The 55,126-nt window shown below is 59.2% G+C and carries 56 protein-coding genes and 2 tRNA genes (1 of these 58 cut by a window edge); 44 read left to right on the plus strand and 14 right to left on the minus strand.

Features of this window, described 5'->3' with window-relative positions:
* Window positions 1-148: 148 nt before the first annotated feature.
* Together ACEN2T_RS27170 and mgtE are read left to right on the plus strand one after the other, a co-directional pair.
* Window positions 149-225 (plus strand) — tRNA-Arg (locus tag ACEN2T_RS27170).
* Window positions 226-564: 339 nt separating this feature from the next.
* Window positions 565-2,007: a magnesium transporter gene (gene mgtE / locus ACEN2T_RS27175; protein ID WP_442117836.1), complete on the plus strand. Its 1,443-nt coding sequence runs from the start codon at window positions 565-567 to the stop codon at window positions 2,005-2,007.
* A 108-nt stretch (window positions 2,008-2,115) separates the two neighbouring features.
* Here the strand turns inward: mgtE and ACEN2T_RS27180 are convergent, their stop codons facing one another.
* The 3 genes from ACEN2T_RS27180 to ACEN2T_RS27190 form a co-directional block, all read right to left on the minus strand.
* Window positions 2,116-2,442 carry an Arc family DNA-binding protein gene (locus ACEN2T_RS27180; RefSeq protein WP_003175643.1) on the minus strand — a complete coding sequence of 109 codons (327 nt, stop codon included), beginning with the start codon at window positions 2,440-2,442 and terminating at the stop codon, window positions 2,116-2,118.
* A gap of 389 nt (window positions 2,443-2,831) precedes the next feature.
* Window positions 2,832-3,011 (minus strand): PA3371 family protein, encoded by a 180-nt coding sequence (locus ACEN2T_RS27185; RefSeq protein WP_442117837.1) that lies wholly within the window; start codon window positions 3,009-3,011, stop codon window positions 2,832-2,834.
* A gap of 11 nt (window positions 3,012-3,022) precedes the next feature.
* A complete protein-coding gene (locus ACEN2T_RS27190; protein ID WP_032886764.1) occupies window positions 3,023-3,250 on the minus strand; it encodes a hypothetical protein in 228 nt (75 codons plus the stop codon).
* 326 nt (window positions 3,251-3,576) lie between these two features.
* Here ACEN2T_RS27190 and ACEN2T_RS27195 point away from each other — a divergent pair.
* Together ACEN2T_RS27195 and ACEN2T_RS27200 are read left to right on the plus strand one after the other, a co-directional pair.
* Window positions 3,577-3,653: transfer RNA gene (locus tag ACEN2T_RS27195), tRNA-Arg, on the plus strand.
* A gap of 277 nt (window positions 3,654-3,930) precedes the next feature.
* The gene (locus tag ACEN2T_RS27200; protein WP_442117838.1) at window positions 3,931-5,319 is read left to right on the plus strand and encodes an MFS transporter; all 1,389 of its coding nucleotides are present in this window, start codon (window positions 3,931-3,933) and stop codon (window positions 5,317-5,319) included.
* A gap of 60 nt (window positions 5,320-5,379) precedes the next feature.
* Here the strand turns inward: ACEN2T_RS27200 and ACEN2T_RS27205 are convergent, their stop codons facing one another.
* From ACEN2T_RS27205 to flgA, 4 genes are all read right to left on the minus strand, one after another.
* Window positions 5,380-6,129: a flagellar brake protein gene (locus ACEN2T_RS27205; protein WP_032886767.1), complete on the minus strand. Its 750-nt coding sequence runs from the start codon at window positions 6,127-6,129 to the stop codon at window positions 5,380-5,382.
* 96 nt (window positions 6,130-6,225) lie between these two features.
* Window positions 6,226-6,696, minus strand: coding sequence for a flagella synthesis protein FlgN (locus tag ACEN2T_RS27210; protein WP_032886768.1), 471 nt, complete (start codon window positions 6,694-6,696; stop codon window positions 6,226-6,228).
* Between the two features lie 48 nt (window positions 6,697-6,744).
* Window positions 6,745-7,062 carry a flagellar biosynthesis anti-sigma factor FlgM gene (flgM, locus tag ACEN2T_RS27215; RefSeq protein WP_032886769.1) on the minus strand — a complete coding sequence of 106 codons (318 nt, stop codon included), beginning with the start codon at window positions 7,060-7,062 and terminating at the stop codon, window positions 6,745-6,747.
* Between the two features lie 141 nt (window positions 7,063-7,203).
* A complete protein-coding gene (gene flgA / locus ACEN2T_RS27220) occupies window positions 7,204-7,968 on the minus strand; it encodes a flagellar basal body P-ring formation chaperone FlgA (protein ID WP_442117839.1) in 765 nt (254 codons plus the stop codon).
* Window positions 7,969-8,048: 80 nt separating this feature from the next.
* Between flgA and ACEN2T_RS27225 the strand changes: the two genes are divergently transcribed.
* The 6 genes from ACEN2T_RS27225 to flgE all read left to right on the plus strand — a co-directional run bounded on the left by ACEN2T_RS27225 (window position 8,049) and on the right by flgE (window position 13,092).
* Window positions 8,049-8,981, plus strand: coding sequence for a chemotaxis protein CheV (locus ACEN2T_RS27225; protein ID WP_032886773.1), 933 nt, complete (start codon window positions 8,049-8,051; stop codon window positions 8,979-8,981).
* A gap of 44 nt (window positions 8,982-9,025) precedes the next feature.
* Window positions 9,026-9,853, plus strand: a complete 828-nt coding sequence (gene cheR, locus ACEN2T_RS27230) for a protein-glutamate O-methyltransferase CheR (protein ID WP_032886774.1) — start codon at window positions 9,026-9,028, stop codon at window positions 9,851-9,853.
* Between the two features lie 312 nt (window positions 9,854-10,165).
* A complete protein-coding gene (flgB, locus tag ACEN2T_RS27235) occupies window positions 10,166-10,573 on the plus strand; it encodes a flagellar basal body rod protein FlgB (RefSeq protein WP_032886775.1) in 408 nt (135 codons plus the stop codon).
* A 3-nt stretch (window positions 10,574-10,576) separates the two neighbouring features.
* A complete protein-coding gene (gene flgC, locus ACEN2T_RS27240; RefSeq protein WP_032886776.1) occupies window positions 10,577-11,020 on the plus strand; it encodes a flagellar basal body rod protein FlgC in 444 nt (147 codons plus the stop codon).
* Window positions 11,021-11,036: 16 nt separating this feature from the next.
* Window positions 11,037-11,756: a flagellar hook assembly protein FlgD gene (gene flgD, locus ACEN2T_RS27245; protein WP_032886778.1), complete on the plus strand. Its 720-nt coding sequence runs from the start codon at window positions 11,037-11,039 to the stop codon at window positions 11,754-11,756.
* A gap of 31 nt (window positions 11,757-11,787) precedes the next feature.
* Window positions 11,788-13,092 (plus strand): flagellar hook protein FlgE, encoded by a 1,305-nt coding sequence (flgE, locus tag ACEN2T_RS27250; protein ID WP_095185678.1) that lies wholly within the window; start codon window positions 11,788-11,790, stop codon window positions 13,090-13,092.
* Window positions 13,093-13,276: 184 nt separating this feature from the next.
* On the opposite strand, the gene ACEN2T_RS27255 is transcribed toward flgE, so the two are convergent.
* Window positions 13,277-16,171: a ribonucleoside-diphosphate reductase subunit alpha gene (locus tag ACEN2T_RS27255; protein WP_032886782.1), complete on the minus strand. Its 2,895-nt coding sequence runs from the start codon at window positions 16,169-16,171 to the stop codon at window positions 13,277-13,279.
* Window positions 16,172-16,886: 715 nt separating this feature from the next.
* On the opposite strand from ACEN2T_RS27255, the gene ACEN2T_RS27260 reads away from it, so the two are divergent.
* Window positions 16,887-17,612: a response regulator gene (locus tag ACEN2T_RS27260; RefSeq protein WP_032886784.1), complete on the plus strand. Its 726-nt coding sequence runs from the start codon at window positions 16,887-16,889 to the stop codon at window positions 17,610-17,612.
* Complete coding sequence (locus ACEN2T_RS27265; protein WP_099601979.1) at window positions 17,609-19,219, plus strand: ATP-binding protein; 1,611 nt, start codon at window positions 17,609-17,611, stop codon at window positions 19,217-19,219. The genes ACEN2T_RS27260 and ACEN2T_RS27265 overlap by 4 nt, the downstream gene beginning before the upstream one ends.
* A 4-nt stretch (window positions 19,220-19,223) precedes the next feature.
* Here ACEN2T_RS27265 and ACEN2T_RS27270 read toward each other — a convergent pair whose 3' ends face one another.
* A complete protein-coding gene (locus ACEN2T_RS27270; RefSeq protein ID WP_442117840.1) occupies window positions 19,224-19,940 on the minus strand; it encodes a 4'-phosphopantetheinyl transferase family protein in 717 nt (238 codons plus the stop codon).
* Between the two features lie 125 nt (window positions 19,941-20,065).
* On the opposite strand from ACEN2T_RS27270, the gene ACEN2T_RS27275 reads away from it, so the two are divergent.
* Genes ACEN2T_RS27275 through ACEN2T_RS27285 form a run of 3 tightly spaced genes read left to right on the plus strand, consistent with a single transcriptional unit; the run spans window position 20,066 to window position 22,413 of the window.
* The gene (locus ACEN2T_RS27275; RefSeq protein WP_032886787.1) at window positions 20,066-20,374 is read left to right on the plus strand and encodes a hypothetical protein; all 309 of its coding nucleotides are present in this window, start codon (window positions 20,066-20,068) and stop codon (window positions 20,372-20,374) included.
* An 18-nt stretch (window positions 20,375-20,392) separates the two neighbouring features.
* Window positions 20,393-21,070, plus strand: a complete 678-nt coding sequence (locus ACEN2T_RS27280) for a response regulator (RefSeq protein ID WP_032886788.1) — start codon at window positions 20,393-20,395, stop codon at window positions 21,068-21,070.
* Window positions 21,067-22,413: an ATP-binding protein gene (locus ACEN2T_RS27285; protein WP_032886789.1), complete on the plus strand. Its 1,347-nt coding sequence runs from the start codon at window positions 21,067-21,069 to the stop codon at window positions 22,411-22,413. The genes ACEN2T_RS27280 and ACEN2T_RS27285 overlap by 4 nt, the downstream gene beginning before the upstream one ends.
* Before the next feature lie 138 nt (window positions 22,414-22,551).
* Here ACEN2T_RS27285 and ACEN2T_RS27290 read toward each other — a convergent pair whose 3' ends face one another.
* Complete coding sequence (locus ACEN2T_RS27290) at window positions 22,552-23,550, minus strand: AraC family transcriptional regulator (RefSeq protein ID WP_442117841.1); 999 nt, start codon at window positions 23,548-23,550, stop codon at window positions 22,552-22,554.
* A 339-nt stretch (window positions 23,551-23,889) separates the two neighbouring features.
* On the opposite strand from ACEN2T_RS27290, the gene ACEN2T_RS27295 reads away from it, so the two are divergent.
* The 3 genes from ACEN2T_RS27295 to ACEN2T_RS27305 all read left to right on the plus strand — a co-directional run bounded on the left by ACEN2T_RS27295 (window position 23,890) and on the right by ACEN2T_RS27305 (window position 26,928).
* Window positions 23,890-25,221 (plus strand): dicarboxylate/amino acid:cation symporter, encoded by a 1,332-nt coding sequence (locus ACEN2T_RS27295; protein WP_442117842.1) that lies wholly within the window; start codon window positions 23,890-23,892, stop codon window positions 25,219-25,221.
* Window positions 25,222-25,366: 145 nt separating this feature from the next.
* Window positions 25,367-26,353: an XdhC family protein gene (locus ACEN2T_RS27300; RefSeq protein WP_442117843.1), complete on the plus strand. Its 987-nt coding sequence runs from the start codon at window positions 25,367-25,369 to the stop codon at window positions 26,351-26,353.
* Window positions 26,350-26,928 (plus strand): nucleotidyltransferase family protein, encoded by a 579-nt coding sequence (locus ACEN2T_RS27305; RefSeq protein WP_442117844.1) that lies wholly within the window; start codon window positions 26,350-26,352, stop codon window positions 26,926-26,928. The genes ACEN2T_RS27300 and ACEN2T_RS27305 overlap by 4 nt, the downstream gene beginning before the upstream one ends.
* Before the next feature lie 62 nt (window positions 26,929-26,990).
* Here the strand turns inward: ACEN2T_RS27305 and rne are convergent, their stop codons facing one another.
* Window positions 26,991-30,182 carry a ribonuclease E gene (rne, locus tag ACEN2T_RS27310; protein ID WP_122753533.1) on the minus strand — a complete coding sequence of 1,064 codons (3,192 nt, stop codon included), beginning with the start codon at window positions 30,180-30,182 and terminating at the stop codon, window positions 26,991-26,993.
* 758 nt (window positions 30,183-30,940) lie between these two features.
* Between rne and rluC the strand changes: the two genes are divergently transcribed.
* The 3 genes from rluC to ACEN2T_RS27325 are packed head-to-tail and all read left to right on the plus strand — an operon-like array spanning window position 30,941 to window position 33,554.
* Complete coding sequence (gene rluC, locus ACEN2T_RS27315) at window positions 30,941-31,900, plus strand: 23S rRNA pseudouridine(955/2504/2580) synthase RluC (RefSeq protein WP_032886795.1); 960 nt, start codon at window positions 30,941-30,943, stop codon at window positions 31,898-31,900.
* Window positions 31,887-32,549 carry an HAD-IA family hydrolase gene (locus ACEN2T_RS27320; protein ID WP_095185671.1) on the plus strand — a complete coding sequence of 221 codons (663 nt, stop codon included), beginning with the start codon at window positions 31,887-31,889 and terminating at the stop codon, window positions 32,547-32,549. Before rluC ends, ACEN2T_RS27320 begins: the two co-directional genes overlap by 14 nt.
* Before the next feature lie 21 nt (window positions 32,550-32,570).
* Window positions 32,571-33,554 (plus strand): S49 family peptidase, encoded by a 984-nt coding sequence (locus ACEN2T_RS27325; RefSeq protein ID WP_442117845.1) that lies wholly within the window; start codon window positions 32,571-32,573, stop codon window positions 33,552-33,554.
* Window positions 33,555-33,700: 146 nt separating this feature from the next.
* Here the strand turns inward: ACEN2T_RS27325 and ACEN2T_RS27330 are convergent, their stop codons facing one another.
* Window positions 33,701-34,279, minus strand: coding sequence for a Maf family protein (locus ACEN2T_RS27330; RefSeq protein WP_442117846.1), 579 nt, complete (start codon window positions 34,277-34,279; stop codon window positions 33,701-33,703).
* A 105-nt stretch (window positions 34,280-34,384) separates the two neighbouring features.
* Here ACEN2T_RS27330 and ACEN2T_RS27335 point away from each other — a divergent pair, with 105 nt between their 5' ends.
* From ACEN2T_RS27335 to ACEN2T_RS27430, 20 genes are all read left to right on the plus strand, one after another.
* Window positions 34,385-34,915 carry a YceD family protein gene (locus ACEN2T_RS27335; protein ID WP_032886799.1) on the plus strand — a complete coding sequence of 177 codons (531 nt, stop codon included), beginning with the start codon at window positions 34,385-34,387 and terminating at the stop codon, window positions 34,913-34,915.
* A gap of 13 nt (window positions 34,916-34,928) precedes the next feature.
* Window positions 34,929-35,111, plus strand: coding sequence for a 50S ribosomal protein L32 (rpmF, locus tag ACEN2T_RS27340; RefSeq protein WP_008152339.1), 183 nt, complete (start codon window positions 34,929-34,931; stop codon window positions 35,109-35,111).
* 4 nt (window positions 35,112-35,115) lie between these two features.
* Window positions 35,116-36,126, plus strand: a complete 1,011-nt coding sequence (plsX, locus tag ACEN2T_RS27345; protein ID WP_442117847.1) for a phosphate acyltransferase PlsX — start codon at window positions 35,116-35,118, stop codon at window positions 36,124-36,126.
* Window positions 36,127-36,252: 126 nt separating this feature from the next.
* A complete protein-coding gene (gene fabD / locus ACEN2T_RS27350; protein ID WP_032886801.1) occupies window positions 36,253-37,191 on the plus strand; it encodes an ACP S-malonyltransferase in 939 nt (312 codons plus the stop codon).
* 24 nt (window positions 37,192-37,215) lie between these two features.
* Complete coding sequence (fabG, locus tag ACEN2T_RS27355) at window positions 37,216-37,959, plus strand: 3-oxoacyl-ACP reductase FabG (RefSeq protein WP_032886802.1); 744 nt, start codon at window positions 37,216-37,218, stop codon at window positions 37,957-37,959.
* A gap of 191 nt (window positions 37,960-38,150) precedes the next feature.
* Complete coding sequence (gene acpP / locus ACEN2T_RS27360; RefSeq protein ID WP_010566559.1) at window positions 38,151-38,387, plus strand: acyl carrier protein; 237 nt, start codon at window positions 38,151-38,153, stop codon at window positions 38,385-38,387.
* Window positions 38,388-38,514: 127 nt separating this feature from the next.
* Complete coding sequence (gene fabF / locus ACEN2T_RS27365) at window positions 38,515-39,759, plus strand: beta-ketoacyl-ACP synthase II (RefSeq protein WP_032886804.1); 1,245 nt, start codon at window positions 38,515-38,517, stop codon at window positions 39,757-39,759.
* Window positions 39,759-40,574, plus strand: a complete 816-nt coding sequence (gene pabC / locus ACEN2T_RS27370; RefSeq protein ID WP_442117848.1) for an aminodeoxychorismate lyase — start codon at window positions 39,759-39,761, stop codon at window positions 40,572-40,574. Before fabF ends, pabC begins: the two co-directional genes overlap by 1 nt.
* A 1-nt stretch (window position 40,575) precedes the next feature.
* Complete coding sequence (gene mltG, locus ACEN2T_RS27375) at window positions 40,576-41,697, plus strand: endolytic transglycosylase MltG (RefSeq protein WP_095185666.1); 1,122 nt, start codon at window positions 40,576-40,578, stop codon at window positions 41,695-41,697.
* Between the two features lie 19 nt (window positions 41,698-41,716).
* On the plus strand, window positions 41,717-42,349 hold the full coding sequence (tmk, locus tag ACEN2T_RS27380) for a dTMP kinase (protein WP_099601970.1): 633 nt from the start codon (window positions 41,717-41,719) through the stop codon (window positions 42,347-42,349).
* Complete coding sequence (locus tag ACEN2T_RS27385) at window positions 42,342-43,331, plus strand: DNA polymerase III subunit delta' (protein WP_032886809.1); 990 nt, start codon at window positions 42,342-42,344, stop codon at window positions 43,329-43,331. Before tmk ends, ACEN2T_RS27385 begins: the two co-directional genes overlap by 8 nt.
* Window positions 43,332-43,394: 63 nt before the next feature.
* Complete coding sequence (locus ACEN2T_RS27390) at window positions 43,395-44,180, plus strand: TatD family hydrolase (RefSeq protein ID WP_122753527.1); 786 nt, start codon at window positions 43,395-43,397, stop codon at window positions 44,178-44,180.
* A 448-nt stretch (window positions 44,181-44,628) separates the two neighbouring features.
* Window positions 44,629-45,297 carry a TetR/AcrR family transcriptional regulator gene (locus tag ACEN2T_RS27395; protein WP_095185662.1) on the plus strand — a complete coding sequence of 223 codons (669 nt, stop codon included), beginning with the start codon at window positions 44,629-44,631 and terminating at the stop codon, window positions 45,295-45,297.
* Window positions 45,298-45,410: 113 nt separating this feature from the next.
* Window positions 45,411-46,379 (plus strand): GTP 3',8-cyclase MoaA, encoded by a 969-nt coding sequence (locus ACEN2T_RS27400; protein WP_095185661.1) that lies wholly within the window; start codon window positions 45,411-45,413, stop codon window positions 46,377-46,379.
* Window positions 46,380-46,492: 113 nt separating this feature from the next.
* The gene (locus ACEN2T_RS27405) at window positions 46,493-47,098 is read left to right on the plus strand and encodes a DUF4823 domain-containing protein (RefSeq protein WP_032886814.1); all 606 of its coding nucleotides are present in this window, start codon (window positions 46,493-46,495) and stop codon (window positions 47,096-47,098) included.
* Between the two features lie 27 nt (window positions 47,099-47,125).
* Entirely contained in the window at window positions 47,126-47,686 is a 561-nt protein-coding gene (locus tag ACEN2T_RS27410; protein ID WP_260367676.1) for a DUF1285 domain-containing protein, read from the plus strand.
* Window positions 47,687-47,756: 70 nt separating this feature from the next.
* Complete coding sequence (locus ACEN2T_RS27415; protein WP_442117849.1) at window positions 47,757-48,470, plus strand: GntR family transcriptional regulator; 714 nt, start codon at window positions 47,757-47,759, stop codon at window positions 48,468-48,470.
* Window positions 48,467-49,468: an ADP-ribosylglycohydrolase family protein gene (locus tag ACEN2T_RS27420; RefSeq protein ID WP_122753524.1), complete on the plus strand. Its 1,002-nt coding sequence runs from the start codon at window positions 48,467-48,469 to the stop codon at window positions 49,466-49,468. The genes ACEN2T_RS27415 and ACEN2T_RS27420 overlap by 4 nt, the downstream gene beginning before the upstream one ends.
* A 79-nt stretch (window positions 49,469-49,547) precedes the next feature.
* Window positions 49,548-51,014 carry a purine-cytosine permease family protein gene (locus tag ACEN2T_RS27425; protein WP_442117850.1) on the plus strand — a complete coding sequence of 489 codons (1,467 nt, stop codon included), beginning with the start codon at window positions 49,548-49,550 and terminating at the stop codon, window positions 51,012-51,014.
* Entirely contained in the window at window positions 51,007-51,924 is a 918-nt protein-coding gene (locus ACEN2T_RS27430) for a PfkB family carbohydrate kinase (protein WP_095185657.1), read from the plus strand. The genes ACEN2T_RS27425 and ACEN2T_RS27430 overlap by 8 nt, the downstream gene beginning before the upstream one ends.
* Window positions 51,925-52,044: 120 nt before the next feature.
* Here ACEN2T_RS27430 and ACEN2T_RS27435 read toward each other — a convergent pair whose 3' ends face one another.
* Window positions 52,045-52,305, minus strand: a complete 261-nt coding sequence (locus tag ACEN2T_RS27435) for a hypothetical protein (protein ID WP_032886820.1) — start codon at window positions 52,303-52,305, stop codon at window positions 52,045-52,047.
* Window positions 52,306-52,356: 51 nt separating this feature from the next.
* Window positions 52,357-52,695 carry a hypothetical protein gene (locus ACEN2T_RS27440; RefSeq protein WP_032886822.1) on the minus strand — a complete coding sequence of 113 codons (339 nt, stop codon included), beginning with the start codon at window positions 52,693-52,695 and terminating at the stop codon, window positions 52,357-52,359.
* Window positions 52,696-52,972: 277 nt separating this feature from the next.
* Here ACEN2T_RS27440 and ACEN2T_RS27445 point away from each other — a divergent pair, with 277 nt between their 5' ends.
* The 3 genes from ACEN2T_RS27445 to ACEN2T_RS27455 all read left to right on the plus strand — a co-directional run.
* A complete protein-coding gene (locus ACEN2T_RS27445) occupies window positions 52,973-53,452 on the plus strand; it encodes a GNAT family N-acetyltransferase (protein WP_032886823.1) in 480 nt (159 codons plus the stop codon).
* A 157-nt stretch (window positions 53,453-53,609) separates the two neighbouring features.
* A complete protein-coding gene (locus ACEN2T_RS27450; protein ID WP_032886824.1) occupies window positions 53,610-54,431 on the plus strand; it encodes an SDR family oxidoreductase in 822 nt (273 codons plus the stop codon).
* A 37-nt stretch (window positions 54,432-54,468) separates the two neighbouring features.
* On the plus strand, window positions 54,469-55,126 hold the 5' portion of the coding sequence (locus tag ACEN2T_RS27455; protein ID WP_095186531.1) for a substrate-binding domain-containing protein. 329 nt of this gene lie beyond the right edge of the window; only the first 658 of its 987 coding nucleotides appear in the window; its start codon is at window positions 54,469-54,471; the stop codon falls past the right edge of the window.

A 55,126-nucleotide genomic window follows, 5' to 3' on the forward strand; every position in this document is an offset into this window, starting at 1 on the left:
CACTCGTAGCTCAGCTGGATAGAGTACTCGGCTACGAACCGAGCGGTCACAGGTTCGAATCCTGTCGAGTGCACCATTTAAGAGTTAGTTGCAGTAATGCGGTTAACTTGGCTTCAACCAGTTGTGATCTGGTCTAAAAACACAATCTGCACTCGTAGCTCAGCTGGATAGAGTACTCGGCTACGAACCGAGCGGTCACAGGTTCGAATCCTGTCGAGTGCACCATACAAACAAAAAGCCCGCCTAGTGCGGGCTTTTTGCCGTCTGGGGTTTGTGTCGGACTTTATCTTTTTCTCCTTCCTTGTGTGTTTTCCCTTCGCGCCGTGGCGTCGCAGTTCTAAGATGCAGCCAATACTCAGCTTTGGCTCGCAAGCGCTTGTTCTTTCCAGTTTTTTGACATTTAAGATGGTCGGTCGGTGTATCATTGCGCCCGTCAGCCCCGCCGGGGCTTGTGGAATACCTCCATGGACTTACCCAGTAGTTACTCAGTACCCCGCTTTACCAATCATGAATTGACTGATTGATCCTTCCGGCGTGCCCCGCTGCTGGGAGTGGAGTTCGCCTATGACCGAAGTAGAAGTAAAGAAAACACAAGAAAGCCTGCAAGATCGCTTGGCTCAAGTCATTGAGCTGCTGCAGCGCCAGCGCGTGGTCGAAGACCTTACGCATCGCCAGGAAGGTCCAAACCACGACCGCGTCGAAAACCTGGTTCACCGGCAAAACCTCGTCGAATTGCAGCGCAAGCTCGATGATCTGCACTCCGCCGACGTTGCCTACATTCTCGAAGCCTTGCCGCTCGATGATCGACTGACCCTCTGGCAGTTGGTCAAGGCCGACCGCGACGGCGACATCCTGCTCGAAGTATCCGATTCTGTTCGTGAAACCCTGATCGCCGACATGGACGATCACGAGCTCCTGGCTGCGGCCAGGGAAATGGACGCCGACGAACTGGCTGACCTGGCCCCTGAGCTGCCCCGTGATGTTGTCCATGAGCTGATGGAGGCACTCGACGGCCAACAGCGTGAGCGCGTGCGCTCCGCGTTGTCCTATGACGAGGACCAGGTCGGCGCGCTGATGGACTTCGAGATGGTCACCATCCGAGAGGATGTCAGCCTTGAAGTGGTGTTGCGTTACCTGCGTCGTTTGAAAGAGCTGCCGAGTCATACCGACAAACTGTTCGTGGTTGACTACGAAGGCATTCTCAAGGGCGTGCTGCCGATCAAGCGGCTGCTGGTCAATGATCCTGAAAAAAAGGTTGCTGACCTGATGGCCAGCGATACCGTCAGTTTTCATCCGGACGAAGACGCCTACGACGCGGCCCAAGCTTTTGAGCGCTACGACTTGATCTCGGCGCCTGTGGTCGACAAGAACGGCAAGCTGATCGGCCGTCTGACCATCGACGAAATCGTCGACCTTATTCGTGAAGAGAGTGAAACCGAAGTCCTCAACATGGCGGGTTTGCGTGAAGAGGAAGATATTTTTGCGTCGGTCTGGCGTTCGCTGCATAACCGCTGGGCCTGGCTGGCAGTGAACCTGATCACGGCATTTATAGCCTCTCGTGTGATTGGGCTTTTTGAGGGGTCTATCGAAAAACTGGTGGCTTTGGCTGCGTTGATGCCGATTGTGGCAGGTATTGGCGGTAACTCCGGTAATCAGACCATTACTATGATCGTGCGCGCCATGGCGCTGGATCAGGTGAGTACTGCCAACTCTTCGCGCCTGCTGCGCAAGGAGCTGGCAGTGGGTCTGATCAACGGCCTGGTATGGGGTGGTGTGATTGGTCTGGTGGCTTACTTGCTCTATGGCAGCTGGTCGCTGGGGGTGGTGATGACCGCCGCTATGACGCTCAACTTGCTCCTGGCAGCGCTAATGGGTGTGCTGATCCCCATGACCCTGGCGCGCCTCGGCCGAGATCCAGCCATGGGCGCCAGCGTGATGATCACCGCCATGACCGACAGTGGCGGCTTCTTTATCTTCCTGGGTCTGGCGACGATCTTCCTGCTCTGATCCCTTCCGACGGCGGGGGCAAATTTGCCCCCCCAGCCTCGCGTTATCTTTCTAAAATCCGGGCAAAAAAAAGCCAGCACATGGCTGGCCTCGGCTTTCAGTTGCAGATCAATTGGCTTCTGCGGCCGCCTCTACGTCGTGCGCGATAAGCGAGACGAGGGCATTTTGTTGGCGATGGGAGAGCTGACGAAAACGCTGCAGCAGTTCGCGTTCATGCAGTGACAGCTCAGGACTATCCAGGCGCATGCTCAACTCGTCACCTAGCGCACCTTCCTGAATAAGGCTCTGTTCCAGGCGCGCGATGATTTCGGAGTTCATGCTGCGGTGATGATTGCGAGCCACCTCGGCAATGCGTTCCCGCATTCCGTCTGGCAGACGTACGACGAACTTGTCAGCCGTACGGCTGGAATAAATTGCCTGTTTCAATGGGCGCATATATTTAACCGGTTAGTTCAGGGGAGCGGTTTTTGGAATTGGCCGCAAGCGATGAGAGTTAAGACAAGACTCACGACCAAAGTTCAACCCGAATTGCAAAGAGGCCGCATCATGCCTCAGATTTGCCAGTTCCTTGGCGTCAATTCTGTGACAAATATTGAACTGCCTAAAGGCTTTATGCCAGCACTGATTTGCATTTTTGCGGACTGGTTGGAAAACTTTTCTGCGAGAGGGGCGCTTGACGATCTTCCCGTAGAACGGGCCGCAACGGGGCATTCGGGCGGCACATCGTATAGCAAAGTGGCCTTTTGCCCCTGCGTTTAAGACTAGTGGCAATTTGCCGATTTACTAGGGCGAGGCGACATAAGGTAGGACGAGGGGGGAGGGGGTCAGCGCAAAACCGGGTCGAATTTGATGCGGCGACCCATAACAAGGGCCAGCAGTAGAATGCAGGCGCAGACACCGCTCGCAATAAGTGCGTTGAGTTGAGTGTCCTGGGATTCGGCACCCAACCCGTAGATGCCAGTGATAGTGGTCAGGCACAGAAAAAGCCAGGCAGTTTTGGTCATGAGCGGTTACCTTAAAATACCCAGTGTTCGGAGGCCGGGGCGGCCTGAGTGCCTTGAGTCAAGCGTACCGGCGACTGCGCGTTCGGCGTCATGACTGCCAACTGCGGGCGTTGTTGCAAGTGGTGCGGAACCGCCTGGCTGATCTGTGCTGGGTCATTGTCGCCCGCCGACTGAAAATGGAATGTGACCAGCGTAGCCAGAGCGATGGCGTTAAGGGTTAACAAAAGGGCACTGTTCATGGTCATGTTCTCCGCTTAACGCCGTGGCTGAAGGGGTGGTATGGCAGAAGTATTGCAGGTGTCGTGCCAATCTATTAATTCAATAAAATCAATGGTTTAGGTATTGATAAAGATGTCAAAGGCTTGCAATTTGCAATGCTGGCATTTTGGGGGAGTGCATTTTGCACGATTAGCCTGAGTGCCCGTATTTGCGGGTCGAAACCGCGACCTCCGGGGCGCGGATCCTCCTACACTCAAAAAGCCCACGGACGACATGACAAAACCTAACTCGGCCGTTAACATGCACGCCGTCCGTCGCAATGCCCTTGGCCCGACGGCTGTCATTTGTCCCAGTAGCTCAATTGGATAGAGCATCCCCCTCCTAAGGGGAAGGTTGGCCGTTCGAACCGGCCCTGGGACACCAGTTCCAAAGCCCCGCACAGACTATTCTGGGCGGGGCTTTTTTGTGCGTGCTCGGTCTTTTCAAACAACAATCGAACCTTGCCGCCGATCAATGTTCACAGCAGGTGCTGTCGGGTATTTTTCGCGATGGTGTACCTCTTACGACGCCCCGTGTCGTCTGAGCTGTTCAAGCAAATTAATCCCCGGAAACAGCTCATACCGCCTGTCCGGAACCGGCCACCCAGGACTATCATGCCGATAGCCCTGTCTCTCACTGCAAGGAGCCGCTCGGAACGCCGATGCGTCAGATCTGGAAATCTTTTCGAGCCCTTTATTTCGCGTCCTTGATGATGCTGATCGGCTCTGGCCTGCTCAGTACCTACCTGGCCTTGCGTCTGGCGGCCGACCATGTCGACAGCCTATGGGTGGGTGCGCTGATGGCGGCCAACTACTTTGGCCTGGTTTTGGGCGGCAAGATCGGGCACCGCTTGATTGCGAGAGTCGGGCACATCCGTGCCTATGCCACCTGCGCCGGTATCGTCGGCGCGGCGGTGCTGGGCCATGGCCTGATCGACTGGTTGCCGGCCTGGATCGTGCTGCGGATGATTGTCGGCCTCGGAATGATGTGCCAGTACATGGTCATCGAGAGCTGGCTCAATGAGCAGGCGGATGCCAAGCAGAGGGGCGTGGTATTCAGCGGCTATATGATCGCGTCCTACCTTGGGCTGGTGCTGGGTCAATTGATCCTGGTCATGCATCCCCAGCTTGGCCTTGAGTTGCTGATGCTGGTGGCGCTGTGCTTTGCCCTGTGCCTGGTGCCGGTGGCCATGACTCGACGTATTCACCCGGCGGCCTTACACCCCGCGCCGATGGAGCCGCGTTTCTTTATCAAGCGCGTGCCCCAGTCGCTGAGTACAGTGTTGGGTGCGGGGTTGATTGTCGGTTCGTTTTACGGTTTGGCGCCGCTTTATGCGTCCCAGCAGGGGCTCACGACGGAGCAAGTCGGCCTGTTCATGGGTAGCTGCATTTTTGCCGGACTGCTGGTGCAGTGGCCTCTGGGCTGGTTGTCGGATCGTTATGATAGGGCGCTGTTGATTCGTTGTTTTGCCTTGTGCCTGGCGGTAGCGGCCTTGCCGCTGGCGATCATGACTCAGGTGCCGCTGGAAGTGCTGTTTGTCGCGGGCTTCCTGTGTTCGCTGGTGCAGTTCTGTCTGTACCCGCTGGCGGTGGCGTTTTCCAATGACCATGTGGAAGGCGATCGTCGAGTATCGCTGACCGCCATGCTGCTGGTGACTTATGGCGTTGGTGCGAGTATCGGGCCGTTGCTGGCAGGCGTGATCATGAAGATGTTCGGCAGCCAAATGCTGTATGCCTTCTTCAGCCTGTGTGCGTTGATCCTGGTATGGCGCATCCGGCCGAAGGCGGTGACCAATTTGCATCAGGTGGAGGATGCCCCCCTGCATCACGTTGCGATGCCCGACAGCATGTCGAGTTCGCCGCTGGTGGCCGCGCTTGATCCACGGGTCGATGAGCAAGTGGTGCAGGAGCAGATGCAGAATGTCCCTGATCCTGAGCCTGAGCCGGAAATTGATCCCCAGCCGCCAGTAGATGAGCCAGCCTTTGTCGGGCCGCCGGAACCTCTGGGGCCGGAAGAGCATCCGCATGACTTGAGCAGGGCGCGCCCCTGAAAGTAAAAACGGGCAGATCCCCAAAGGATCTGCCCGTTTTTTTACCGCGATCTTTAATGATTAAAAATCGTCGTCCTTGTCGAAGCGCCGCGCTTCTCGCTGCAGTTGATACACAAAACGTTCGACTTGGCGCTGCACCAGGCCACTCATATTGTGGAAGCGCACGCCGGCAAAGGTGGTGTTTATCTTCTCTTCGAAGTGCAGGTAACGCAGCTCGACCGAAGTGGTCATGCTCCCAAACGGCAGGGCGGCGATAAAGCGGTCGTAGACCTGGCCCAGTTGCAAGCGTTCGGAGATGTCGCCTTCAAAGCGCAGTTTGCAGCCGGTGGCGGAGATATCGAGCAATTTGCCGTTGACCGGCGCCTTGAGTTTTTCGCCGCCGAGCTCGATGTTCACCAGTTGTGCCAGCTTCAGCGCGGCGCGAAATGCATTGCGGCGCTGATGATAGACCACCTCGTCCGGCAGGCTGCCGGTGTAGATACGGTGGCCATCTTTTTCGCTGATTTTGAGGTTGCCGGTGCTTTCCCAGGCGACGCGCACGCCGTCGTGGAAGCCTTCGATACGGAAGGGTTCGCCGTTTTCGAGGTGGCGTTCGCCATCACGGGGGATCATTTCGTCCAGCGCCAGCGTGCTGCTGTCACGGTTAACGTCCACCAGATAGCTCTGGAAGCGCTGGCTGCGCTCATGGAAGGTGATGATCAGCGGGTCATGGCTGTCTTGCAGCATCCGCAAGGTGCCTGCGATTTCCAGAGGCGTGGTGAGCACCTTGGGTGGCTGCGGCGCATCTTCCGCATTAAGGGCGTTGAACACGGTTCTTCCATCTCCAGACAAAATACGACTACACGCAAGAACCGGCATTTTGCCAGCATGTGGCGCGCCTTGGATAGGGCGCACAGTAAACTGGCGTCAGGCTTGGCTGCGGGTGCTTGGCTTGACCAGGCGCGAGGTTGATCCCTGGGCGTTATACAGTGCCGGCGGCTCTCCGCCGTGGAGTATGCGCAACTGGTTGGCAGTCGTGGCTTGCTGAAGCTGGATCGACTGACCGTTAAGCAGGTTGGCTTCCTGGCACTGGGCGAGCAATTGGTTGAGTTCTTTGCTCTGGCTCAGGAGCTGATCGCCGACCGAGGAGTGGCTGGCCAGCTGCGCCAAGCCGTCGTGGTCTGCCGGCAGGCCAAGGCTGATCAGGATCTGGCTGCGTTTTTTGCCGTGTTGTTCCAAGAGGACAATCAGCGACTGTTTGCGCGCCAGAATTTCTTCCAGCAACGGCATATCCCGGCCGTAAAGGGCCAGTGATTCCTCTCTTAGCAGCTCCAGCAATTGTTGCGTCGGCGCTAGATCATCAATGATCAGTTGCAGCAAATGTTCGTCGTGATGCATGGCTGGCCTTGGGTTTTAAGCGTCCAAAAGCCCTGCGCAGGCCTTTGCCTAGCGCTCGGCTTCGAAATTAAGCAGCTTGCTGGCTACACGGTTGCTGTCGACTTTATAGCTGCCATCGGCGATTGCCTGTTTCAATTCGGCCACACGGGCTTTATTGACCACGGGTTGATCGCGCAGCGAGTCAGTGACCTTCTGCAACTGTTGAGCCTCATTGCTCAGGTGTACGGATTCCCCGCTCTGGCTGGCCTGTTCTGCCTTGACGGGCAGCGCCGGGGCCTTGGCTTCTACGCTGTCCTTGGTGCTGGTGGTGCGCGTAGTGCCTGACGTCGTCGGGGCGTTATTTAAACGGCTGAAATCGATGACCATGATAAAAAAACCTCTGGGTATTTGGACGCTTGCCATGTTTTCGGCCATACCCGGACAAACTTTAGGCGCGAATGACAATAAATCTCCGCACGGGACTTCTCGTGCACAGTGTAGGAAAACCCAGCGTCCTGTACCAGTAATCTATAAAGCGACCTCGACTTGCCCTGGGGCTGTCACCCGCGCCTTGATCACGCGGTTGGAGTTGAGGTTCTTGACTCGAATCTGTTCGCTCATACCGCCGTTGGACAGTGCTTCGCCAGGCATTTTCACATTCAATCCTCCGCTGCTCGCGGAAATCACCACCTGATCGCCCTTGCGAATGACCTCGGCCTGTTCCAGATGCACCAGCGTAATCACCTGATCGGTGACCACTGGTCGGGTCAATTTCTGCCCGATGGCTTGGTCCACTGATGTGAGATAGCCCTGGTTGATCAGGCTGATGTCGCGTTCACGCAGCACAACGTCTTCAAAACCAATGATGCCGGTGCGTTTCAGCGGTCGGGCCACCACCACTACATCGCGGAATAGCTTGACCTGTGCCGGCACAAACACCGTCCAGGGCGAGGCGCCATCGCAGCGCACCCGCACCGTCACGCGGCCGATAGGCTGAGCAGGGCTTTCCAGGGTCGCTGTCAATTCCTTGTCGCACATAGGCATGCGCAGGCGCGGGTCCAACTGGTTGACCTGGATTTCATAACGCCCCGGTGTCCGGGTGGTCGCCAGATAATCTTCTACAGTGAACTCAAGAAAGCCCTGAGTGACGCCGATAAGTAGATCAGGCAAGGTGACGTTATCTGCGCGGGCCGTGGCGCCGAGGCAGAGAGCAAGCAATGCCACCGAGGCGCAGAGCAATCTGCGGTACTGTGGGAATCGAAGGCGTCGGGAAACTGTCGTTTTAATATCCATGGCCAATAAATAGCAAAGCTCGTGCCGTTTAGTGTTGGGTGCGCGTCGCACCTTCAAGGTTTTAGCGTAGGAGTCTGGGCATGGCAGGAGTAATGGATTCAGTAAACCAGCGCACACAGCTGGTAGGGCAGAATCGCCTGGAGTTGTTGCTTTTTCGCCTGGATGGCAAACAGCTGTACGGCATCAATGTGTTCAAGGTGCGGGAAGTGCTGCAATGTCCCAAGCTGACGATCATGCCCAAGTCCAGCCCTGTGGTGTGTGGCGTAGCCAACATCCGTGGCGCGACCATCCCGATTCTTGACCTGGCCCTGGCCACCGGTTCGGCTGGCCTGCAGGACCGCGAGAACCCGTTCGTAATCATCACCGAGTACAACACCAAGACCCAGGGCTTCCTGGTGCGCTCGGTGGAGCGCATCGTCAACATGAACTGGGAAGAGATTCATCCGCCGCCCAAGGGCACTGGCCGCGACCACTACCTCACGGCGGTGACTCGGGTCGATAACCAGTTGGTGGAAATCATCGACGTGGAGAAGATCCTCGCCGAAGTTGCGCCGACCTCGGAATCGATTTCCGTGGGCGTGGTGGATGCCGAAACGGCGCATAAGGCGGTCTCGCTGCGTGTGCTCACGGTGGATGACTCCTCGGTGGCACGCAAGCAGGTGACCCGTTGCCTGCAAACCGTCGGCGTGGAAGTGGTGGCGCTTAATGATGGTCGCCAGGCGCTGGATTACCTGCGCAAGCTGGTGGATGAAGGCAAGAAACCGGAAGAAGAATTCTTGATGATGATCTCCGACATCGAGATGCCGGAAATGGACGGCTACACCCTCACGGCTGAGATACGCAGCGATCCACGCATGCAAAAATTGCATATCATCCTGCATACTTCGTTGTCGGGCGTATTCAATCAGGCGATGGTCAAGAAGGTCGGTGCCGATGACTTCCTGGCCAAATTCCGTCCTGATGACCTGGCATCCCGGGTAGTCGACCGGATCAAGGCAGCAGATCACAGCTAAGGGCTTGTTGCCCTGGCGGTCTTACGATTTTAGAGGCGGTATCAGTGTCTACGGGTAATTTGGATTTTGAACAGTTCCGGGTCTTCCTGGAAAAAGCCTGTGGCATATTGCTCGGTGAAAACAAGCAATACCTGGTATCCAGCCGTCTTAACAAACTGATGGAGCAGCAGGGCATCAAGTCCCTGGGCGAGTTGGTTCAACGGATCCAGGGGCAGCCGCGCAGTGGTCTCAAAGAAATGGTGGTCGATGCCATGACCACCAACGAAACCCTTTGGTTTCGTGATACTTACCCCTTTGAAGTGCTCAAGAGCAAAGTGCTGCCGGAGGCTATCAAGGCCAGCCCGGGCCAGCGTTTGCGCATCTGGTCGGCAGCCTGCTCCTCGGGGCAGGAACCGTACTCTATCTCGATGTCCATTGATGAGTTCGAGCGGACAAACATGGGTCAGTTGAAGGCCGGGGCACAAATTGTTGCCACTGACCTGTCCGGCACCATGCTCACTAATTGCAAGACCGGCGAGTACGACAGCCTGGCTCTGGGACGTGGGTTGTCCCAGGAACGCCTGCAACGTTACTTCGACCCGAAAGGGGCGGGGCGTTGGGCGATCAAGGCGCCAATCAAGAGCCGCGTTGAGTTCCGCTCGTTCAACCTGCTTGATAGCTACGCCAGCCTTGGCAAGTTCGACATGGTGTTTTGCCGCAACGTGCTGATCTACTTTTCGGCCGAAGTGAAGAAAGACATCCTCTTGCGCATCCACGGCACCCTCAAGCGTGGCGGTTACTTGTTCCTCGGTGCTTCCGAGGCGCTCAATGGCCTGCCGGATCATTTCCAGATGGTGCAGTGCAGCCCTGGGATCATCTACCAGGCCAAGTAATAAAGCGTACGCGGTCAAGAATGTGGGAGGGGGCTTGCCCCCGATAACGGTGGTTCAGTTGATGCATCTATCACTGATACACCGCTATCGGGGGCAAGCCCCCTCCCACATTTTTTTTGTGCGGCAATCCTCAGGATAGCGGCAAGCCGGATTGCCGCTTTACTGGCGCTACGCGGAGACCCGTTGCCGCTTTTCTGGCATTGCCGCCGGCAATATCCCCGTAAACCCTTGATTCATGGGCTTTTCAGAAACTGGCATGCGCTTTGCTATAACCCAGTTAACGAACAGCAGGTCAGCCTAAAGGTTTCCGCCATGAGCATCAGCTTCGATAAAGCGCTCGGTATCCACGAAAAAGCCCTGGGCTTCCGCGCCCAGCGTGCTGAAGTCCTGGCCAACAACATTGCCAACGCCGATACCCCGAACTACAAGGCTCGGGACCTGGACTTCTCCGCCGTGCTTGCCGCACAGCAGGACAAGACCAAGAACGGCACCTTCGCCTTGAACATGACCAACAACCGTCATATCGAAGCACAAGGCCTGAGCAGTGGTGACGAGTCGCTGCTGTATCGCACGCCGATGCAGCCGTCGATCGACCAGAACACCGTCGACGCCCAGCTGGAGCAATCGGCCTACGCCGAGAACTCGGTGAACTTCCAAGCCAGCTTTACGCTGCTCAACAGCAAATTCAAAGGGCTGATGTCGGCCCTTCGTGGAGAGTAAGCCATGTCCCTGTCCAGTGTTTTCAATATTGCCGGTAGTGGCATGAGCGCCCAGACCACGCGTCTCAACACCGTCGCCAGTAACATCGCCAACGCCGAGACTGTGTCTTCGAGCATTGACCAGACCTACCGTGCGCGTCACCCGGTCTTCGCCACCATGTTCCAGGGCGGCCAGAACGGCGGCAGCGATTCGTTGTTTCAGGAGCAGGGCGCAGCAGGCTCTGGCGTGCAGGTGCTCGGCGTGGTCGAAGACCAGAGCAACCTCGAAGCCCGCTACGAGCCGAACCACCCGGCTGCGAACGAAAAAGGCTACGTGTACTACCCGAACGTCAACGTGGTCGAGGAAATGGCCGACATGATTTCTGCCAGCCGCTCGTTCCAGACCAATGCGGAAATGATGAACACCGCCAAAACCATGATGCAGAAGGTCCTGACCCTGGGTCAGTGATAAGGGGCGCCAAATAATGGCCATCGTTGATACGTCTACTAATTCGGCAGTCCAGGACCTTTTCAATTCCAAGGTCAGCACTGCAACAAACAATGTCGCGAGTACGGCTGCTGCTGCTACCGGCAATCAGTCGTTGGGTAAAGATGCATTCCTGCAGCTGCTCGTCACCCAGCTGAAAAACCAGGACCCGCTGTCGCCTCAGGACAACGGTGCATTTGTGGCCCAACTGGCCCAGTTCAGCAGCCTGGAAGGCATCAACACCCTCAACGACTCGGTGAATGCAATCTCCAGCAACTTCAGCTCCTCCCAGGCGCTGCAGGCTTCGTCGCTGGTTGGGCGTTCGATCATCACCCAGACCGACAAGGCCCTGGTGGATACGAGCAAGAGCATGAACGGTTCGGTAGCTGTGACTGCAGCCACCGGCAACGTCGCCATCAAGATCACTGACAAAGATGGCAACTTGGTGCGCACCATTGATATGGGTGCCCAGAGCGCCGGCACCGCGAGCTTCATCTGGGATGGCAAGAACGATGCGGGTGAGGTGGCTCCAGCGGGTACCTACACCTTCGCGGCCACGACCAAGAATGACGCGGGCGATTCAGTGGCCCTGGCCACTTCGTTGCCGGCAACGGTGACCAGCGTGACTTTGAGCAAGACCGGTGGCGAGATGCTGCTGAACCTTGCGGGTGGCATGGGCAGCGTCAAGCTGTCGCAAATTCAGACTATCGGTACATAGAGCCGGCTAACTACGGCAGAGGGAGAGAAACATGTCTTTTAATATCGGCCTTAGCGGCCTCTATGCGGCCAACAAACAATTGGACGTGACTGGCAACAACATCGCCAACGTCGCGACCACTGGCTTCAAGTCGTCCCGTGCGGAATTCGCCGACATCTACGCCGCGTCCAAATTGGGCACCGGCCAGAACAGCATCGGCAATGGTGTGAACCTGGCGGCGGTGTCCCAGCAGTTCACCCAAGGTGACGTCAACAACAGCGGCGGCGTGCTGGACATGGCGATCCAGGGCGGTGGCTTCTTCGTGCAGAAGGGCAGCGACGGTTCGCTGGAATACACCCGTAGTGGTGCGTTCCGTGCCGACAAAGACGGCTATATCACCAACAACACCGGCACCTCGCGCCTGCAAGGCTACGCAGCGGATGAAGACGGCAAGATCATCAAGGGTGGCTTGACCGACCTGCAACTGAACTTGTCTTACCTGCCGCCGAAGGCGTCCACCAAAGTGGATTCCACCAGTAACCTGAACTCGTCGGAGCCGGTGATCAATCAGACCGACAAGCCGTTCGACCCAAGCGACACCACCACCTTTACCACTCAGTACAGCACCACCTTGTACGACTCCCAAGGCAACTCGCACGCCATGGTGCAGTACATGGTGAAAACCGACGCCAACGAATGGAATGCCTACACGTTGATCGATGGTCGTAACCTGGATGGTTCCAAGCCGACAACGACCGGCACCACTGCACCTGTGCCATCGACCATCACTTTTGATGGTGCCGGTAAGCTTAAAGATGTTGTTACCGGTGGCGTGAGCAGCAAGACATTGACGCTCACTGGCTGGGTCCCAGGATCGGTGACCGATGGCAATTGGACGCCAAACGAAGCGACCGCCGGGCCAATTGCCGTGAATATGGGCAATATCACCCAGTACAACTCGGCCAGCTACCGCAACCCACCGACTACCGACGGCTACGCCACCGGCCAGATCACCGGCCTGAAAATCGACGGCAACGGCGTCATGTTCGCCACGTTCAGCAACCAGCAGAGCAAGGCCATTGGCCAGATCTCCCTGGCCAGCTTCAACAACGAACAGGGCCTGCAGCCTGCGGGCAGCACCGCTTGGAGAGAGACCTTCTCCTCGGGCCAGCCGGGTTACGACACCCCGCAATCCGGGACCCTGGGTTCGATTGTGGCCAACTCCCTGGAGAACTCCAACGTCAACCTGACCAACGAGCTGGTAGACCTGATCAAGGCCCAGAGCAACTATCAGGCGAACGCCAAGACCATCTCCACCCAGAGCACCATCATGCAGACCATCATTCAGATGACCTGATGCGGTAATGCTCCACAAGAAGCCCCTCGTGAGAGGGGCTTTTTTGTGGATGTAAGAAAAGTGTGTTTGAAACGGTCCCCACGGGTGAGAGCGATCAAACCGCAGGCAAAAGAAAACCCCCGACCAGCCCAGAGGGTTGATCGGGGGTTTCGAGTAAGCGCTATTAGGCGCTTACCTGCTTAGCTTATTGGCAAGCTTCGCAATCCGGCTCATCAATCGCGCAGGCCTTTGGCACGGGTGCCGGACCGGCTGGAGCAGCGAGTACCGAGTCATCACCATGGTTGCCGCTGGATACAGCGTTCAGCTTACCGGTGTTGATGGTCGACTTCTCGGTGCTGGTTGCGGCCAGGGCACGGAGGTAGTAAGTGGTTTTCAGGCCACGGTACCAAGCCATGCGGTAGGTCACGTCCAGCTTCTTGCCCGAAGCGCCAGCGATGTACAGGTTCAGGGACTGAGCCTGGTCGATCCACTTCTGACGACGGCTGGCGGCGTCAACGATCCACTTGGTGTCCACTTCGAAGGCGGTCGCGTAGAGCTCTTTGAGTTCTTGCGGGATGCGCTCGATCTGCTGCACGGAACCGTCGTAGTACTTCAGGTCGTTGATCATGACCGAGTCCCACAGGTCGCGAGCCTTGAGGTCGCGAACCAGATACGGGTTGATCACGGTGAATTCGCCCGACAGGTTCGATTTCACATACAGGTTCTGGTAGGTCGGTTCGATCGACTGGGACACGCCGGTGATGTTGGCGATGGTCGCGGTCGGTGCGATGGCCATGATGTTGGAGTTACGAATACCTTTCTGCACGCGGGCACGTACCGGCGCCCAGTCCAGGGATTCTTCCAGGTCAACATCAATGTACTTCTGGCCACGTTGCTCGATCAGGATCTGTTGCGAGTCCAGCGGCAGGATGCCTTTGGACCACAGCGAACCCTGGAACGTCTCGTAGGCACCGCGCTCGTCGGCCAGGTCGCAGGAAGCCTGGATCGCGTAGTAGCTGACCGCTTCCATGGACTTGTCGGCGAACTCGACCGCTGCATCCGAACCGTAAGGGATGTGCTGCAGGTACAGCGCGTCCTGGAAGCCCATGATGCCCAGGCCAACCGGGCGGTGCTTGAAGTTGGAATTCTGCGCCTGTGGCACCGAGTAGTAGTTGATGTCGATTACGTTATCGAGCATGCGAACTGCGGTGTTGACGGTGCGCTCCAGCTTGGCAGTGTCCAGCTTGCCGTTGACGATGTGGTTCGGCAGGTTGATCGAACCCAGGTTGCAAACGGCGATCTCGTCCTTGTTGGTGTTCAAGGTGATCTCGGTGCACAGGTTCGAGCTGTGAACCACGCCCACGTGCTGCTGCGGGCTGCGCAGGTTGCATGGGTCCTTGAAGGTCAGCCATGGGTGGCCGGTTTCGAACAGCATGGACAGCATCTTGCGCCACAGGTCTTTGGCCTGGATGGTCTTGAACAGCTTGATCTTGCCTGGGTACTGGGACAGGGCTTCGTAATACTCGTAGCGTTCTTCGAAAGCCTTGCCGGTCAGGTCGTGCAGGTCCGGCACTTCGGATGGCGAGAACAGGGTCCACGGGCCGTCATCGAAGACACGTTTCATGAACAGGTCAGGGATCCAGTTGGCGGTGTTCATGTCGTGGGTACGACGACGATCATCACCTGTGTTCTTGCGCAGCTCGATGAACTCTTCAATGTCCATGTGCCAGGTTTCCAGGTAGGCACACACAGCGCCTTTGCGCTTGCCGCCCTGGTTGACCGCTACCGCGGTGTCGTTCACGACTTTCAGGAACGGTACGACGCCCTGGGACTTGCCGTTGGTGCCCTTGATGTACGAACCCAAGGCCCGCACCGGCGTCCAGTCGTTGCCCAGGCCGCCTGCGAATTTGGACAACATGGCGTTGTCGTGGATCGCGTGGTAGATACCCGACAGGTCATCCGGCACGGTGGTCAGGTAGCAGCTCGACAGCTGTGGACGCAGGGTGCCGGCGTTGAACAGCGTCGGGGTCGACGACATGTAGTCGAAGGACGACAGCAGGTTGTAGAACTCGATCGCACGGTCTTCTTTGTGCTTCTCTTCGATCGCCAGGCCCATGGCCACGCGCATGAAGAACACTTGCGGCAGTTCGAAGCGGATACCGTCCTTGTGGATGAAGTAACGGTCGTACAGGGTTTGCAGGCCCAGGTAAGTGAACTGCTGGTCGCGCTCGTGATTGATCGCCTTGCCGAGTTTTTCCAGGTCGAAAGTGGCCAGGATTGGGTTCAGCAATTCGAACTCGATACCCTTGGCGACGTAGGCAGGCAGAGCCTTGGCATACAGGTCGGCCATTTCGTGGTGGGTGGCGCTGTCGGCCACGCCCAGGAAGCCCAGGCCTTCGGCACGCAGGGTGTCCATCAGCAGGCGCGCGGTCACGAACGAGTAGTTCGGCTCGCGTTCAACCAGGGTACGGGCGGTCATCACCAGGGCGGTGTTGACGTCGGTCAGGGCCACGCCGTCGTACAGGTTCTTCAGGGTTTCGCGCTGGATCAGGTCACCGTCGACTTCTTCCAGGCCTTCGCAGGCCTCGGTGATGATGGTGTTCAGGCGGCCCAGGTCCAGCGGTGCAAACGTACCGTCGGCCAGGGTGATGCGGATCGACGGGTGAGCTTGTACGGCGGCTTCTTCGGCCGGGGAGCGCACGGCGCGCTCTTTGGAGCGGGCGTCACGGTAGATCACGTAGTCGCGCGCAACTTTTTGCTCGCCGGCACGCATCAGGGCCAGTTCGACCTGGTCCTGGATTTCTTCGATGTGGATAGTGCCGCCCGACGGCATACGACGTTTGAAGGTCGCGGTGACTTGTTCGGTCAGGCGGGCAACGGTGTCGTGGATGCGCGACGAAGCGGCAGCGGTGCCGCCTTCAACTGCAAGAAACGCTTTGGTGATGGCGACGGTGATTTTGTCATCGGTGTAAGGAACGACAGTGCCGTTACGCTTGATCACGCGCAGTTGCCCTGGTGCAGTGGCGGACAGATCCATATTCGAATCTGCTGCCAGCGGCACGGAGCCCTGCGGGTTCTCGCGAGTTGTGTCGGTTTGCATGGGGGGTTGTCTCCACATTCTATATTTATTTGGGCACCATCACGGTGCCCACCGTTCCGTCCTGAAGCACTTACAGCAGGCGTTGGCCTGGCATAACAACTTCGGGACAGGAGGAAGGGGGGCTGTTCGCGCCGCTTCCATGCCGAAGTCTTCGGTTCGGGGCTTTAATGCCCTTGGCCGTATTCCTGGTGGGTGACAGTTGCCAGGTTCAAGCACTGCAACACCCGTACCGTTTTCTGCTATTGGAGCTTGAAAACGGCTGCCATCCGCTTGAGCGGTTTGGGCTTTCAAAAAATGCTTGGGTTCGACCAAACAGGAGCAAGAAAGGGCTTGAGTTTCTTGTCTGACTTGTGTTGGGTCTTTTCGCTCAAAACCCTACATGTAGGGTTTTTTTAGCGCCGAGGTACAAGATAATGCGTTTTGGGGGGCTTAGCAACGCACGACCTGTGGATAACGCTGTGGGTAAAATGTGTATGAAACGTGGAACGCCCGTGTAGGCCGCAGTACTGCTGGATTCGGCCGTTTGTCACCGAATATTCCAATATAAAAACAGCCGGTTGGATTTTTGAGGGCGCGAACCCTACCACAAAAAAACGCGATCACCGAATGGATTTACCGGCTTGTGTTCCAGGGTTGGGGAATGGCTACAATCGGCCTTCAATAGAGGCAGTATTGTGCTTCCCGTACATGACAATAATTAGAATCGAGGTAGCGCATGGAGCAAGAAGCCTGGCAAATCCTGATCGTCGAGGACGACGAGCGATTGGCCGAATTGACCCGTGAGTACTTGGAAAGCAACGGCCTGCGTGTTTCGGTTGAAGGCGATGGCGCCCAGGCCGCAGCGCGTATCATCGCCGAGCAACCAGACCTGGTGATCCTCGACCTGATGCTGCCCGGCGAAGATGGCCTGAGCATCTGCCGCAAGGTGCGCGAGCGCTACGAGGGCGTGATCCTCATGCTTACCGCGCGCACCGACGACATGGACCAGGTGCTGGGCCTGGACATGGGCGCCGACGACTACGTATGCAAACCCGTGCGCCCCCGGCTGTTGCTGGCGCGTATCCAGGCGCTGCTGCGGCGCAGTGAGCCCGCCGAATCCGCAACGGTAGAAAACCAGCGCCGCCTGGAATTCGGCCCGTTGGTGGTAGACAACGCCCTGCGCGAAGCCTGGCTGCACGACGGCAGTATCGAACTGACCAGCGCTGAATTTGACCTGCTGTGGCTGCTGGTGGCGAATGCCGGGCGCATCCTGTCCCGCGAAGAAATCTTTATCGCCCTGCGCGGTATCGGCTATGACGGCCAAGACCGGTCCATCGATGTACGCATCTCACGAATTCGCCCGAAAATCGGCGACGATCCGATCCATCCGCGTCTGATCAAGACCATTCGTAGCAAAGGCTACTTATTCGTCCCTGAAGCCGCCGCCGATATGTCGCTGTGAACTCGATCTTCCTGCGTATCTACGGCGGCATGTGCGCGGCCCTCATCCTGGTGGCGCTGTTGGGCGTACTGGCCTTGCACCTGCTTAACGAGGTGCGCAGCGGCCAATACCGCGAGCGCCTCGCCCATGGCACCTTTGCCTTGATGGGCGACAACCTGCAACCCATGAGCGCTATCGAACGCCAACGTGCCTTGGCGGTGTGGGAGCGCTTGCTGGGGATCCCCCTGGAACTGCGCAGCCTCACCGACGCACAGTTGGACCTCAGCCAGCGCAACAGCCTGCAACGCGGCCAGGTTCTGGTGCAGCAGACCGGCCCTCACGCCGCCCGTGTTCTGCGCCTGGTCAGCGATAAAGAGCAGTGGGTGCTGACGGGTGAGGTGCAGCAGATCAGCGAACAACTGGCCCGTGCGACCATTTACCTGCTGGCTGACGAATTGGTGCGCTTCCCCGTGGCCGAGCAGCCGCAAAGGTTGGCGGATATAAAAGAAGCCAAGGGCTTTGGGTTCGAAATGCACCTGATGACCCTCGACCAGGCCGATATGGACGACGACCAGCGCCGCCGCGTGTCGGAGGGCGATACGGTGATGGCCTTGGGCAAGGGTGGCGACTCGATCCGCGTGTTCTCCGGCATCGTCGGTACGCCCTGGGTGCTGGAACTCGGTCCGCTGTATCAAATGAACCCGTACCCGGTGCAGTGGCTGGTCCTGATTGCTTTGATCGGCCTGACCTTGATCGGCTTGATCGTCTATCTGCTGGTGCGTCAGCTTGAGCGCCGGCTGCGTGGCCTGGAGGCGGCCGCGACACGCATTGCCAAGGGCAATCTGGAAGTGCGCGTGCCGGCCCGGGGAGCGGACTCGGTGGGTCGCCTCGCCGCGGCCTTCAATGGCATGGCTGAGCACTTGCAGCAATTGCTGGCGATTCAGCGCGAACTGGTACGTGCGGTGTCCCACGAACTGCGCACGCCGGTAGCGCGCCTGCGCTTCGGATTGGAGATGATCGGCGACGCTGCTACCCCAGAGGCCCGGCGCAAGTACCTGGAAGGCATGGACAGCGATATCCAGGACCTCGATGGCCTGGTGGATGAAATGCTCACCTACGCAAGGCTGGAGCAGGGCGCACCCGAGCTGAGTTTTCAGCGAGTGGACCTTGATGCGTTGCTTGATCAGGTGATTGGCGAATTATCGCCACTGCGCCCACAGGTGACTGTGGCGCGGGGTATCTGCTTGTCATCGGCCCACTGGGATAACGCCTGGGTCGACGCCGAACCCCGCTATTTACACCGTGCCCTGCAAAATCTGGTGAGCAATGCCATGCGCCACGCGCAGAGCCAAGTGCTGATCAGTTATCAGGTGGGTCAGGTGCGCTGTCGAATCGATGTCGAGGACGATGGCCCCGGTGTGCCGGAAAACGCCTGGGAGCGTATTTTTACGCCCTTCCTGCGGCTCGACGACAGCCGCACCCGAGCGTCCGGGGGCCATGGCCTGGGCTTGTCGATTGTACGGCGGATTATCTATTGGCACGGCGGGCGCGCATTGATCAGCAAGAGCAACAACCTGGGTGGGGCGTGTTTCAGTTTGAGTTGGCCGAGGGGGCAGGATAAACCCTGACCTATCAGGCGCTGATGCTCACCAGGCTCAAGAGCTGCCCATCATTCACCGCAAACTGCCCAACCAACTCCTTGCCATGGCACCACTCATCCGACAAGTCAGTCAGCAACCGCAGCTTTATATGCCCGGCCTCGGTCCACTCCACCACCTCGGCATGCTCAAAATAGAAGCGCTTGTGCACAATCGGGTAAAGCGCCTTGAACAGGCTCTCTTTGACCGAAAACGTCAGCGTCACCAGCAGGGCAATCTGCTCTCGCGCCACACCGCCCATACGCTGCAGCTCGTCGGCTGTCAGAATTTCCCCGGCCAGACGCTCCGCGCGCTCCAGCGTGAGTACATTTTCCAGGTCCATCCCCAACCCGCGCCATTGCGCCTTGTACCCGACAATCGCCGCGGCATGCCCGGTGCTGTGTGTGATCGAGCCACTGATGTGCGCAGGCCAGACCGGTGCACGGTCTTCGCCGATAGCCGGGATGCAGTCAAGCTGATCGAGGTGTTGCAGAGCGGCGCGGGCGCACAGGCGACCGGCCAGAAACTCGGCTTGGCGCTTGGCCACTGAGCGCTGGATGCTCGCCGGTGCTGGCACTGCACAGCGTTGGAAATCACCGGTTGCCAACAATGCCGGGTCGAAGTGAGTGCCGAGAAACACTGTTCCCGGTAATGGTTCGGGCAGTGGCCAATGGGCGTCGAGTGGTGTGCAGCAAGCGGGCAGAAGATTCATGGGCGGTATTTTGCCGAGTTGAGGCGCCAGAGGATAGCCCGCTGCGGCGCACCGCCTGTTCAGGGGGAGTTCAGGGGCTTTTGCGTAGGCTGACCTCAACAGCCAAACGCGTATGAGGTAACACCATGACTGCGATCAAAAAGCTGATGTTGGCGTTGACCATGCTCAGTGCCACCGCAGGGGTCCAGGCCTCTGATGGTGACTTTGCCGCATTCGGCCGCGAGAAAACCAAGAAAACCAGCACCTTGATTCAACGTGTCAGTTTCGAAGACGCGAGCAGTCAGCCTACGCCTTGGGGCCAGTCCCTGGGCCTTGCCACCCCACAGCCAGCCTACCGCACCGGTTACGCGCACCTGAGTGGCCAGTTCAATGGCATTAAACTGCGCCCGCAAGACCTGCAGGGCCGCTATGATGTCCCCCTGTCGGACAGTTGATTTGCTTTGGAGAGCCTTATGAAATTGCTGGTGGTGGAAGATGAGGCGCTGCTGCGTCATCACCTGTTTACCCGCCTGACCGACAGCGGCCACGTGGTCGAAGCTGTGGCCAACGCCGAAGAGGCGCTTTACCAGGTCGGTCAATTCAACCATGACCTGGCGATTATCGACCTGGGCCTGCCCGGCATGGGCGGCCTGGACCTGATCCGCCAACTGCGCAGCCAGGCCAAAACGTTTCCGATCCTAATCCTCACCGCGCGCGGCAACTGGCAGGACAAGGTCGAAGGCCTGGCCGCCGGTGCTGACGACTACGTGGTCAAACCATTCCAGTTCGAAGAGTTGGAGGCGCGCATGAACGCCTTGCTGCGCCGCTCCAGCGGGTTCACCCAATCGACTATCGTTGCCGGGCCCTTGCTGCTGGACCTCAACCGCAAGCAAGCGTCCCTCGACGAACAGCCCCTGGCGCTGACCGCCTACGAATACCGCATCCTTGAATACCTGATGCGCCATCACCAGCAAGTTGTCGCCAAAGACCGCTTGATGGAACAGCTTTACCCCGACGACGACGAGCGCGATCCAAACGTCATTGAAGTCTTGGTCGGCCGCCTGCGCCGCAAGCTGGAAGGCCCCACAGGGTTCAAGCCGATCGACACCGTGCGTGGCCTGGGCTACCTGTTCAATGAGCGCTGCCGTTGATCCGCTCGTTACGTGTGCGTTTGATGCTGGCGGCAGCGACCCTGGCCGTGTTGTTCATGCTGGGCTTGTTGCCGGCCATGCAGGGCGCTTTCAGTCTGGCGCTGCAGGACTCCATCGAACAGCGCCTGGCGTCGGACGTGACGACGCTGATCTCCGCCGCGCGGGTCGAAAACAACCGCCTGCTGATGCCTGCGCAGTTGCCGGACGAACGTTTCAACCTGACCGATAGCCGTCTGCTCGGCTATATCTACGACCGCGAAGGCCACTTGGTGTGGCGCTCGCGGGCTACCCGGGAAGAAAACATCAACTACAAGCCGCGCTATGACGGGCGAGGCAATGAATTCGCCAGGATTCGCGAAGCGGACGGCCAGGAGTTCTTCGTCTATGACGTGGAGGTCAAGCTGCTCGGCGGCAAGAGCGCGGCGTTCAGTATCGTCGCCCTGCAACCGGTGCGCGAATACCAGCTGACCCTAGAAGGCCTGCGCGAAAACCTCTACTTGGGCTTCGGCGCGGCGTTGCTGGTGCTGCTGACGTTGCTGTGGCTGGGCCTGACCTGGGGCCTTCAAGCCCTGCGGCGGCTGAGTCAGGAGCTTGACCAGATCGAAGGCGGCACCCGCGAAAGCCTGTCCGAACAACACCCACGTGAATTGCTGCGCCTTACCGGCTCCCTCAACCGCTTGCTGCACAGTGAGCGTGAACAACGTACGCGATACCGCGACTCCCTCGATGACTTGGCTCACAGCCTGAAAACCCCGCTCGCCGTGTTGCAAGGCGTGAGTGAAGACATGGCCAAGCGCCCGGAAGACCGCGATCAGGCCTGGGTGCTGCAATCGCAGATCGAACGCATGAGCCAGCAGATCAGCTACCAGTTGCAGCGCGCCAGTTTGCGCAAAAGCGGCCTGGTGCGCCATCAAGTGCGCCTGGAGCCGGTGCTGCAAAGCCTGTGCGATACCTTGGGCAAGGTCTATCGTGACAAGGGCGTCAGGGTGTCCTTTGAACTGCCGCACGCCTGCGATGTGCCGATCGAAAAGGGTGCCTTGCTCGAATTGCTCGGCAACCTGCTGGAAAACGCCTATCGGCTGTGCCTGAGTGAAGTGCGCGTTAGTCTGGTCGAGAACCTCGAAGGCATTGAGTTGTGCATAGAAGATGACGGACCAGGCGTGCCGCCAGATCAGCGCGCGCGGATTTTGCAACGGGGCGAGCGGCTGGACCGCCAGCATCCGGGACAGGGGATTGGGTTGGCGGTGGTCAAGGACATCATAGAAAGCTACGGCGCGCGACTGACCCTGGGAGATTCACCGCTGGGTGGCGCGGCGTTCAAGATCCACTTTCCATCTGTGTGATCTTCAGTGGCTGGGCTGACCCTATCGGGGGCAAGCCCTCTCCCGCATTTTGAATTTATTCAAGCATCAAACTTTGTAAACGCAGTCAAAGGTGGGAGGGGGCTTGCCCCCGATGAGGCCCTCACACACAACGCCTCTCTAACTCTCCCGTGCGCGATAGGCCCCCGGCGTTAACCCTGTCCACTTCTTGAACGCCCGATGAAACGCCGACGGTTCGGAAAATCCCAACTGCTCGGCAATCTCCTGCAACGACAAATCCGCCCGTCCCAGATGGTAGATGGCGATGTCCCGCCGCAACTCATCTTTGAGCGCCTGAAAGCTGGTGCCTTCTTCGCGCAAATGCCTGCGAAGGGTTTGTGGGCTGATGTGCAAGTGCTGAGCGACGGCTTCCAGATCCGGCCATGGCGTGCGATCGTGGCTCAGTAGGCGTCGCAACTGACTGCTCAAGCTATCGCCTTCATCCGGGCGTGACAGCAGGTCAGCGGGAGAGCGCTCCAGAAAGTGCTTGAGGGTGCGCTCATCCTGCAGCAGCGGCATGTTCAGGTAGCGGGCAGGGAACACCAGGCTACTGTTCGGCGAACCGAACACCCGGTCGCAGGGGAACAGCAGGTCATATTCGCTGGAGTGGGCCGGCATCGGGTAGCTGAACGTGGCCTGGTGCAGTCGGATGCGCTGGCCGATCAGCCAACTGCCCAGGCGGTGCCAGATCACCAGCAGGCATTCGCTGAGGAAGTGATCCGGGTCCCACAGTTGGGAGTCATCCAGGCTCAGGCGGGCCATTTCGCCTTCCCGTGTGAGCTGCCAACGCGGGCCTTGTGGGAATAGGCTATAAAATAATAAGCCGCGTTCCAGGGCTTTCTCCAGCGTGCGGCAGTGGATCAACGCATGGCACATCATGGCGAAAGTGCCACGTTTGCTCGGACCGTCGGCAAAGCCCAAGTATTCGTCGTCCAACGCCAGCCAAAGCATCTGGAGCAACCGGGTAAATTGCTCCGGCGCAATGCGGGCGCGAGGTTCAGTCAACTGCTCTGGGGTGATGCCCAACTGTTGCAGCAGGCCCGAATAATCGTAACCGGCCCGACGCGCTCCGCCCAGGGCGGCCCGTGCGTAGTGACTGGCGATGGTGCGTTCACGCATGCGGGGCCCTCGTCCATGGAATGGCGGATGGTAGTCAGCACATGGCAAGGCGACAAGGCGGATATCCGCCAAATTGTAGGACGCGATTGGGTGCGGTGGCGGAAATTCGCCAACCGATTTGGCGCCTGGCGAGGCGTCTGAAAACGATCAGCCCTGATGCCTAAAGGCCTTTAGGGCTTTTGAGCAAAGTGGCACGGCGTTTGCGATAAGGATTACAGCGCAGGCCTGGACCTACAGGCTTCGCAAACAACAAATCCCTCCAGTGCAGGAGGGTTCGCAATTCAAGTGTCGTGGGCAATGGCGGATATTTGCCACACGGGACGATTGAGGAATTTTGCAATGACGACTCGTCAGCCAATCTACAAATCCCTGTATTTCCAGGTGATCGTTGCAATCGTTATCGGTATTTTGCTCGGTCACTTCTACCCGCAAACCGGTGTGGCCCTTAAGCCACTGGGTGACGGGTTTATCAAACTGATCAAAATGGTCATCGCCCCGATCATCTTCTGCACCGTTGTCAGCGGCATCGCTGGCATGCAAAGCATGAAATCGGTCGGCAAAACCGGCGGCTACGCGCTGCTGTACTTCGAAATCGTTTCCACCGTCGCCCTGTTGATCGGCCTGATCGTGGTGAACGTTGTGCAACCGGGCGCCGGCATGCACATCGACGTAGCGACCCTGGACGCTTCCAAAGTCGCTGCCTATGTGACTGCTGGCGCAGACCAGAGCATCGTTGGCTTCCTGCTTAACGTGATCCCGAACACCATCGTCGGCGCCTTCGCCAACGGTGACATCCTGCAAGTGCTGATGTTCTCGGTGATCTTCGGTTTTGCCCTGCATCGCCTGGGTGCCTACGGCAAGCCGGTGCTGGACTTCATAGATCGCTTCGCCCACGTGATGTTCAACATCATCAACATGATCATGAAGCTCGCGCCACTCGGTGCCCTGGGCGCCATGGCGTTCACCATCGGTGCCTACGGTGTAGGTTCCCTGGTGCAGTTGGGCCAACTGATGATCTGCTTCTACATCACTTGCCTGTTGTTCGTGCTGGTGGTGCTGGGCGGTATCTGCCGCGCTCACGGTTTCAGCGTCATCAAGCTGATCCGCTACATCCGTGAAGAGCTGCTGATCGTATTGGGTACTTCCTCCTCCGAGTCCGCACTGCCACGCATGCTGATCAAGATGGAGCGTCTGGGTGCCAAGAAATCCGTAGTAGGTCTGGTAATCCCGACTGGCTACTCCTTCAACCTTGACGGTACTTCGATCTACCTGACCATGGCTGCCGTGTTCATCGCTCAAGCGACTGACACCCACATGGACATCACCCACCAGATCACTCTGCTGCTGGTGCTGCTGCTGTCCTCCAAAGGCGCTGCTGGCGTGACCGGTAGTGGCTTCATCGTTTTGGCTGCAACCTTGTCGGCTGTAGGCCACCTGCCGGTTGCCGGCTTGGCGCTGATCCTGGGTATCGACCGCTTCATGTCCGAAGCCCGCGCACTGACCAACCTGGTCGGTAACGCCGTTGCCACCATCGTTGTGGCTAAGTGGGTCAAGGAACTGGACACCGACAAGCTGCAAAGCGAGCTGGCGTCTGGCGGTACCGGTATCTCCGAAACCCGCGAAATCAATGACCTGGGCGTGGCCGAAGGCCCTGCACCTGTCGTCAAGTAAGCCGCTGAAGGCGTGAGTCCACGCTAGCAGCTATACGCAAACGCCCCGACTGGTTCGGGGCGTTTGCGTTTCTGCTCGGCCACTTTTGAATCGCTTTGCTTTACAGTAAATGAATACTTCATCAACAACGCTGGCGGGAGACTGAATGGACAGTGTGGATTTGAATGTCCTGCGCAGCGTGCTGGAATGGCGCCGCGCTGGACAGCGAGTGGTGTTGTACAGCGTGGTCCAGACCTGGGGCAGTGCACCGCGTCCGCCGGGGGCAATGCTAGCCCTGCGGGGCGACGGCGTGGTGATTGGCTCGGTTTCCGGTGGTTGCATCGAGGATGACTTGATCGCGCGGTTGCAGGACGGCCGCTTGCCTGATGACGGCCCGCCGGTACAACTGGTGACCTACGGCGTTACACGCGACGAAGCTGCGCGTTTTGGGCTGCCGTGCGGTGGCACGCTGCGCTTGACCGAGGAGAGGGTGGATGACTGGGGCTGGGTAGAGAAGTTACTGGCGCGCTGCGAGGATCATCAGATTGTTGCTCGGGAGCTAAACCTGGCAACCGGCGAAGTGACCCTGAGCGGCGCGAGCAAGACTGATGTGGTGAGTTTCGACGGTGAACGCTTGCGCGCCATCTATGGACCACGCTGGCGACTGCTGCTGATCGGCGCCGGGCAACTGTCGCGCTATGTGGCGGAAATGGCGCGTTTGCTGGATTTCGAAGTGCTGATCTGCGACCCGCGCGAAGAGTTCGTGTATGGCTGGGAAGAGCAACATGGCCGCTTTGTGCCGGGTATGCCTGATGAGGCAGTGTTGAATATCCAGACCGACGAACGCACGGCGATTGTCTGCCTCACACACGACCCGCGCCTGGATGACATGGCGTTGCTGACGGCGTTGAATTCCAAGGCCTTCTATATCGGCGCGCTAGGTTCAAGGGTCAATACCCAGAAGCGCCGTGAAAACCTCGCCGCACTGGGTTTGTCGGCGGAGGCGATTGCCCGCTTGCATGGGCCGATTGGTTTGCATATCGGCAGCCATACGCCGGCGGAAATCGCGCTGTCGCTGATGGCGGAAATTGTCGCAATCAAGAACGGCGTGGCGCCTATGCAGAAAAAGCCTTTGCCGGTGGTAGCTGAGTGACCGTGACGGCGATTGTGCTGGCGGCAGGGCAGGGCAGCCGCTTCCGCGCAGAAGCTGGGGCCGACCAGGATAAATTGCTGGCGCTCTGTGTAGGTCGCGATGGCGTGACGCGACCGGTGATCGAGCAGGTGCTGTTGAATCTGCCGGCAGACTTAGTGGAGCGCTGGGTGGTGACCTCGCCAGATCGTTCGGAGGTCATTCGGTTGGCGAAGGTGTATGGCTGCAAGGTCTTGCTGCTGCAGTCGGCTGGCATGGGCGACAGTATTGCCGCAGCTGTCGCGGCCAGTGCTTCGGCGCAGGGTTGGCTGGTGGTACTGGGGGATATGCCGTTTATTCAAGCGTCGACGATCGAGCGCGTGATAGACGGCCTGGATAGCATCAATGTGCCGGTACATGCCGGTCAGTATGGCCACCCGGTTGCCTTTGCCCGTGCATTTGGGCCCGCCTTGATGGCGCTGAGTGGCGATCGTGGTGCCAAAGCGTTATTTGTACAGGCTGTTTTGAAGGAGGTGCGGGTGGAGGATTCCGGTGTTTTGTGGGATGTGGATGTGCCCGCGTTATTGCATTACCGCTGACCGGCAGACAAAAAAAAGCCCCGCCTGATCACTCAGGCGGGGCTTTTTAGTGGCTGATGGAATCAGACGAGGGGTTTAGGCTCGTGCTCTTCTTCCAGGGCCTTGTGCTCTACCACGGCTTCAGCAACCGGAGCAGGCGCTTCGACAGCTTCGACTACAGCCGGAGCGGCGGCAGCAGCAGCAGCGGCGGCTGCCTCAGCTTCCTTGCGGCGACGACGCACTTCACGTGGATCGTTCGGCGCACGGCCGTTTTCGCTCAAGGCGCTGGCAGGAGCAGCTTCAACCACGGGTGCTTCAACTTCAGCAACAACCGGGGCTTCAACAGCCACTGGTGCAGGCTCGGCAACCACGACTTCAACCACCGGTGCTGGCGCTTCTTCTACAACAGGCGCTGGCGCGGGAGCTTCAACCGGGGCGGCAGGTTCGGCAGTCCATTGGAAGGCGGTCTGTTCTTCGCGAACTTCACGCACCGCTGGGGCAGCCTCTTCGACAGCCGGAGCTTCAACTACGGCTTCAACCACTGGCTGAGGTTCAACAACCGGCGCAGGTTCAATGGCGACCGCTTCGGTTTCTGGCTGGGCGTCGCGAACCGGGGCTACTTCCACTTCCGGAACCACTGGGGCTTCGATCGGGGTAGTTGCCTCAACAGCGGGGGCCTCAACGACCGATGCTTCAACCGCTGGGGTCTCGGCAACTGGTGCTTCTACAGCAGCGGTTTCTTCAACGGCTGCAGTAGCGCGTTCAGCTTGCTCGTGAGCCTGGGCTTCAGCAGGAGCGCTGATGACCGAGCTGGCAACGGCAGCAGTAACGGCCAGGCCGGCAGCCAGTTCGGCACCCGTCGGTTCGTTAGCTTCGTTGGTTGCGCCCTCAGCGTTCTCGCCGGTCTCTTCCGAGCCTTCGATTACGTTGCCGTTGGCATCACGCTGGCGCTCGCGACGGTTGCTGCGACGACGCTGACCACGGGAGCGGCGGCGAGGACGATCGCCTTCGGCGTTGTCCTGACCATCTTCCTGCAGTTGCTCTTCGCCGGTCAGTACTTCTTCCTCTTCGCTGGCGGAAGCAGCTTGCTCGGCGCGTGGTTGACGCTCTTCACGCGGAGGGCGCGGCTGGCGCTCTTCACGAGGGGCGCGTTCTTCACGCGGCTGGCGGGCCGGGCGCTCTTCGGTAGTCGCAGCAGCGGCAGCAGCAACGGCTGGCGCAGCGTCCAGCGGCTCACGCAGTTCACGTACGCGTTCCTCACGCTCGCCACGTGGCTTGCGATCTTCACGCGGAGCACGTGGGGTGCGAGGTGCGCGCTCTTCACGCGGTGCGCGTTCTTCACGGGCTACGGCTGGTGTTTCTTCACGGGCTTCACGAGGCGCACGCTCTTCACGTGGAGCGCGTTCCTCACGCGGTGCCCGTTCTTCGCGCGGCTTGCGCTCTTCGTCACGGCGACCGTTGCGGTTGCGGCTCTGCTGACGGCCGTTGCGACGTTCTTCGTTACGTGCCGGGCGCTCGGAGGCTGGTTTTTCAACTACAACCGGGGCCACAGGCTCTTCTTTGGTAGCGAACAGGCTGACCAGCGATTTCACCAGGCCTTTGAACAGGCTCGGCTCAGGCAGGGCGGCTGGTGCAGCAACTGGTGCGGCAGCTTCAACCGGCACTGGTGCGTTGGCACGGGCTGGCGCGGTTTTCACGGCAGCTTCCTGGCGAACCAGAGTGCGGGTCGCGGCGGCTGGCTGGACTTCTTCCACTTCGGCAGCGGCAGCAGCGATTTCGTAGCTGGACTGGCCGCTGTGGGCTTCCGGGCTGTCGTCACGCAGGCGCTGTACTTCGAAGTGCGGCGTTTCGAGGTGATCGTTCGGCAGGATGACGATACGGGCACGGGTGCGCAGTTCAATCTTGGTGATCGAGTTGCGTTTTTCGTTCAGCAGGAAAGCGGCGACCGGGATTGGCACTTGCGCGCGGACTTCGGCGGTGCGGTCTTTCAGGGCTTCTTCTTCGATCAGGCGCAGGATCGCCAGGGACAGCGATTCAACGTCACGGATGATGCCGGTGCCGTTGCAACGCGGGCAGACGATGCCGCTGCTCTCGCCCAGGGATGGGCGCAGGCGCTGACGGGACATTTCCAGCAGGCCGAAGCGCGAGATGCGGCCGACTTGCACGCGGGCACGGTCAGCTTCCAGGCATTCGCGGACTTTCTCTTCCACGGCGCGCTGGTTCTTGGCTGGGGTCATGTCGATGAAGTCGATCACGATCAGGCCGCCGATGTCACGCAGGCGCAGTTGGCGGGCGATTTCTTCAGCCGCTTCCAGGTTGGTCTGCAGGGCGGTTTCTTCGATGTCGCTACCCTTCGTGGCGCGCGCCGAGTTGATGTCGATGGACACCAGTGCTTCGGTCGGGTCGATCACGATGGAGCCACCGGAAGGCAGTTCGACGACGCGCTGGAAAGCGGTCTCGATCTGGCTTTCGATCTGGAAGCGGTTGAACAGCGGAACGCTGTCTTCGTACAGCTTGATCTTACTGGCGTACTGCGGCATCACCTGGCGGATGAAGGTCAGGGCTTCGTCCTGGGCTTCAACGCTGTCGATCAGCACTTCGCCGATGTCCTGGCGCAGGTAGTCGCGGATGGCGCGGATGATCACGTTGCTTTCCTGATAGATCAGGAACGGCGCGGAACGATCCAGGGACGCTTCTTTGATAGCGGTCCACAGTTGCAGCAGGTAGTCGAGGTCCCACTGCATTTCTTCGCTGCTGCGGCCCAGGCCGGCAGTGCGAACGATCAGACCCATGTCGGCCGGTGCGATCAGGCCGTTCAGCGCTTCACGCAGTTCGTTGCGTTCTTCGCCTTCGATGCGGCGGGAAATGCCGCCAGCACGTGGGTTGTTCGGCATCAGCACCAAGTAACGGCCGGCCAAGGAGATGAAGGTGGTCAGGGCGGCGCCCTTGTTGCCACGTTCTTCTTTTTCGACCTGGACGATGACTTCCTGGCCTTCGCTCAGGACGTCCTTGATGTTCACGCGGCCTTCGGGGGCTTTCTTGAAGTATTCGCGGGAGATTTCTTTGAGGGGCAGGAAGCCGTGGCGCTCGGAGCCGAAATCGACAAAGGCAGCCTCAAGGCTTGGTTCGATGCGAGTAATACGGCCTTTATAGATGTTGGCCTTCTTTTGCTCGCGTGCACCGGATTCGATGTCCAGGTCGTAGAGGCGTTGGCCATCTACCAGTGCAACACGCAACTCTTCGGGTTGAGTTGCGTTAATCAGCATTCTTTTCATGTTGTACCGTCGGTTTCCGGGCTGCCGGAAACGGCGTTCGGCACACACGACTTCTCACGGTCGGTGTCAGGTGCGTCAAGAGTGGTTGGCCACTCCAGTGTCCAGCAAAATCGGCCAATTGGGCCGGTATCGCGACGGACGCGTCCTGCTTGTTAGCGGTGGTGACAAAGGCACCACTTCAACAAAAGCTAAGGTCAGGAGGAGGAATCAACCGGCGACTGTGGACGAGATGAAGCGTCTAAATATAAGCCTAGTGCTACACGGTCCGACGGTTGTGCATCTCCACCCTACACGTATCCCTGATAATTCGGGTGCTGCCGCGCGCAGAATCCGCAGCGGGTTGGCATTTACCGTGTACTCCAATGGGGAGTTCACGCTCATGGCTAAACAAGACTGAATGTGGGCGACTGCGCTCTCACTCAGCTCTTAACAGGCGTTGTTTCCGAAGCATTCGCCGTGGTCTGGCACAAGACTGACTGCACTTTGTGAACTGGCCGTAAATATCGGCGCAGAATGCGAGTATTTACTCTGCTTTCTGCACTCGCTTCAGGCCTCATGTCACCTGCGCTTGTTACAATCTCGAACCTTCCAGGGTGGCGAAAGCCCCGTAGGACGGCCTCGCGTCCTGATGAATTGCGATGGTCAGGGCCGGCAGCTTGCCGCAAGTCCTCTGTCCAGGCCGCTTTTGGCGGCGTTCGCGACTATAGCAGCAATGATTAAGTGCTTCAATTCCATAAAAAATTGTTATCATCGCCGCCATGACGACTACCGCCCCCCAGACCCCCAGCGTCCAGCTGCTTGAGGTCTCGCCGGAATATGCCGGCCAACGCATCGACAACTTTCTCCTGGCCAGGCTCAAAGGCGTGCCCAAGACCTTGATTTACCGCATCTTGCGTAAAGGCGAAGTGCGCGTGAACAAGGGTCGTATCAAGCCCGAGTACAAGCTGCAGGCGGGCGATATCGTCCGTGTGCCGCCAGTGCGCGTGCCTGAGCGGGACGAACCTGTTCCCCTCGCTCAAGGGCTGCTGCAGCGCCTTGAGGCGTCGATTGTCTTTGAAGACAACAAACTAATCGTGATCAACAAGCCCTGTGGCATTGCTGTGCATGGTGGCAGCGGCCTAACGTTTGGGGTGATCGAAGCCTTTCGCCAGTTGCGCCCGGATGCCAAGGAGCTGGAACTGGTCCATCGCCTGGATCGTGATACTTCCGGCCTGTTAATGATCGCCAAGAAGCGCAGCATGTTGCGGCACCTGCACACCGCCCTGCGGGGTGATGGCGTGGATAAGCGCTACATGGCGTTGGTGCGTGGCAACTGGGCCAGCTCAATCAAAAGCGTTCGCGCGCCGCTTCAGAAGAGCAATCTGCGCTCGGGCGAGCGCATGGTCGAAGTGGACGAGGAGGGTAAAGAGGCCCTGACCCTGTTCAAGGTGCTGCGCCGCTTCGGTGACTTCGCCACCCTGGTCGAGGCCAAACCGGTCACTGGGCGTACCCACCAGATTCGCGTGCATACCTTGCATGCGGGCCATTGCATTGCTGGTGATACCAAGTACGGCGACGAAGACTTTTCCAAGGAAATTAGAGACTTGGGCGGTAAGCGCCTGTTTCTCCATGCCTACATGCTGACTGTGCCGCTGCCTGATGGTGGCGAGCTGAAGTTGCAGGCGCCTGTCGATGAGATGTGGGCCAAGACCGTGGAGCGTTTGAGTGTCGCACCTTGATTACAAGCTGCTGATTTTTGATTGGGATGGGACGCTGGCCAACTCCATTGGTCGCATTGTCGAGTCGATGCACATGGCGTCCACCCGTTCAGGCTTTGCGTTGTGCAGCGATCAGGCGGTCAAGGGCATTATTGGTTTGGGGCTGCCTGAAGCTATCCGTACCCTGTATCCCGAAATCAGTGACGCAGAACTGATAGCGTTTCGCGAGCATTACGCCGATCACTACATTGCGCTGGAGGCAGAGCCTTCGCCGCTGTTTGAGGGCGTTGTGCAATCGCTGGCGGCGTTCCGGGCGCAGGGTTACCACTTGGCAGTTGCTACCGGCAAGGCTCGTCGCGGGCTGGATCGGGTGCTCAAGGCTCATGGTTGGGAAGATTACTTCGACATCACCCGTGCTGCGGATGAAACCGCCAGCAAACCTCACCCTCTGATGCTGGAGCAGATCCTTGCCCATTGCGGCGTGTCGCCGCGTGAGGCGCTGATGGTGGGTGATGCTTCCTTCGATCTGATGATGGCGCGCAACGCCGGCATGGACAGCGTTGCAGTCAGCTATGGTGCCCAGTCCGCTGAGGCGTTACAGCAATACGAGCCTAGGGTCACGATTGATCATTTTTCTGAATTGCAGGCCTGGCTCGGTCGGGCTCAATAAGTTTTTGCTGGGGTTGATGGCATGAGTGACGAGTGGAAAGCGCCTGAAAAGGCTGGAAGCGGTGACGACAAGAGTTGGAAGCTGCTGGAGAAGACGCTCCTGGCCAGCGTCCAGGAGCAGCGTCGTGCGCGGCGCTGGGGGATTTTCTTCAAGCTGCTGACCTTTACTTATCTGTTGCTCATGCTGGCGCTGTTCAGTCCGCTGATGGATATGGAAAAGAGCGCAACCCGTGGCGCGAACTACACCGCGCTGATCGAGGTGCGCGGTGTAATTGCCGACAAGGAGCCGGCAAGCGCCGATAACATCGTCGGCAGCCTGCGTGCTGCGTTCGAAGATCCCAAGGTCAAAGGGGTGATCCTGCGCATCAACAGCCCGGGCGGCAGCCCGGTGCAATCGGGTTATGTGTATGACGAGATTCGCCGCCTGCGTGGCCTGCACCCGGATATCAAACTGTACGCCGTGATTTCCGATCTGGGTGCTTCGGGTGCTTATTACATCGCCAGTGCCGCTGATCAGATCTATGCCGACAAGGCCAGTCTTGTGGGCTCCATTGGTGTGACGGCGGCCGGTTATGGGTTTGTTGGCACTATGGAGAAGCTGGGTGTTGAGCGCCGCACCTACACCTCGGGCGAGCACAAAGCGTTTCTGGATCCGTTCCAGCCGCAAAAGCCCGATGAAACCCAATTCTGGCAGAGCGTGCTGGATACCACTCATCGCCAGTTCATCGCCAGCGTGAAGCAGGGGCGCGGGGATCGTCTAAAGGATAAAGATCATCCCGAGCTGTTCTCGGGGTTGGTGTGGTCCGGTGAGCAGGCGTTGCCGCTGGGTTTGATCGATGGCCTGGGCAGTGCCAGTTCGGTGGCGCGGGATGTGATTGGCGAGAAGGAGTTGGTGGATTTCACGGTTGAGGAATCGCCGCTTGATCGCTTCTCCAAGAAGCTCGGTGCCAGCGTGGCTGAGAAGCTGGCGCTTTACATGGGCTTCCAGGGGCCGACGCTGCGCTAATATCTCAAGTCTGTCGTAGGTCAAAATGTAGAAGGGGCGGTGCGACGATTCGACTTGCCCCCGATAGCGGTGGATCAGTCAATCCAAGGTTGGCTGATACGCTTCTAGCGGGGGAAACCCTCTCCCGTATTTGGTTTGCGGTGTTCTTAAGGGACTTGCACGCCTTCGCTGAGTAGCATATCTACCAAGCGAATCAGCGGTAAGCCGACAAGGCTGGTCGCATCTGGCCCGTCGGTGCTTTGGAATAAACTCACGCCCAGCCCTTCCGCCTTGAAGCTGCCCGCGCAGTCATATGGTTGTTCGACACGCAGGTAGCGCTCGATGCGCGCTGCATCCAGCTCGCGCATGTGCACGGTAAAGGGCACGCAGTCGACCTGGCAGTGCCCCGTCTCGCTATTCAGCAGGGCCAGGCCGGTGAGGAAGCTGACACGCTTGCCGCTGGCGGCCAATAACTGCTCACGCGCATTTTCGAAAGTGTAAGGTTTGCCGATGATGCGGCCTTCCAGTGCGGCGACCTGGTCTGAACCGATGATCAGGTGTCCTGGGTGGCTGGCGGCGAGGGCGCGCGCCTTTGCTTCGGCCAGGCGCTTGACCAGCTCGATGGCGGACTCATTTGCAGCATGGCTTTCGTCGATATCCGGCGAGCTGCAGATGAATGGCAGGTGCAGGCGACTGAGCAATTCCCGGCGATAAACCGAGCTGGAAGCGAGTAATAAAGGCAGCATGTACGACTCCTCAAGGCAGTCGCCGATTCTAGCGGGGCGACCGGCTGACGCACAGGGCTGAATTTCCTTTGACATGGCTGGGTGCATCCCTATAATGCTGCGCCTATGTTGAATGACCCGATTCCACCTCACGTTGACCCGCGCAAATTGGCTGATCGTGGCACTTCCCTTCAAGGTGAATTGCTGCTGGCCGATTTGGAGAGACTCTGCGACCCGCTTTCCGACACTGTCGGTACGGTGCAGGCCAAATTCGTTTTTGAACGAGATGAACGTAAATCTGTGGTAATCCACAGCTTTATCGACACCGAGGTCAAAATGGTTTGCCAGCGTTGTCTTGAGCTGGTCACCCTGCCCATCCACAGCGAGTGCAGTTATGCCGTGGTAAAGGAGGGTGCGAATACCCAGTCGTTGCCGAAAGGTTATGACGTGCTGGAACTGGGCGAAGATCCTTTGGATCTGCATGCACTGATCGAGGAAGAGCTTCTGCTCGCCTTGCCCATTGTGCCTGCTCATCATCCGGAAGAATGCCAGCAGCCGGAGGGTCTCGATGACGAGGCCGAGCCGAGCGAGGACGAGGTAACGCGGTCCAACCCGTTCAGTGTATTGGCGCAGTTAAAGCGTGACCCAAACGTTTAGGAGTTAATCAATTATGGCTGTTCAGCAGAACAAAAAATCCCGTTCCGCCCGTGACATGCGTCGTTCGCACGATGCCCTGACGGCGAGCACTCTGTCTGTAGAAAAAACCACCGGTGAAATTCACCTGCGTCACCACGTATCGCCAGAAGGCGTATACCGTGGCCGTAAAGTGATCGACAAGGGCGCTGACGAGTAATCACTTGTCTGCTCAAGTCATCGCGATTGACGCAATGGGCGGGGACTTCGGTCCCCGCAGCATTGTTCAGGCCTGTATTGCCAGCCTGATTGCTACGCCCTCGCTGCACCTGACCCTCGTCGGTCAACCCTCACTCCTTGAAGAATTGATCGCCAGCCATCCGGTTGTGGATCGCGCGCGCCTGACGATTACGCCGGCCAGCGAAACCATCAGCATGGATGACAAGCCTGCTTCGGCCCTGCGCGGCAAGCCTGACTCTTCAATGCGAGTGGCCTTGGAGTTATTGCGTGATGGCAAGGTGCAAGCCTGTGTCAGTGCAGGTAACACCGGGGCGTTGATGGCACTGTCACGGTATGTGCTCAAGACGCTGCCTGGCATAGACCGGCCCGCGATGGTCGCGGCGATTCCAACGCAGAAAGGCTACTGCCAACTGCTGGACTTAGGTGCGAACGTGGATTGCAGTGCCGAGCACTTGTTCCAGTTCGCCGTGATGGGCTCGGTGGCCGCAGAAGCGCTGGGTATAGTCCGGCCGCGTGTGGCCTTGCTGAATATCGGCACTGAAGACATCAAGGGCAATCAGCAGGTCAAGCTTGCCGCCAGTCTGTTGCAGGGCGCGCGGGGCTTGAATTACATCGGTTTTGTCGAGGGTGACGGTGTTTACCGCGGCGAAGCGGATGTGGTGGTCTGCGATGGGTTTGTCGGCAATATCCTGCTTAAATCCAGCGAAGGCCTGGCGACCATGATCGCTGTGCGCATTGAGGCGTTGTTCAGGCGTAATCTGGTATCGCGCATCGTAGGTGCTCTGGCGCTACCGTTGATGCGGCGTCTGCAGGCCGACCTGGCTCCGGCGCGGCACAATGGCGCGAGCTTTCTGGGGTTGCAGGGGATTGTGGTGAAGAGTCACGGTTCAGCCGGTGTTGAAGGCTTTCAAAGTGCTATTGCGCGGGCCTTGATCGAGATTCAGGAAAACCTGCCGCAACGCTTGCACGGCCGTCTTGAGGATCTGTTGCCTTAGGCGAATTGGCTCGGGAGTGCTTAAATGTGACCGGCCAGTTCAATTGACCATCCAATCTGTCAGTTTCGCGCGCTCCCATAGTCGGCGCGCGCATTTTTGACGACCAGATCATTAGGGGCTTGTTACATGTCTACATCCCTCGCATTCGTCTTTCCAGGGCAGGGTTCGCAGTCCCTCGGCATGTTGGCCGAGCTGGGCGCGCAATACCCGCTGATCCTGGATACCTTCAAGGAAGCTTCCGAGGCCCTGGGTTACGACCTGTGGGCGCTGACCCAGCAGGGGCCGGAAGAGCAGCTCAATCAAACCGATAAAACGCAACCGGCCATCCTGACCGCTTCGATCGCCTTGTGGCGCCTGTGGCTGGCCGAAGGTGGCGCGCGCCCGGCATTCGTCGCCGGTCACAGCTTGGGCGAATACAGCGCCTTGGTTGCTGCGGGCAGCCTGACCCTCGCCGAAGCGGTCAAGCTGGTCGAGCGTCGTGGTCAACTGATGCAGGAAGCCGTTCCGGCCGGTCAGGGCGGCATGGCCGCTATTCTGGGCCTGGACGACGCAGTGGTGATCGAAGCCTGCGCCGAAGCGGCCCAGGGCGAAGTGGTCAGCGCAGTGAATTTCAACTCCCCTGGCCAGGTGGTGATCGCCGGTGCCAAGGCGGCAGTCGAGCGCGCCATCGAAGGCTGCAAGGCGCGTGGCGCCAAGCGTGCGCTGCCGTTGCCGGTGAGCGTGCCGTCCCACTGCGAGCTGATGCGCCCGGCGGCCGAGCGTTTTGCCGAGTCCATCGCAGCCATCAACTGGCAGGCACCGCAAATTCCCCTGGTGCAGAACGTCAGCGCGGCCGTGGCGGTCGACCTCGACACGCTCAAGCGCGACCTGCTGGAGCAACTCTACAAGCCTGTGCGCTGGGTCGAGTCGGTCCAAACCCTGGCCGCCAACGGCGCCACCGAGCTGGTCGAGTGCGGCCCAGGCAAAGTCCTGGCTGGTCTGAACAAGCGTTGCGCCGACGGCGTGTCGACTGCCAACCTCAACACCCCGGATGCCTTCGCTGCCGCTCGTGCGGCGCTGGCCTGATCCCCGAACTTAGGAGAAGCCTGCATGAGTCTGCAAGGTAAAGTTGCACTGGTTACCGGCGCGAGCCGTGGCATTGGCCAGGCTATCGCCCTGGAACTGGGCCGTCAGGGTGCCGTTGTGATCGGCACCGCCACTTCCGCTTCGGGCGCCGAGCGTATCGCCGCGACCCTGAAGGAAAATGGCGTTCAAGGCACTGGCCTTGAGCTGAACGTGACCAGCGATGAGTCTGTGGCTGCTGTATTGGCCGAGATCACTGCACAGTTCGGCGCACCGGCTATTCTGGTGAACAATGCCGGTATCACGCGCGACAATCTGATGATGCGTATGAAAGACGACGAGTGGTACGACGTGGTCGATACCAACCTGAACAGTCTGTTTCGCCTGTCCAAGGGCGTTTTGCGCGGCATGACCAAGGCTCGTTGGGGTCGAATTATCAATATTGGCTCCGTAGTGGGTGCCATGGGCAACGCAGGCCAAGTAAACTACGCAGCTGCCAAGGCTGGTCTGGAAGGTTTCAGTCGTGCTTTGGCACGTGAGGTCGGCTCGCGGTCGATTACGGTCAACTCGGTGGCCCCAGGGTTCATTGACACCGATATGACCCGCGAACTGCCGGAAGCACAGCGTGAAGGCTTGCTGACGCAGATTCCGCTGGGCCGTCTGGGCCAGGCTCAAGAGATCGCGAATGTGGTCACTTTCCTGGCATCCGACGGTGCGGCATACGTGACTGGGGCTACAATCCCGGTGAACGGCGGGATGTACATGAGTTAAATTGTGACGGATCGCTTCAAAAAAATGTCATACGAGCTGTCTAAAATCCGTTATAAAGCTGCAACTTAATTTATAGGCAGGTGGCGGACCGGGTACAGGGTGAAGCTTTCAGTTGAAAAGCTGAAAAGGCTTTCTATACACTTACCCACTGGCCAGCTGCCTGAATTTGTCCATTAGGAGTTAAACAAGGTATGAGCACCATCGAAGAGCGCGTCAAGAAAATCGTTGCCGAGCAACTGGGCGTCAAAGAAGAAGAAGTGACCAACACTGCTTCCTTCGTAGAAGACCTGGGTGCCGATTCCCTTGACACCGTTGAGCTGGTGATGGCTCTGGAAGAGGAATTCGAGACCGAAATCCCGGACGAAGAAGCTGAAAAAATCACTACTGTTCAAGCTGCTATCGACTACGTTACTGCCCACCAGGCGTAATAGTTTGTAGTCGTCGCTTGCTGTTAGGGAAAACCGCACTGCTGTAACGGCGTGCGGTTTTTTCTTTAGCGGTGATGAAAAAGTAAGCTCTGAAGCAAAGTGTCGTCATTAGAAAAAGGAGAGTGCTGTGTCGCGTAGACGCGTCGTAGTCACCGGTATGGGTATGTTGTCGCCACTGGGTACGGATGTGCCGAGCAGTTGGCAGGGCATTCTGGCTGGCCGCAGTGGTATTGGTCTGATCGAACACACGGACCTTTCTGCCTATTCCACCCGTTTTGGCGGCTCGGTAAAGGGGTTCAATGTCGAGGAATACCTCTCGATCAAAGAGTCCCGCAAACTCGACCTGTTCATTCAATACGGCCTGGCAGCCGGTTTTCAGGCAGTGCGTAACGCCGGCCTGGAAGTCACTGATGCCAACCGTGAGCGCATCGGCGTGGCGATGGGGTCTGGTATTGGTGGTCTGACCAATATCGAAGAAACCAGCCGCACGTTGCACGATACTGGCCCTCGTCGAATTTCACCGTTCTTCGTGCCTGGCTCGATCATCAATATGATTTCCGGCTTCCTGTCCATCCACCTGGGTGCACAGGGACCGAACTACGCCATCGCTACTGCGTGCACCACCGGCACGCATTGCATCGGCATGGCAGCGCGCAACATTGCCTACGACGAAGCCGACGTGATGATCGCCGGCGGTGCCGAAATGGCAGCCTGCGGCCTGGGTATGGGCGGCTTTGGCGCGTCCCGTGCGCTGTCGACCCGCAATGACGAGCCGACCCGCGCCAGCCGTCCGTGGGACAAGGGTCGTGACGGCTTCGTACTGTCCGATGGTGCTGGTGCCCTGGTGCTGGAGGAGTTGGAGCACGCTAAGGCGCGCGGAGCCACCATCTATGCCGAGCTGATCGGCTTTGGCATGAGCGGCGACGCCTACCACATGACCTCGCCACCGTCTGACGGTGCCGGCGCTGCGCGCTGCATCACCAACGCATTGCGTGATGCGAAGGTCAATGTCGATCAGGTGCAGTACATCAACGCCCATGGCACTTCGACCCCGACCGGTGACTTGGCGGAAGCTGAGGCCATCAAGTCGGTGTTCGGCGAGCACGCGTACAAGCTGGCTGTCAGCTCCACCAAGTCCATGACCGGTCACCTGCTGGGTGCGGCGGGCGCGGTCGAGGCGATCTTCAGCGTGATGGCCATCAAGGATCAGGTCGCTCCGCCGACCATCAACCTGGATGAGCCGGATGAAGGCTGCGACCTGAACTTCGTACCGCACGAGCCGCAACAGATGCCGATCGACGTTGCGATCTCCAACTCGTTCGGATTTGGTGGCACCAACGGTTCCCTGGTGTTCCGCCGGTACGCCGAGTGATGCACAGCTGGGTCGACGGTCAGCCAGCGGACAGCGTGCCCCTGAAAGATCGCGGCCTGGCGTATGGCGATGGCCTGTTCGAGACCGTCGCCGTCAAGGCCGGGCAGCCCCTGCTACTCGACCGCCACCTGCAGCGCCTTGATGAGGGCTGCAGGCGCTTTGCGTTCGTGGTCGATCTCGGGTTGATCCGCAACGAAGTGCTTGCCTATGCCGCCGCCCTCGGTGACGGTGTCCTCAAGCTGATCCTTACCCGTGGCGACAGCCTGCGCGGTTACGGCATCAATCCCGACGCACCTGTGCGCCGTATCCTGCAGGGCAGTCCGCCCGCCACCTATCCCCACGCCCATGGAACCGACGGCATTCGCCTGTTTCCGTGCGCTACCCGTTTGGCCGAGCAGCCCTTGCTGGCCGGGCTGAAGCACCTTAACCGCCTGGAGCAGGTGATCGCGCGTGCCGAATGGCAAGATGTCGAACATGCCGAAGGTTTGATGCTGGATATGTCCGGCCGCGTCATTGAGGGCGTGTTCAGCAATCTGTTTCTCGTGCGTAACGGCTTGTTACTAACCGCCGATCTGAAGCGTTGCGGTGTCGCGGGTGTGATGCGTGCCGAGATCCTGGACCAGGCACAATCGCTGGGCATCCCGGTGGCCGTGGCCGACATCACTGTCGAGCAACTGCAGCAGGCCGACGAAGTCTTTGCCTGTAACAGCGTGTATGGCATTTGGCCGGTGCGCGGCTGTGCTGCGATGAGCTGGCCGGTTGGGCCGCTCACCCGTAAACTGCAGGGCATTGTTCGCGCGCTATTGGATATCTGAGTTGATACGAAAACTGGTTGTACTGCTGCTGATCGGTCTGTTCTCGGCGGCTTTGCTGTTGGGGGTCTGCGCCTGGAAATACGACGCTGCCTTGAAGCAGCCGCTGAATCTGACCCAAGAGCAGTTGCTCGATGTGCCGGCAGGGGCGACTCCGACCGGCACCTTCAATCGACTGGAAGCCGACGGCGTGATCGACGGAGCCTTCTGGCTGCGTCTGTATTGGCGCTTCAACCTCGACGGCCAACCGCTGCATAGCGGCGAATACCGAATGACGCCCGGCATGACCGCCGAAGGCCTGATCGGCCTCTGGCAGCGTGGCGACGTGGTGCAATACAGTCTGACACTGGTGGAAGGCTGGAACTTCCGCCAAGTGCGTTCGGCCCTGGCCAAGCATGAAAAGATCGTACAGAGCCTCTCCGGCCTGAGTGACAGCGAAGTGATGGAGAAACTTGGTCACCCTGGGGTGTTTCCCGAAGGGCGATTCTTCCCGGATACGTATCGATTCGTGCGCGGCATGACCGACGTCGAATTCCTTAAAAAAGCTTACAACCGCCTGGACGACGTACTGGCCCAGGAGTGGAGCAAGCGCGCCCCCGATGTGCCGTACACCGACCCTTATCAAGCGCTGATCATGGCGTCTCTGGTGGAAAAAGAGACCGGTGTGCCTGAGGAGCGTGGCCAGATTGCCGGTGTGTTCGTCCGCCGTCTGAAGATCGGCATGCTGCTGCAGACCGACCCTACGGTGATCTACGGCCTGGGTGAGCGTTACAACGGCAAGTTGACGCGCGCTCACCTCAAGGAATCCAACCCTTACAACACCTACATGATTGCCGGGCTGCCGCCGACGCCAATCGCCATGGTCGGTCGCGAGGCTATCCATGCCGCATTGAACCCGGTGCCTGGCAGCAGCCTGTATTTCGTCGCCCGTGGCGATGGCAGTCATATTTTCTCCGATGACCTGGGTGCGCATAATGCCGCCGTGCGTGAGTTCCAGCTCAAACGCCGTGCCGATTACCGCTCGAGTCCGGCACCGGTGGTAAAACCGCCGGAAGATGCAACGCCGCCAACGGAAGCGCCCGCCGAGCCCGTGCTGGACACCACCGCGCCGCAAAGCCCGCAATGACTCTGACTAAGGACTGCCTGTGACTGGCTTGTTTATTACCCTGGAAGGCCCGGAAGGCGCCGGCAAAAGCACCAACCGCGATTACTTGGCAAAGCGCTTGCGTGCCGAAGGCATCGAGGTGGTGTTGACCCGTGAGCCCGGCGGTACGCCTTTGGCCGAGCGCATCCGTGAAGTGTTGCTGGCCCCAGGCGAAGAACAGATGAACCCGGACACCGAGCTGCTACTGGTGTTCGCTGCCCGGGCACAACATCTGGCCGAGGTGATTCGCCCGGCCCTGGCCCGCGGTGCCGTGGTGATTTGCGACCGGTTTACCGATTCCACCTACGCCTACCAGGGCGGCGGCCGCGGGTTGTCATTGGCGCGCATCGCTACCCTGGAAACGTTCGTGCAAGGTGATTTGCGTCCTGACCTGACCCTGTTGTTCGACTTGCCCGTAGAAGTGGGCATGGCCCGCGCCAGTGCTCGTGGTCGTCTCGATCGCTTCGAACTCGAAGGCCAGGCGTTCTTCGATGCTGTGCGCAGCGCGTTTCTCAAACGTGCTCAGGTCGAACCTGCTCGCTATCACCTGCTTGACGCATCCCAGCCGTTGGCCAATGTGCAGCAGGCCATCGACGGCTTGTTGCCAACACTGTTGGAGCGCGCCCGTGGCTGAAGCCTACCCGTGGCAGGACAGTCTCTGGCAGCAGTTAGCCGGCCGCGCCCAGCACGCCCATGCCTACTTGTTGCATGGGCCAATCGGTATTGGTAAACGGGCCCTTGCCGAGCGCCTGATGGCCAGCCTGCTGTGCCAGCGTCCGGTTAACTTGGAGGCTTGTGGCGAGTGCAAATCCTGCCTGTTGCTTAAGGCTGGCAGCCATCCGGACAATTACCTGCTGGAGCCCGAGGAAGCCGACAAGGCGATCAAGGTCGACCAAGTGCGTGATCTCGTCAGCTTCGTGGTGCAAACCGCGCAGATGGGCGGGCGCAAGGTGGTGCTGATCGAGCCGGTAGAAGCGATGAACATCAACGCCGCCAACGCCCTGCTCAAAAGCCTGGAAGAACCCTCCGGCGATACTGTGCTGTTGCTCGTGAGCCACCAGTCAAGCCGCCTGTTGCCGACCATCCGCAGTCGCTGCGTGCAGCAGGCCTGTCCGCTGCCAAGCGAGGCGATAAGCCTGCAATGGCTGGCGCAGGCACTGCCAGACTGCTCCGCCGATGAACGTGTCGAACTACTGACCCTGGCCGCCGGTTCGCCCTTGGCGGCCGTGAAGCTGCAAGCCCAAGGCGTGCGTGACCAGCGCGCGCTGGTGGTGGATGGGGTTAAAAAACTCCTCAAGCAGGAACTGTCTGCGACACAACTGGCCGAAAGCGCCTGGAAAGACATTCCCCTGTTGCTGCTGTTCGACTGGTTCTGCGACTGGTCGAGCCTGATCCTGCGGTATCAGTTGACCCAGGATGAAAATGGCCTGGGCCTGCAGGACATGCGCAAGGTGGTGCAGTATCTCGCGCAGAAAAGCGCCCAGGACAAGGTGCTGTCCATCCAGGACTGGATCCTCGCCCAGCGCCAGAAAGTGCTCGGCAAGGCCAACCTCAACCGTGTGCTGTTGCTTGAAGCGCTGCTGGTGCAGTGGGTGGGCTTGCTCGGCCGCCGTTAATTTCCGTGGTCGACGGATGTATCGTCGGCCAGACACTTTCCGTGACTCAAGTTGTAACTTCCTATGCTCGTAGATTCCCACTGCCACCTTGATCGTCTTGACCTCGCCCAGCACGGCGGCTCCCTTGATGCCGCCCTGGAAGCGGCTCGCCAGCGCGGAGTCGGGCATTTCCTGTGCATCGGCGTCAGCGCCGACAACGCCTCCGACGTCAAAGCTTTGGCTGATCGTTATGCCGACGTGGATTGCTCAGTGGGTATCCACCCGCTGGACCTCAAGCCTGGCGAGGCCCCGGCCCTCGACTGGCTGCTGGGCGAACTCAACCATCCGCGTGTAGTGGCCATCGGCGAGACCGGCCTGGATTACCACTACGAACCCGAAGCTGCCGAGTTGCAGCAGGCATCCTTTCGCCTGCATCTGCAAGCCGCCCAGCAGACGGGCAAACCGGTGATTGTCCATACCCGCGGCGCCCGTGCCGACACGCTCACCTTGCTGCGCGAGGCCGCGTTACCCCAGGCCGGTGTATTGCACTGCTTCACTGAAGACTGGGACATGGCCAAGGCGGCGTTGGACCTGGGTTTCTATATCTCCCTGTCGGGCATCGTCACTTTTCGCAATGCCGACGCGTTGCGTGACGTGGCCCGCCAAGTCCCGGCCGATCGCCTGTTGGTGGAAACGGACTCGCCGTACCTGGCGCCCATCCCCCATCGCGGCAAGCCGAACCTGCCGGAGTACGTGCGTGATGTGGCGGATTACCTGGCGATGCTGCGGGGTGAGTCCTACGAGCGTTTTGCGCAACAGACTACCGAGAACTTCAAGCGCCTGTTTCCATTGGCTCACGTCGCTTCGTAGATCCAGGGTCAAATTGCGGGCAAAAAAAACCCGGGTTCTGGGGGGGGAATCCGGGTTAAGACCATTAGGAGTAAAGCAAGGGCACACAGTCCGTCGGTACCCAGGTCGGCGCTTCACTTGGGGGAGATGTCACGCCGACAGTTCAAGTATTGATCAGTATCTGATTCAGTCCAGTCGCGACTGATCGTTTTTTAAACAGATTTGGAATACACGCGCTTCGCTTGAGTTCTCATTAGGCCAGTGCACGGGTGCAGTTGTTGCGTATTATTTCTGACTGATAGCCATGAAATCGTTGGCGGTCTGAAAGTAAAGTGCATGGCGGGTTCACATAGACGTTGCCCAACGACCGTTCAGTCGGGATAATCCCTCGCACTGGGTAAATCGTATCGCCATGTAATCTTGGTCATGCGCAACCCTCCCTATTCCGACCTTTGCAGACCTCTTCCTCATGCACAAAGAACCCCGTAAGGTCCGTGAGTTTCGCCGCCGTGAGCAGGAAATTCTCGACACCGCACTCAAATTGTTCCTCGAACAAGGCGAAGACAGCGTCACCGTCGAGATGATCGCGGATGCCGTGGGTATCGGCAAAGGCACGATCTACAAGCACTTCAAGTCCAAGGCGGAGATCTACCTGCGCCTGATGCTCGACTACGAGCGCGACTTGAACGAGCTGCTGCATTCGGCCGATGTCGATAAAGACAAGGAAGCGCTGTCCCGCGCCTACTTCGAGTTCCGTATGCGTGATCCGCAGCGCTATCGCCTGTTCGACCGCCTGGAGGAGAAGGTCGTCAAGGGCCATCAGGTGCCAGAGATGGTCGAAGAGCTGCACAAGATCCGCGCCTCGAACTTCGAACGCCTGACCCTGTTGATCAAGGGCCGCATCAGTGAAGGCAAGCTTGAAGACGTACCTCCTTATTTCCACTATTGCGCGGCTTGGGCCTTGGTGCACGGCGCCGTGGCGCTGTACCACTCGCCATTCTGGAGCAATGTGCTGGAAGACCAGGAAGGTTTCTTCCAGTTCCTGATGGACATTGGCGTACGCATGGGCAACAAGCGCAAGCATAGCGCCGAGCCAGCAGCCGTAGAGTCTTCGCCCGTTGAGACGCCGGCGTCGTAATCTTTACTGCCAGGCGTAGTACCCCAGGAATATACTCAGGCAAGGACCTTGCTAAAAGCTGATTTATCAGTCAGTTTTTAGCGCGCCCGAATCATCCTCTGCCGGAGTGATCCATGATCGTTGATCGTCAAGGCAGGCGTTTTCGCAATTTGCGGATCAGCCTGACTTCAGCCTGCAACTACGCGTGTACCTACTGCGTGCCCAACGGCAAGCGGCTGGTGGCTGCCCAAGACGAACTCTCGGCCGAGGCCATGGCCCGTGGTGTGGCTTACCTGATCGAAGCGGCGGGCATCGACCGACTGCGCATCACGGGTGGCGAGCCGCTGGTCAGCCCCAAGCTGGAAGCCTTCATGAGCGCAGTCGGTGGCATGGGCCTCAGCGATATCAGCTTGACCACCAACGGCCAGTTGCTGGCGCGCAAACTGCCGCTGTTGGTGGATGCCGGCATTCGGCGTATCAACGTCTCTCTCGATACCTTGGACGCGGACGCCTTCCGCAGCATCGCCCGTGGTGGCGACTTGGCCACCGTGCTCGATGGCATGGACCAAGCGCGCGCTGCAGGAATCAAGATCAAGGTCAACATGGTGCCGTTGCGCGGCCAGAACCTCGACCAAGTGATGCCGCTGCTCGACTACTGCTTGGAGCGTGGTTACGAGCTGCGCTTTATCGAGTTGATGCGCATGGGCCACCTGGCCAAGGATTCCAACGCGTTCCTGCAGCAATTCGTCAGCCTGCAGCAACTGCTCAGCCTGATTGGCGAACATCACGAATACCTGCAAGCCAACGCACCGGTGGACGCAACCGCAGTTCGCTACGAGGTGCCGGGCAAAGGCTACTTTGGCGTGATCGCCAACGAGAGCGTTCCATTCTGCCGTACCTGCTCACGGTTGCGCCTGTCGTCCACCGGCTGGCTGCATGGCTGCTTGTCTTCCAGCAACCGCCACTATGTCGGCGACCTGCTCGACAAACCGCGCCACCAGGCACTGCCGGCGCTGCAAGGCTTGCTGATGAAAGCCCTGGGCGACAAACAGGAAGTGGCATTTTCCGGCGGCGCGACGATCATGAAGATCATCGGCGGCTAACGCTATCCCCAGATTACACATCACCCAATATGGGAGTTGCCTTCAAGCTGGCGCAGAACCTGCATCTCACGTCCATTCGCCGGTTTTCCGTCACCGGCTTCTGGAGGATTAGGATGCGTAATCTGGTTTTGTTGCTGGCGTCATTGACGCTGAGTGGTTGCATGACCGTCAGCGATATGGCCGAAGGCACCCGCTATCAGATGAGCGACGCCGGGTTGCTTGACCACAGTGACACCCGCCGTACCGCCTCGGTTCGCATACAGCCGGACTCCTTTGTTTTCATCGCGCAGGGTGCCTTCGTGCCGCCGGGCAGCGCCTATCCGCGACCGAACGTGGTGGCCGAAGAAGCCTTCAACGGATTCGTCGAATACTTCCCCATGGTGCGCCGCGCCCGTCAGCCCGAAGGTTTGGAACAGGCGATGGCCGAAGCTCGTGCGGCAGGCGCCCATTACCTGCTGTACTGCCGATTCGCCAAGGCAGATGACCGTATCGGCAACGCCGACGAATGGGCCGATCAAGAGGCCTTGGACCGGGTAGGGCTAGACAGTGGCGTAATCCAGATCATGTTGATCGAGACCAGTACCCAGTATTTGATTGATACTGCACGCATTCGCAGTCGTGGCGGTTTACTGACGTTCCACGACAATCGGCCACAAGACTTGATTGCCCGCCCGCTGGCGCAGTACGCCCGCGGCCTGCTGGGTATGAGCGATCAGTAAGGCCAGATCAAAAAAAGGGAGAACCCCATGACCGATTCCGCCAAGGCCAACGACCTGTTGGCCCAACTGCCCAAAGGCAAGGGACCGGCGCCGGTGCACCTGTGGAACCCGGACTTCTGCGGCAACATCGACATGCGCATCGCCCGCGATGGCACCTGGTTCTACCAAGGCACGCCTATTGGGCGAAAGCCGATGGTCAAGTTGTTCTCCAATATCATTCGCCGCGATGGCGATGATTATTTCCTGATTACTCCCGTGGAAAAAGTCGGCATCACCGTCGATGATGCGCCCTTTGTCGCGTTGACCCTGGAAGTTGAAGGGCACGGTGAAAGCCAGTTGCTGCGCTTCACCACCAACGTCGATGAACAGATCGAAGCTGATATCGAACATCCGCTGCGGGTGGTCATCGACCCCGTCACCCAGGAACCTGCGCCCTATCTACGGGTGCGTACCAACCTCGAAGCGCTGGTGCACCGCAACGTGTTCTATCAATTGGTCGAGCTTGCTGTAAGCCGTCCGATCAACGGTCAGAACTGGCTGGGCGTGTGGAGCGGTGGCGAGTTTTTCCCGATCGGCGTGGAACCTTGAGGCCGGTTTTTTCACCTTCTTGAAATAATAAGCTTGCTGCTAACGGGCGCTTTCGGTTATCAATTTGTACATGATTAGACATGTTCGATTTGATAAGAAAAAACGCGTCGTCGACGAGCTCATCCGCCGTATCGAGGGTGGGGTGATGGCCGACGGTTTCCTGCTGCCGGGCGAGCACCAACTAGCGGAAGAATTTGCGGTCAGCCGCGGCACCCTGCGCGAAGCCCTGGCCGAACTCAAGCGGCGCAATTACATTGCGACCCAGAGCGGCGTCGGCTCCATCGTCACATTTGACGGCATGGTGCTCGATCAAAACAGCGGGTGGGCCCAGGCCTTGGCGGACAATGGCGCCTTGGTGACCACCGATGTCCTGCGCCTGGAAGCGGTGACGCGCCCCGACCTGTTCAGCCGGTTCGGCACCGATCAATTTATCGCCCTCGACCGCCGCCGGCGCACCACCGATGGTACCGCCGTGTCCCTTGAACGTTCGTTGATGCCCGCGTCCGGTGGCCTGGAAAGCCTGCCCCGTGTCGGCCTGATCGACAATTCCCTGACCATCACCCTGGCGGCCTACGGCTATGTCGGCGCCGAAGGTGACCAGTGGATCGGCGCCGACCCCCTCAGCGATGAAGACGCCCAACTGCTCGGTCGCCCGGCGGGGACCGTATTCCTCAAGGCATCGCGCACCACCTATGACCGGCGCGAGCGTTTCATGGAGCACGTCGAAAGCTTGCTTGACCCTCTGCACTTTCGCCTGCACCTGCAATTTGGATCGTCGAAATGACCTCGAATAACCGCGCCGTTGGCGCTTTCTACGGTCTCGCGCTGGGCGATGCCCTGGGCATGCCTACTCAGTCCCTCAGCCGCGAGCAGGTGCGACAGCGCTTCGGTGCTATCACCACCTTGGAAGATGCCGGTGCCGACCAACCTATCGCGCCGAACATGCCCGCCGGTTCCATTACCGATGACACCGAACAGGCAATTCTGGTCGGCGAGTTGCTGGTTGAAGGCCAAGGCAAGATTGAGCCCACCGTGCTCGCCCAGCGCCTGATCGACTGGGAAGCGGTGATGCGTGCCAAGGGTTCCCAGGACCTGCTCGGCCCGTCGACCAAGCGTGCCATCGACATGATCCTTGCCGGTCATACCCCGGAAGAGTCCGGCCGCTACGGCACCACCAACGGCGCTGCCATGCGCATCACGCCGGTGGGAATCGCCGCCGATGTCAGCGACCCGGCAGCGTTTATCCAGGCGGTCATCCAGGCGTGCCAGGTCACCCACAACACCACCTTGGGCATCTCCAGTGCAGCGGCGGTGGCGGCGGTGGTGTCAGCCGGTATCAACGGTGCGGATCTCGGCGAAGCGTTGAATATTGGCACCCAGATCGCCCGACAGGCGGAAGGCCACGGTCATTGGATTGCTGGCGGGCGTATCTCCACCCGTATCAGTTGGGCGCGCACTCTGAGTGTTGGCAGCGGCGACAAAGCGTTGTTTGCTGAACTGCTCTACGAATTGATCGGCACCTCAGTCGCCTCCCAGGAGTCGGTGGTGGTGTCGTTTGCCCTCGCCCAGCAAGTGGCAGTGGGGGATATGAACGCCTTCGAGGCTTTGTGCCTGGCCGCCAGCCTTGGCGGTGACACCGACACCATCGCGGCGATTCTGGGTGCAATGCTCGGCGCCTGTTTAGGCATGCAGTGCTGGCCTGCGGCAATGATCGAACAGATCAAGGCCGTGAATGGGTTGGACTTGCAGCCGTTGGTTGAAGATCTGTTGAAAATGCGCTGAGTCAGGACAGTTGGGAAGACCGATTCACCTTGCACACCTGCCACAACCACAACAATACCGGCACCAGGAGCACCCCCTCATGAGCAGCACTTCTTCCGGCCAAAGCGCCGGACTATTGGAAACACGCGGCATCGAACCGGTCCCCGAAGGCGAGTGCAATGGCCATCCGCTGCAACTGTTCTGGGTGTGGTTCGCCGCCAACATCAGCATCCTCGGCTTGCCGCTCGGCGCGACGTTGGTGGCGTTCCGTGGCCTGGCAATCTGGCAGGCGATCATCGTGGCGATCCTCGGCGCAGCAGGCTCCTTCGCGGTGGTGGGCATCATCTCCATCGCTGGCCGTCGTGGTAGGGCTCCCAGCCTGACCCTGTCCCGCGCTATCTTCGGCGTGCGCGGCAATATCGGCCCAACGCTGGTGTCGCTGATGTCGCGCCTGGGCTGGGAAACCGTCAACACCACCACCGCCGCCTTTGTGCTGCTGTCGTTGTGTTCGATCCTGTTCGGGTCGCCGGTCGAGGCCAAAAGCGCGCCGGTGCTGACCCTGATCTTCATTGCCATCTTCGTGTTGCTGACCCTGTCCGTTTCCGGCCTGGGCCATGCCACCCTGCTGGTCATCCAGAAGTGGGCCACGTACGTGTTTGGTGCGTTGAATATCCTGGTCGGCGGCTTCCTCTGCGCCACCATCGACTGGAGCGCCGTGTTCAACGCCACACCCGCACCGCTGAGCGCAATGATCATCGGCATAGGCACCATGGCCGCCGGCACCGGTATCGGTTGGGCCAACGCCGGTGCCGACATGTCGCGCTACCAGCACCGCAGCGTCAAGGCCGTGCGTCTGGTGGCATCCGCCGCGTTTGGTGCGGGCATTCCGCTGGTACTGCTCATCACCCTCGGCGGCTTGCTGTCGGTGGGCAACAACGACCTGGCCTCGGCCACCGACCCGATCATCGCGATCCGCGACATGCTGCCTACCTGGATGGCCGTGCCGTACCTGATCACCGCGTTCGGCGGTTTGCTGCTGTCCAATAACCTGTCGGTATACTCGGCCGGTCTCACCACCTTGACCCTCGGTTTGAAGGTCAAGCGCGTGCACGCAGTGATCGTCGACATCGTCGCGATCTTCGCCGGTTCGATTTACTTCATGTTGATTGCCGACAGTTTCTACGGTCCGTTCATCACCTTCATCTCGTTGCTGGCGGTGCCGATTACCGCGTGGGTCGGGATCTTTGTGGTCGACCTGATCCACCGTCACTACTACAGCCCCAAGGATCTGCTGGACGTCAGCCCCAGCAGCGCCTACTGGTATCGCGGCGGTGTGGAGTGGCGTGCGTTCGGCGCGTGGGCCGTGGCGATTGTGCTGGGCTTCAGCTTCACCACCATCGGCACCACCGCCGAAAATATCTGGTTCGCCGGGCCGCTGTCCGACTCCTGGCTGGGCCACAACGGCCTGGGCTGGATCGTCACCTTTCTGGTGGCCGGCGGGATTTATGCCGTACTGGGCGGCGCGGCTGATCGTCGCCCAGCGTTAGTAGAGAGCCCCAATGTCTAGATTGCTGCACACCGGCCAGGTCATTGTTGACCTGGTCATGGCCCTCGATACCTTGCCCGCCACCGGCGGCGACGTGCTCGCCAAGTCCGCCGGTTTCGAAGCCGGCGGCGGCTTCAATGTAATGGCGGCGGCACGACGCAATGGGTTGCCGGTGGTTTACCTGGGGCGCCACGGCAACGGCCGCTTTGGCGACCTGGCCCGCGCGGCGATGCAGGCCGAGGGCGTGGAAATGGCCCAGGCGGCAAGTGAGGGCAAGGACACCGGGTTGTGTGTCTCGCTGACCGAGGCCACCACCGAGCGCACCTTCATCTCCCATATCGGCGCTGAAGGTGACTTGACTGCCGATGACTTAGCGCGCGTCGTTCCCCAGGCTGATGATTATGTATACGTCAGCGGCTACAGCCTGCTGCTGGAAGGCAAAGCGCAGGCGTTGCTCGATTGGTTACTGGCGTTACCCCGCGCGATCACCGTGGTGTTCGACCCGGGCCCGCTGGTCAAGGCGCCCGATTCTGCACTGATGATTGCCTTGCTGCCACGTATCGACATCTGGACCAGCAATGGCCCGGAAGCCTTGGCGTTTACCGGTGCGAAAACACTGGCGGACGCACTGCTGGACCTCAATCGGCATCTGCCTGATGGCGCGCTGCTGGTGGTGCGTGATGGGCCGAATGGCTGTTGGGTCAGTCGTCACGGACATGCCGACCATGTGCCAGGCTTTAAGGTGAGGGCGGTGGATAGCAATGGCGCGGGTGATGCGCATGCGGGGGTGTTTATTGCAGGTTTGGCTGCGGGTTTGACACCGTGTGAGGCGGCGCGTCGGGCGAATGCGGCGGCGGCGCTGGCGGTGACCCGTTGGGGCCCGGCCACCTCGCCCGGCACCGACGAAGTTGATGCTTTGCTCACTCACTGAGCGCGGAGCAGACATGTGGAAGGGGGCGTGCTCCCGATTGCAGTGCATCAGCCCATGAACAGGTGGCTGACATACTGCTATCGGGAGCACGCCCCCTCGCACATTTGGTTGGTGTGGAGGCTACTGACCGGCGTCCAGTTTGCGCGCCTCATCCACTCCAGATGCCGTCAGCTTGATCGGCAAGTTCAGCGAGTATTCGCCGGCGTCGTCGGTGGTCACATGCCCATCCTTGATAAACCCGCGGTCCTGTAGGAACGCCAACACACTGGCGACCTCCTTTTCGCCGCGGTAGTTATCCAGCACCTCCTTGCCCAAACCTTGTGGGTGGGCGTGCAGCAGGCGGGTGAGGACTTCTTTTTCAAGGTTTCTATCGACGTTCATGCGTACCTCTTCACTGGGAAATGATCGGGTGTTCATCTTGCGGTCGAGTGCTTAAGGCGCAGGTTGTTTCGGCGCGCCGGGCAGGTTCGAGTCGTCGCCTTTGTTGATCTTCGGCTCATTGATCGACGGGCCCATTTTACCGTTGCCGACTGCGGCAGGTGCCTGGCGCTCGGTGTCGTGGCCCTTGGTATGCGGGTCGGCGCCGTTGGCGTTATCAATGACTGCGCCACCATTGGTATCCAGGCCAGTGCCCATGGATTTTTGCGATTCGGTGGTGGCGTCAGGCGTAGGATCGGTCGGGCCGGTGGTCGAGCTGGCAGCGACGGCGCTCAGCGATGCGGCGGACAGCAGGCCGGTGAGGGCGAAGGCAGCAAACTTGGAAGGCTTCATGAGGATATCTCCATAGAATTAATGTCCTTACCCTCTATTGGTCAGTTGCCGTTTGTTGATGGTGCCTTGATGGCGACGAACGGTATCAGCGCGCCTGTAAGATTTTGTGTGGCGCGGCCCCTCACCACTCCCGCCGCGCCACCCCCTGCTTTGTCGTGTGCGTGCGGGTGCTTGCAGCAGCGCAGGCCGGCGTAACTGCACGGCCCATGAAAATGCGCTGCAATCAGTCATCAAAGCGCCTTAGTATGTCGGCTTTGAAATTGCCCAAGGCTTGCCCATGACCATCGAGATTCGCCCCGCCGTGCCCAGCGATGCTGCGCAGATCCTGACGTTCATCACCGAACTCGCCGAGTACGAGAAAGCCCGGCATGAAGTGATCGCCAGCGTGGTGGATATCCAGCGCAGCCTGTTCAGCGAGGGCGCCACCGCCCATGGCCTGATCTGCTTGCGCGATGGCTTGCCGATTGGTTTTGCGGTGTTCTTTTTCAGCTATTCCACCTGGCTGGGCAGCAACTGCCTCTACCTGGAAGACCTCTATATCAACCCCGAGCAGCGCGGTGGCGGGGCGGGCAAGAAGTTGCTGCGCCACCTGGCCAAGATCGCGTTTGATAACGGCTGCGCGCGCTTCGAGTGGAGCGTGCTGGACTGGAACGAGCCGGCGATTGCCTTCTATAAATCCATCGGCGCCCAGCCTCAGGAAGAGTGGGTGCGCTATCGCATGGAAGGTGATGCATTACGGGATTTTGCCCTGGGCTGATTGTCATCCTGCCTACAAAACCGGCCAATCCAGGGCCGGTTTTTTTATGTCAGAGCTCACAATATGGGATGCAAATTTATATATTGAGATGTTTCTGGGTCTGGGTTTATAGTCGGCGACATCAGCACTCACTACCAAAAATAAAACAGGTGAAGCGATGCAGGCACAACCGTTGTCACTCCCCGCTGTGCCCGAGCCCACTTACGGCGAGCGGCTCAAAGGCAAGGTGGTGATCATTACCGGCGCCGCCCAAGGCATTGGCGAAGCGATCGTCGCGTGTTTCCAGGCCCAGCAGGCGCGCCTGGTTATCGCCGATATTCAGGGTGAAAAAGTCGAGAAGGTGGCCGCCCATTGGCGCGAACGCGGTGCGCAGATTTACGCGCAAGCCGTCGACATCACTTCAAAAGAGCAATGGCAGGCGCTGGTCAATGTGGCCATTGAGCGCTTTGGTCGCGTGGATGTGCTGGTCAACTGTGCTGGCGTCAATGTGTTCTGCGACCCGCTGGAGATGACCGACGAAGATTGGCGCCGCTGCTTCGCCATTGACCTCGACGGCGCCTGGTTTGGCTGCCGCACGGTGCTACCGCACATGATTGAGCAGGGCGTCGGCAACATCATCAATATCGCCTCTACCCATTCCAGCCACATCATTCCTGGTTGCTTCCCGTACCCCGTCGCCAAGCATGGCTTGCTCGGCCTCACCCGAGCCCTCGGTATCGAATACGCGCCCAAGGGCATTCGCGTTAACGCTATCGCGCCGGGCTATATCGAAACCCAACTCAACGTCGACTACTGGAACGGTTTTTCCGATCCTCACGCCGAGCGCCAGCGCGCCTTTGACCTGCACCCGCCCAAACGCATCGGCCAGCCGGTGGAGGTGGCGATGACTGCGTTGTTTTTGGCCACCGACGAGGCGCCCTTTATCAATGCTACCTGCCTGATGATCGATGGCGGGCGGTCTGTGATGTATCACGACTAGAACTTTTACCGCTCAATAACAATAAAAGGTGTCGTTCATGAAAAAAGCCCTACGCGTCCTTGCCGCCGCCGTTGCTTTAAGCAGCCTCAGCAGCCTCGCATCCGCCGAAGAAGTGAAGATCGGCTTCCTGGTTAAACAAGCCGAAGAACCTTGGTTCCAGACTGAATGGGCCTTCGCCGAAAAAGCCGGCAAGGAACACGGTTTCACCGTGATCAAAATTGCCGTGCCCGATGGTGAGAAAACCCTTTCCGCCATCGACAGTCTGGCCGCCAACGGTGCCAAGGGCTTTGTGATCTGCCCGCCGGACGTGTCCCTCGGCCCAGCCATCGTGGCCAAGGCCAAGCTCAATGGCTTGAAAGTCATGGCCGTGGATGACCGCTTCGTCGATGCCAAAGGCAACTTCATGGAGGACGTGCCGTACCTGGGCATGGCCGCTTTTGAAGTCGGTCAGAAACAAGGCGCCGCCATGGCTGCCGAAGCGAAAAAACGTGGCTGGGACTGGAAGGACACCTACGCGGTGATCAACACCTTCAACGAACTCGACACCGGTAAAAAACGCACCGACGGCTCGATCAAATCCCTTGAAGAGGCCGGCATTCCGAAAGACCACATCCTCACCGCCGCACTGAAAACCCTCGACGTCCCCGGCAGCATGGACGCCACCAACTCGGCGCTGGTCAAGCTGCCCAGTGGTG

Source organism: Pseudomonas sp. W22_MBD1_FP4 (genome assembly GCF_052113765.1).
Classification (GTDB): domain Bacteria; phylum Pseudomonadota; class Gammaproteobacteria; order Pseudomonadales; family Pseudomonadaceae; genus Aquipseudomonas; species Aquipseudomonas sivasensis.

What these genes read in the sequence shown, in the direction of transcription:
- mgtE (WP_442117836.1), top strand. Translation starts at nt 565, where the DNA reads ATGACCGAAGTAGAAGTAAAGAAAACACAAGAAAGCCTGCAAGATCGC.
- ACEN2T_RS27180 (WP_003175643.1), bottom strand. Translation starts at nt 2,442, where the DNA reads ATGCGCCCATTGAAACAGGCAATTTATTCCAGCCGTACGGCTGACAAG.
- ACEN2T_RS27185 (WP_442117837.1), bottom strand. Translation starts at nt 3,011, where the DNA reads ATGACCAAAACTGCCTGGCTTTTTCTGTGCCTGACCACTATCACTGGC.
- ACEN2T_RS27190 (WP_032886764.1), bottom strand. Translation starts at nt 3,250, where the DNA reads ATGAACAGTGCCCTTTTGTTAACCCTTAACGCCATCGCTCTGGCTACG.
- ACEN2T_RS27200 (WP_442117838.1), top strand. Translation starts at nt 3,931, where the DNA reads ATGCGTCAGATCTGGAAATCTTTTCGAGCCCTTTATTTCGCGTCCTTG.
- ACEN2T_RS27210 (WP_032886768.1), bottom strand. Translation starts at nt 6,696, where the DNA reads ATGCATCACGACGAACATTTGCTGCAACTGATCATTGATGATCTAGCG.
- flgM (WP_032886769.1), bottom strand. Translation starts at nt 7,062, where the DNA reads ATGGTCATCGATTTCAGCCGTTTAAATAACGCCCCGACGACGTCAGGC.
- flgA (WP_442117839.1), bottom strand. Translation starts at nt 7,968, where the DNA reads ATGGATATTAAAACGACAGTTTCCCGACGCCTTCGATTCCCACAGTAC.
- ACEN2T_RS27225 (WP_032886773.1), top strand. Translation starts at nt 8,049, where the DNA reads ATGGCAGGAGTAATGGATTCAGTAAACCAGCGCACACAGCTGGTAGGG.
- flgB (WP_032886775.1), top strand. Translation starts at nt 10,166, where the DNA reads ATGAGCATCAGCTTCGATAAAGCGCTCGGTATCCACGAAAAAGCCCTG.
- flgC (WP_032886776.1), top strand. Translation starts at nt 10,577, where the DNA reads ATGTCCCTGTCCAGTGTTTTCAATATTGCCGGTAGTGGCATGAGCGCC.
- flgD (WP_032886778.1), top strand. Translation starts at nt 11,037, where the DNA reads ATGGCCATCGTTGATACGTCTACTAATTCGGCAGTCCAGGACCTTTTC.
- flgE (WP_095185678.1), top strand. Translation starts at nt 11,788, where the DNA reads ATGTCTTTTAATATCGGCCTTAGCGGCCTCTATGCGGCCAACAAACAA.
- ACEN2T_RS27255 (WP_032886782.1), bottom strand. Translation starts at nt 16,171, where the DNA reads ATGCAAACCGACACAACTCGCGAGAACCCGCAGGGCTCCGTGCCGCTG.
- ACEN2T_RS27260 (WP_032886784.1), top strand. Translation starts at nt 16,887, where the DNA reads ATGGAGCAAGAAGCCTGGCAAATCCTGATCGTCGAGGACGACGAGCGA.
- ACEN2T_RS27270 (WP_442117840.1), bottom strand. Translation starts at nt 19,940, where the DNA reads ATGAATCTTCTGCCCGCTTGCTGCACACCACTCGACGCCCATTGGCCA.
- ACEN2T_RS27275 (WP_032886787.1), top strand. Translation starts at nt 20,066, where the DNA reads ATGACTGCGATCAAAAAGCTGATGTTGGCGTTGACCATGCTCAGTGCC.
- ACEN2T_RS27280 (WP_032886788.1), top strand. Translation starts at nt 20,393, where the DNA reads ATGAAATTGCTGGTGGTGGAAGATGAGGCGCTGCTGCGTCATCACCTG.
- ACEN2T_RS27290 (WP_442117841.1), bottom strand. Translation starts at nt 23,550, where the DNA reads ATGCGTGAACGCACCATCGCCAGTCACTACGCACGGGCCGCCCTGGGC.
- ACEN2T_RS27295 (WP_442117842.1), top strand. Translation starts at nt 23,890, where the DNA reads ATGACGACTCGTCAGCCAATCTACAAATCCCTGTATTTCCAGGTGATC.
- ACEN2T_RS27300 (WP_442117843.1), top strand. Translation starts at nt 25,367, where the DNA reads ATGGACAGTGTGGATTTGAATGTCCTGCGCAGCGTGCTGGAATGGCGC.
- rne (WP_122753533.1), bottom strand. Translation starts at nt 30,182, where the DNA reads ATGAAAAGAATGCTGATTAACGCAACTCAACCCGAAGAGTTGCGTGTT.
- rluC (WP_032886795.1), top strand. Translation starts at nt 30,941, where the DNA reads ATGACGACTACCGCCCCCCAGACCCCCAGCGTCCAGCTGCTTGAGGTC.
- ACEN2T_RS27325 (WP_442117845.1), top strand. Translation starts at nt 32,571, where the DNA reads ATGAGTGACGAGTGGAAAGCGCCTGAAAAGGCTGGAAGCGGTGACGAC.
- ACEN2T_RS27330 (WP_442117846.1), bottom strand. Translation starts at nt 34,279, where the DNA reads ATGCTGCCTTTATTACTCGCTTCCAGCTCGGTTTATCGCCGGGAATTG.
- ACEN2T_RS27335 (WP_032886799.1), top strand. Translation starts at nt 34,385, where the DNA reads ATGTTGAATGACCCGATTCCACCTCACGTTGACCCGCGCAAATTGGCT.
- rpmF (WP_008152339.1), top strand. Translation starts at nt 34,929, where the DNA reads ATGGCTGTTCAGCAGAACAAAAAATCCCGTTCCGCCCGTGACATGCGT.
- fabD (WP_032886801.1), top strand. Translation starts at nt 36,253, where the DNA reads ATGTCTACATCCCTCGCATTCGTCTTTCCAGGGCAGGGTTCGCAGTCC.
- fabG (WP_032886802.1), top strand. Translation starts at nt 37,216, where the DNA reads ATGAGTCTGCAAGGTAAAGTTGCACTGGTTACCGGCGCGAGCCGTGGC.
- acpP (WP_010566559.1), top strand. Translation starts at nt 38,151, where the DNA reads ATGAGCACCATCGAAGAGCGCGTCAAGAAAATCGTTGCCGAGCAACTG.
- pabC (WP_442117848.1), top strand. Translation starts at nt 39,759, where the DNA reads ATGCACAGCTGGGTCGACGGTCAGCCAGCGGACAGCGTGCCCCTGAAA.
- ACEN2T_RS27390 (WP_122753527.1), top strand. Translation starts at nt 43,395, where the DNA reads ATGCTCGTAGATTCCCACTGCCACCTTGATCGTCTTGACCTCGCCCAG.
- ACEN2T_RS27395 (WP_095185662.1), top strand. Translation starts at nt 44,629, where the DNA reads ATGCACAAAGAACCCCGTAAGGTCCGTGAGTTTCGCCGCCGTGAGCAG.
- ACEN2T_RS27400 (WP_095185661.1), top strand. Translation starts at nt 45,411, where the DNA reads ATGATCGTTGATCGTCAAGGCAGGCGTTTTCGCAATTTGCGGATCAGC.
- ACEN2T_RS27405 (WP_032886814.1), top strand. Translation starts at nt 46,493, where the DNA reads ATGCGTAATCTGGTTTTGTTGCTGGCGTCATTGACGCTGAGTGGTTGC.
- ACEN2T_RS27410 (WP_260367676.1), top strand. Translation starts at nt 47,126, where the DNA reads ATGACCGATTCCGCCAAGGCCAACGACCTGTTGGCCCAACTGCCCAAA.
- ACEN2T_RS27415 (WP_442117849.1), top strand. Translation starts at nt 47,757, where the DNA reads ATGATTAGACATGTTCGATTTGATAAGAAAAAACGCGTCGTCGACGAG.
- ACEN2T_RS27420 (WP_122753524.1), top strand. Translation starts at nt 48,467, where the DNA reads ATGACCTCGAATAACCGCGCCGTTGGCGCTTTCTACGGTCTCGCGCTG.
- ACEN2T_RS27425 (WP_442117850.1), top strand. Translation starts at nt 49,548, where the DNA reads ATGAGCAGCACTTCTTCCGGCCAAAGCGCCGGACTATTGGAAACACGC.
- ACEN2T_RS27430 (WP_095185657.1), top strand. Translation starts at nt 51,007, where the DNA reads ATGTCTAGATTGCTGCACACCGGCCAGGTCATTGTTGACCTGGTCATG.
- ACEN2T_RS27435 (WP_032886820.1), bottom strand. Translation starts at nt 52,305, where the DNA reads ATGAACGTCGATAGAAACCTTGAAAAAGAAGTCCTCACCCGCCTGCTG.
- ACEN2T_RS27440 (WP_032886822.1), bottom strand. Translation starts at nt 52,695, where the DNA reads ATGAAGCCTTCCAAGTTTGCTGCCTTCGCCCTCACCGGCCTGCTGTCC.
- ACEN2T_RS27445 (WP_032886823.1), top strand. Translation starts at nt 52,973, where the DNA reads ATGACCATCGAGATTCGCCCCGCCGTGCCCAGCGATGCTGCGCAGATC.
- ACEN2T_RS27450 (WP_032886824.1), top strand. Translation starts at nt 53,610, where the DNA reads ATGCAGGCACAACCGTTGTCACTCCCCGCTGTGCCCGAGCCCACTTAC.